The 54,253-nt window shown below is 74.3% G+C and carries 53 protein-coding genes, 1 pseudogene and 1 riboswitch (1 of these 55 cut by a window edge); of the genes and pseudogenes, 24 read left to right on the forward strand and 30 right to left on the reverse strand.

Annotated features, from left to right (window positions below; genetic code table 11):
- Positions 1–114: 114 nt before the first annotated feature.
- Positions 115–2,340: a catalase/peroxidase HPI gene (gene katG / locus AB0D08_RS15690; protein WP_359889137.1), complete on the reverse strand. Its 2,226-nt coding sequence runs from the start codon at positions 2,338–2,340 to the stop codon at positions 115–117.
- A 415-nt stretch (positions 2,341–2,755) separates the two neighbouring features.
- Here katG and AB0D08_RS15695 point away from each other — a divergent pair, with 415 nt between their 5' ends.
- Both AB0D08_RS15695 and AB0D08_RS15700 read left to right on the forward strand, forming a co-directional pair.
- A complete protein-coding gene (locus AB0D08_RS15695) occupies positions 2,756–3,166 on the forward strand; it encodes a Fur family transcriptional regulator (protein ID WP_033821139.1) in 411 nt (136 codons plus the stop codon).
- Between the two features lie 160 nt (positions 3,167–3,326).
- Positions 3,327–4,160, forward strand: a complete 834-nt coding sequence (locus AB0D08_RS15700) for a PIG-L family deacetylase (RefSeq protein ID WP_033821138.1) — start codon at positions 3,327–3,329, stop codon at positions 4,158–4,160.
- 20 nt (positions 4,161–4,180) lie between these two features.
- Here the strand turns inward: AB0D08_RS15700 and AB0D08_RS15705 are convergent, their stop codons facing one another.
- The 8 genes from AB0D08_RS15705 to AB0D08_RS15740 form a co-directional block, all read right to left on the reverse strand.
- Complete coding sequence (locus AB0D08_RS15705; protein ID WP_359889140.1) at positions 4,181–5,410, reverse strand: TIGR02679 family protein; 1,230 nt, start codon at positions 5,408–5,410, stop codon at positions 4,181–4,183.
- Positions 5,407–9,513 carry a TIGR02680 family protein gene (locus tag AB0D08_RS15710; RefSeq protein WP_359889142.1) on the reverse strand — a complete coding sequence of 1,369 codons (4,107 nt, stop codon included), beginning with the start codon at positions 9,511–9,513 and terminating at the stop codon, positions 5,407–5,409. The genes AB0D08_RS15705 and AB0D08_RS15710 overlap by 4 nt, the downstream gene beginning before the upstream one ends.
- Positions 9,510–10,757, reverse strand: coding sequence for a TIGR02678 family protein (locus AB0D08_RS15715; RefSeq protein ID WP_033821134.1), 1,248 nt, complete (start codon positions 10,755–10,757; stop codon positions 9,510–9,512). The genes AB0D08_RS15710 and AB0D08_RS15715 overlap by 4 nt, the downstream gene beginning before the upstream one ends.
- Entirely contained in the window at positions 10,754–12,265 is a 1,512-nt protein-coding gene (locus AB0D08_RS15720; protein ID WP_199520352.1) for a TIGR02677 family protein, read from the reverse strand. The genes AB0D08_RS15715 and AB0D08_RS15720 overlap by 4 nt, the downstream gene beginning before the upstream one ends.
- Positions 12,266–12,468: 203 nt before the next feature.
- Complete coding sequence (locus AB0D08_RS15725) at positions 12,469–13,434, reverse strand: oxygenase MpaB family protein (RefSeq protein ID WP_051812709.1); 966 nt, start codon at positions 13,432–13,434, stop codon at positions 12,469–12,471.
- A gap of 117 nt (positions 13,435–13,551) precedes the next feature.
- Positions 13,552–13,968, reverse strand: coding sequence for a spore-associated protein A (locus AB0D08_RS15730; RefSeq protein WP_359889145.1), 417 nt, complete (start codon positions 13,966–13,968; stop codon positions 13,552–13,554).
- A 129-nt stretch (positions 13,969–14,097) separates the two neighbouring features.
- Complete coding sequence (locus AB0D08_RS15735) at positions 14,098–15,087, reverse strand: phospholipase (protein WP_359889148.1); 990 nt, start codon at positions 15,085–15,087, stop codon at positions 14,098–14,100.
- Between the two features lie 166 nt (positions 15,088–15,253).
- Positions 15,254–15,610 carry a hypothetical protein gene (locus tag AB0D08_RS15740; protein ID WP_033821132.1) on the reverse strand — a complete coding sequence of 119 codons (357 nt, stop codon included), beginning with the start codon at positions 15,608–15,610 and terminating at the stop codon, positions 15,254–15,256.
- A gap of 331 nt (positions 15,611–15,941) precedes the next feature.
- Between AB0D08_RS15740 and AB0D08_RS15745 the strand changes: the two genes are divergently transcribed.
- From AB0D08_RS15745 to AB0D08_RS15755, 3 genes are all read left to right on the forward strand, one after another.
- Complete coding sequence (locus AB0D08_RS15745; RefSeq protein ID WP_359889150.1) at positions 15,942–16,547, forward strand: DUF2199 domain-containing protein; 606 nt, start codon at positions 15,942–15,944, stop codon at positions 16,545–16,547.
- Between the two features lie 139 nt (positions 16,548–16,686).
- The gene (locus AB0D08_RS15750; RefSeq protein ID WP_033821130.1) at positions 16,687–17,490 is read left to right on the forward strand and encodes a glycerophosphodiester phosphodiesterase; all 804 of its coding nucleotides are present in this window, start codon (positions 16,687–16,689) and stop codon (positions 17,488–17,490) included.
- The gene (locus AB0D08_RS15755; RefSeq protein ID WP_082526610.1) at positions 17,487–18,890 is read left to right on the forward strand and encodes an MFS transporter; all 1,404 of its coding nucleotides are present in this window, start codon (positions 17,487–17,489) and stop codon (positions 18,888–18,890) included. Before AB0D08_RS15750 ends, AB0D08_RS15755 begins: the two co-directional genes overlap by 4 nt.
- A gap of 323 nt (positions 18,891–19,213) precedes the next feature.
- On the opposite strand, the pseudogene AB0D08_RS15760 reads toward AB0D08_RS15755, so the two are convergent.
- A pseudogene (locus AB0D08_RS15760) lies at positions 19,214–19,693 on the reverse strand (SDR family NAD(P)-dependent oxidoreductase); the annotation flags it as partial.
- 152 nt (positions 19,694–19,845) lie between these two features.
- Positions 19,846–20,748, reverse strand: coding sequence for an AraC family transcriptional regulator (locus AB0D08_RS15765; protein WP_359889153.1), 903 nt, complete (start codon positions 20,746–20,748; stop codon positions 19,846–19,848).
- A 142-nt stretch (positions 20,749–20,890) separates the two neighbouring features.
- Here AB0D08_RS15765 and AB0D08_RS15770 point away from each other — a divergent pair, with 142 nt between their 5' ends.
- The 4 genes from AB0D08_RS15770 to pntB all read left to right on the forward strand — a co-directional run bounded on the left by AB0D08_RS15770 (position 20,891) and on the right by pntB (position 25,638).
- Positions 20,891–21,208, forward strand: coding sequence for an antibiotic biosynthesis monooxygenase (locus AB0D08_RS15770; RefSeq protein WP_359889155.1), 318 nt, complete (start codon positions 20,891–20,893; stop codon positions 21,206–21,208).
- A 126-nt stretch (positions 21,209–21,334) separates the two neighbouring features.
- Positions 21,335–22,240, forward strand: a complete 906-nt coding sequence (locus AB0D08_RS15775) for an alpha/beta hydrolase (protein WP_359889247.1) — start codon at positions 21,335–21,337, stop codon at positions 22,238–22,240.
- A 350-nt stretch (positions 22,241–22,590) separates the two neighbouring features.
- Positions 22,591–24,168, forward strand: a complete 1,578-nt coding sequence (locus AB0D08_RS15780) for a Re/Si-specific NAD(P)(+) transhydrogenase subunit alpha (RefSeq protein WP_359889158.1) — start codon at positions 22,591–22,593, stop codon at positions 24,166–24,168.
- 6 nt (positions 24,169–24,174) lie between these two features.
- Positions 24,175–25,638, forward strand: a complete 1,464-nt coding sequence (gene pntB, locus AB0D08_RS15785) for a Re/Si-specific NAD(P)(+) transhydrogenase subunit beta (protein WP_033821124.1) — start codon at positions 24,175–24,177, stop codon at positions 25,636–25,638.
- 61 nt (positions 25,639–25,699) lie between these two features.
- Here pntB and AB0D08_RS15790 read toward each other — a convergent pair whose 3' ends face one another.
- Positions 25,700–26,296 (reverse strand): class I SAM-dependent methyltransferase, encoded by a 597-nt coding sequence (locus AB0D08_RS15790; RefSeq protein WP_359889160.1) that lies wholly within the window; start codon positions 26,294–26,296, stop codon positions 25,700–25,702.
- Between the two features lie 438 nt (positions 26,297–26,734).
- Between AB0D08_RS15790 and AB0D08_RS15795 the strand changes: the two genes are divergently transcribed.
- The 3 genes from AB0D08_RS15795 (at position 26,735) to AB0D08_RS15805 (ending at position 29,206) form a co-directional block, all read left to right on the forward strand.
- Positions 26,735–26,908 (forward strand): hypothetical protein, encoded by a 174-nt coding sequence (locus AB0D08_RS15795; protein ID WP_199520348.1) that lies wholly within the window; start codon positions 26,735–26,737, stop codon positions 26,906–26,908.
- Positions 26,909–26,917: 9 nt separating this feature from the next.
- Complete coding sequence (locus AB0D08_RS15800; RefSeq protein WP_359889162.1) at positions 26,918–27,544, forward strand: hypothetical protein; 627 nt, start codon at positions 26,918–26,920, stop codon at positions 27,542–27,544.
- 120 nt (positions 27,545–27,664) lie between these two features.
- Positions 27,665–29,206 carry a PTS transporter subunit EIIC gene (locus AB0D08_RS15805; RefSeq protein ID WP_082526612.1) on the forward strand — a complete coding sequence of 514 codons (1,542 nt, stop codon included), beginning with the start codon at positions 27,665–27,667 and terminating at the stop codon, positions 29,204–29,206.
- A 26-nt stretch (positions 29,207–29,232) separates the two neighbouring features.
- Here the strand turns inward: AB0D08_RS15805 and AB0D08_RS15810 are convergent, their stop codons facing one another.
- Positions 29,233–29,655, reverse strand: a complete 423-nt coding sequence (locus tag AB0D08_RS15810) for a hypothetical protein (protein WP_359889165.1) — start codon at positions 29,653–29,655, stop codon at positions 29,233–29,235.
- A gap of 245 nt (positions 29,656–29,900) precedes the next feature.
- Positions 29,901–30,380: an acyl-CoA thioesterase gene (locus tag AB0D08_RS15815; RefSeq protein WP_051812705.1), complete on the reverse strand. Its 480-nt coding sequence runs from the start codon at positions 30,378–30,380 to the stop codon at positions 29,901–29,903.
- Positions 30,381–30,599: 219 nt separating this feature from the next.
- A riboswitch (cobalamin riboswitch) is annotated at positions 30,600–30,753 on the reverse strand.
- Positions 30,754–30,956: 203 nt separating this feature from the next.
- Here AB0D08_RS15815 and AB0D08_RS15820 point away from each other — a divergent pair.
- Positions 30,957–31,361 carry a nuclear transport factor 2 family protein gene (locus AB0D08_RS15820; RefSeq protein ID WP_051812703.1) on the forward strand — a complete coding sequence of 135 codons (405 nt, stop codon included), beginning with the start codon at positions 30,957–30,959 and terminating at the stop codon, positions 31,359–31,361.
- Between the two features lie 75 nt (positions 31,362–31,436).
- Here the strand turns inward: AB0D08_RS15820 and AB0D08_RS15825 are convergent, their stop codons facing one another.
- A complete protein-coding gene (locus AB0D08_RS15825; protein WP_033821121.1) occupies positions 31,437–32,039 on the reverse strand; it encodes a superoxide dismutase in 603 nt (200 codons plus the stop codon).
- A 216-nt stretch (positions 32,040–32,255) separates the two neighbouring features.
- Here AB0D08_RS15825 and AB0D08_RS15830 point away from each other — a divergent pair, with 216 nt between their 5' ends.
- The 3 genes from AB0D08_RS15830 (at position 32,256) to AB0D08_RS15840 (ending at position 34,283) form a co-directional block, all read left to right on the forward strand.
- The gene (locus tag AB0D08_RS15830) at positions 32,256–32,651 is read left to right on the forward strand and encodes a BlaI/MecI/CopY family transcriptional regulator (protein WP_233289071.1); all 396 of its coding nucleotides are present in this window, start codon (positions 32,256–32,258) and stop codon (positions 32,649–32,651) included.
- A complete protein-coding gene (locus tag AB0D08_RS15835) occupies positions 32,648–33,595 on the forward strand; it encodes a M56 family metallopeptidase (RefSeq protein WP_051812701.1) in 948 nt (315 codons plus the stop codon). Before AB0D08_RS15830 ends, AB0D08_RS15835 begins: the two co-directional genes overlap by 4 nt.
- 205 nt (positions 33,596–33,800) lie before the next feature.
- Positions 33,801–34,283 carry a MarR family winged helix-turn-helix transcriptional regulator gene (locus AB0D08_RS15840; RefSeq protein WP_033821119.1) on the forward strand — a complete coding sequence of 161 codons (483 nt, stop codon included), beginning with the start codon at positions 33,801–33,803 and terminating at the stop codon, positions 34,281–34,283.
- Positions 34,284–34,347: 64 nt separating this feature from the next.
- On the opposite strand, the gene AB0D08_RS15845 is transcribed toward AB0D08_RS15840, so the two are convergent.
- Both AB0D08_RS15845 and AB0D08_RS15850 read right to left on the reverse strand, forming a co-directional pair.
- Positions 34,348–35,634, reverse strand: coding sequence for an MFS transporter (locus AB0D08_RS15845; RefSeq protein ID WP_063794386.1), 1,287 nt, complete (start codon positions 35,632–35,634; stop codon positions 34,348–34,350).
- Positions 35,635–35,663: 29 nt separating this feature from the next.
- Positions 35,664–36,248, reverse strand: a complete 585-nt coding sequence (locus tag AB0D08_RS15850; protein WP_033821118.1) for a helix-turn-helix domain-containing protein — start codon at positions 36,246–36,248, stop codon at positions 35,664–35,666.
- 136 nt (positions 36,249–36,384) lie between these two features.
- Between AB0D08_RS15850 and AB0D08_RS15855 the strand changes: the two genes are divergently transcribed.
- Complete coding sequence (locus AB0D08_RS15855) at positions 36,385–36,840, forward strand: hypothetical protein (RefSeq protein WP_033821117.1); 456 nt, start codon at positions 36,385–36,387, stop codon at positions 36,838–36,840.
- A gap of 90 nt (positions 36,841–36,930) precedes the next feature.
- Here AB0D08_RS15855 and AB0D08_RS15860 read toward each other — a convergent pair whose 3' ends face one another.
- The 4 genes from AB0D08_RS15860 to AB0D08_RS15875 form a co-directional block, all read right to left on the reverse strand.
- Positions 36,931–37,566, reverse strand: coding sequence for a phosphatase PAP2 family protein (locus AB0D08_RS15860; RefSeq protein WP_359889171.1), 636 nt, complete (start codon positions 37,564–37,566; stop codon positions 36,931–36,933).
- Positions 37,563–38,210: a DedA family protein gene (locus AB0D08_RS15865; protein WP_359889173.1), complete on the reverse strand. Its 648-nt coding sequence runs from the start codon at positions 38,208–38,210 to the stop codon at positions 37,563–37,565. Before AB0D08_RS15865 ends, AB0D08_RS15860 begins: the two co-directional genes overlap by 4 nt.
- Positions 38,211–38,312: 102 nt before the next feature.
- Positions 38,313–39,107 (reverse strand): membrane protein, encoded by a 795-nt coding sequence (locus AB0D08_RS15870; RefSeq protein WP_033821114.1) that lies wholly within the window; start codon positions 39,105–39,107, stop codon positions 38,313–38,315.
- 4 nt (positions 39,108–39,111) lie between these two features.
- The gene (locus AB0D08_RS15875) at positions 39,112–39,615 is read right to left on the reverse strand and encodes a hypothetical protein (protein ID WP_149038221.1); all 504 of its coding nucleotides are present in this window, start codon (positions 39,613–39,615) and stop codon (positions 39,112–39,114) included.
- Between the two features lie 140 nt (positions 39,616–39,755).
- Between AB0D08_RS15875 and AB0D08_RS15880 the strand changes: the two genes are divergently transcribed.
- Together AB0D08_RS15880 and AB0D08_RS15885 are read left to right on the forward strand one after the other, a co-directional pair.
- A complete protein-coding gene (locus AB0D08_RS15880) occupies positions 39,756–40,433 on the forward strand; it encodes a response regulator transcription factor (protein WP_033821112.1) in 678 nt (225 codons plus the stop codon).
- Positions 40,426–41,895 (forward strand): ATP-binding protein, encoded by a 1,470-nt coding sequence (locus AB0D08_RS15885; protein WP_359889176.1) that lies wholly within the window; start codon positions 40,426–40,428, stop codon positions 41,893–41,895. Before AB0D08_RS15880 ends, AB0D08_RS15885 begins: the two co-directional genes overlap by 8 nt.
- Positions 41,896–41,923: 28 nt before the next feature.
- Here AB0D08_RS15885 and AB0D08_RS15890 read toward each other — a convergent pair whose 3' ends face one another.
- The 3 genes from AB0D08_RS15890 to sulP form a co-directional block, all read right to left on the reverse strand.
- Positions 41,924–42,400 (reverse strand): hypothetical protein, encoded by a 477-nt coding sequence (locus AB0D08_RS15890; protein WP_359889178.1) that lies wholly within the window; start codon positions 42,398–42,400, stop codon positions 41,924–41,926.
- Positions 42,401–42,707: 307 nt separating this feature from the next.
- On the reverse strand, positions 42,708–43,412 hold the full coding sequence (locus AB0D08_RS15895) for a M24 family metallopeptidase (protein ID WP_359889181.1): 705 nt from the start codon (positions 43,410–43,412) through the stop codon (positions 42,708–42,710).
- Between the two features lie 191 nt (positions 43,413–43,603).
- A complete protein-coding gene (gene sulP / locus AB0D08_RS15900) occupies positions 43,604–45,346 on the reverse strand; it encodes a sulfate permease (RefSeq protein WP_359889184.1) in 1,743 nt (580 codons plus the stop codon).
- 254 nt (positions 45,347–45,600) lie between these two features.
- Between sulP and AB0D08_RS15905 the strand changes: the two genes are divergently transcribed.
- Positions 45,601–45,903, forward strand: a complete 303-nt coding sequence (locus AB0D08_RS15905) for a hypothetical protein (protein WP_033826279.1) — start codon at positions 45,601–45,603, stop codon at positions 45,901–45,903.
- Between the two features lie 68 nt (positions 45,904–45,971).
- On the opposite strand, the gene AB0D08_RS15910 is transcribed toward AB0D08_RS15905, so the two are convergent.
- Together AB0D08_RS15910 and AB0D08_RS15915 are read right to left on the reverse strand one after the other, a co-directional pair.
- Positions 45,972–46,691 (reverse strand): leucine-rich repeat domain-containing protein, encoded by a 720-nt coding sequence (locus AB0D08_RS15910; protein WP_359889187.1) that lies wholly within the window; start codon positions 46,689–46,691, stop codon positions 45,972–45,974.
- Positions 46,692–46,746: 55 nt separating this feature from the next.
- A complete protein-coding gene (locus AB0D08_RS15915; RefSeq protein WP_359889190.1) occupies positions 46,747–47,481 on the reverse strand; it encodes a class I SAM-dependent methyltransferase in 735 nt (244 codons plus the stop codon).
- Positions 47,482–47,817: 336 nt separating this feature from the next.
- Between AB0D08_RS15915 and AB0D08_RS15920 the strand changes: the two genes are divergently transcribed.
- Complete coding sequence (locus AB0D08_RS15920; RefSeq protein ID WP_033826282.1) at positions 47,818–48,198, forward strand: hypothetical protein; 381 nt, start codon at positions 47,818–47,820, stop codon at positions 48,196–48,198.
- Between the two features lie 99 nt (positions 48,199–48,297).
- On the opposite strand, the gene AB0D08_RS15925 is transcribed toward AB0D08_RS15920, so the two are convergent.
- On the reverse strand, positions 48,298–48,639 hold the full coding sequence (locus AB0D08_RS15925) for a VOC family protein (protein WP_033826305.1): 342 nt from the start codon (positions 48,637–48,639) through the stop codon (positions 48,298–48,300).
- A gap of 134 nt (positions 48,640–48,773) precedes the next feature.
- Between AB0D08_RS15925 and AB0D08_RS15930 the strand changes: the two genes are divergently transcribed.
- The gene (locus AB0D08_RS15930) at positions 48,774–49,268 is read left to right on the forward strand and encodes a universal stress protein (protein ID WP_082527311.1); all 495 of its coding nucleotides are present in this window, start codon (positions 48,774–48,776) and stop codon (positions 49,266–49,268) included.
- Between the two features lie 84 nt (positions 49,269–49,352).
- The gene (locus AB0D08_RS15935; protein WP_051814496.1) at positions 49,353–50,165 is read left to right on the forward strand and encodes a class I SAM-dependent methyltransferase; all 813 of its coding nucleotides are present in this window, start codon (positions 49,353–49,355) and stop codon (positions 50,163–50,165) included.
- A 239-nt stretch (positions 50,166–50,404) separates the two neighbouring features.
- Here AB0D08_RS15935 and AB0D08_RS15940 read toward each other — a convergent pair whose 3' ends face one another.
- The 3 genes from AB0D08_RS15940 to AB0D08_RS15950 all read right to left on the reverse strand — a co-directional run bounded on the left by AB0D08_RS15940 (position 50,405) and on the right by AB0D08_RS15950 (position 52,767).
- Positions 50,405–51,451 carry a hypothetical protein gene (locus tag AB0D08_RS15940; RefSeq protein ID WP_359889195.1) on the reverse strand — a complete coding sequence of 349 codons (1,047 nt, stop codon included), beginning with the start codon at positions 51,449–51,451 and terminating at the stop codon, positions 50,405–50,407.
- A 171-nt stretch (positions 51,452–51,622) separates the two neighbouring features.
- On the reverse strand, positions 51,623–52,108 hold the full coding sequence (locus tag AB0D08_RS15945) for a DUF427 domain-containing protein (RefSeq protein WP_359889198.1): 486 nt from the start codon (positions 52,106–52,108) through the stop codon (positions 51,623–51,625).
- Positions 52,105–52,767, reverse strand: a complete 663-nt coding sequence (locus AB0D08_RS15950) for a sigma-70 family RNA polymerase sigma factor (protein WP_359889201.1) — start codon at positions 52,765–52,767, stop codon at positions 52,105–52,107. Before AB0D08_RS15950 ends, AB0D08_RS15945 begins: the two co-directional genes overlap by 4 nt.
- Positions 52,768–53,011: 244 nt before the next feature.
- On the opposite strand from AB0D08_RS15950, the gene AB0D08_RS15955 reads away from it, so the two are divergent.
- A protein-coding gene (locus tag AB0D08_RS15955; protein ID WP_359889204.1) for a cryptochrome/photolyase family protein crosses the window boundary here: on the forward strand, positions 53,012–54,253 show its 5' portion. It continues 288 nt past the right edge of the window; the window shows 1,242 of its 1,530 coding nt (coding positions 1–1,242); its start codon is at positions 53,012–53,014; the stop codon falls past the right edge of the window.

Below are 54,253 nucleotides of genomic sequence, written 5' to 3' on the forward strand. Positions count from 1 at the left end.
GCCTCCCCACCCCCCGGGGGCGGCGGGGCGCGGCCGCGGGGGGGGCCGGGGGGGGGCCACCCGGCGGCCGCCCGCCCCGCCCGGGCGCCCCCCCCCCCCACGCCGTGGACGGGATCAGACCAGGTCGAACCGGTCCAGGTCCATCACCTTGGCCCAGGCCGCGACGAAGTCCGCCACGAACTTCTCCTTCGCGTCGTCGCTCGCGTAGACCTCCGCGAGCGCCCGCAGCTCGGAGTTGGAACCGAACACCAGGTCGGCCCGGCTGCCGGTCCACCGGACCTCGCCCGTGGCCGCGTCGCGGCCCTCGAACGTGTTGGCGTCCCCGGAGGTCGCGCTCCAGGTCGTGCCCAGGTCGAGCAGGTTGACGAAGAAGTCGTTGGTCAGCGACCCGGGGGTGGCGGTCAGGACGCCGAGCTGCGACTGCTGGTGGTTGGCGCCCAGCACCCGCAGGCCGCCGACCAGGACCGTCAGCTCGGGGGCGCTCAGGTTCAGCAGGTTGGCCCGGTCGATCAGCAGGTACTCGGCCGGCAGCCGGCTGCCCTTGCCGAGGTAGTTGCGGAACCCGTCCGCGGCCGGCTCCAGCGCCGCGAACGACTCCACGTCGGTCTGCTCCTGCGAGGCGTCGGTGCGCCCCGGTGCGAAGGGCACCTCGACGTCGAATCCGGCGTCCTTGGCGGCCTTCTCGACGGCGGTGCCGCCGGCCAGCACGATCAGGTCGGCCAGCGAGACCTGACGGCCGCCGGCGGCGTTGAACTCCTGCTGGACGCCCTCCAGGGTGCGCAGCACGGCGGCCAGCCGGTCGGGCTCGTTGACCTCCCAGCCGGCCTGCGGCTGCAGGCGGATGCGCGCACCGTTGGCGCCGCCGCGCTTGTCGCTGCCGCGGAACGAGGAGGCAGCGGCCCACGCGGTGGAGACCAGCTCGGACACCGACAGGCCGGAGGCGAGGATCCGGGCCTTGAGGTCGGCGATCTCGGAGGCGCCGACCGGCTCGCCGGCCGCGGCGGGCAGCGGGTCCTGCCACAGCAGCGTCTCGGACGGGACCTCCGGGCCGAGGTAGCGCACGACCGGGCCCATGTCGCGGTGGGTCAGCTTGAACCAGGCGCGGGCGAAGGCGTCGGCGAACGCGGCGGGGTCCGCCAGGAAGCGCCGCGAGATCTGCTCGTACGCCGGGTCGAAGCGCAGCGACAGGTCGGTGGTGAGCATGGTCGGGGCGTGGGTCTTCGCCGCGTCGTGGGCGTCGGGGACGGTGCCGGCGCCCGCGCCGTTCTTCGGCCGCCACTGGTTGGCGCCGGCGGGGCTCTGGAACAGCTCCCACTCGTAGCCGAACAGGATCTCGAAGAAGCTGTTGTCCCAGGTGATCGGCGTGTTGGTCCAGATGCCCTCGAGGCCGCTGGTGATCGCGTCGCCGCCCTTGCCGGTACCGAAGGAGTTCTTCCAGCCGAGGCCCTGCTGCTCCAGCGGGGCGGCCTCGGGGTCGGCGCCGACGGCGTCGGCCGGGCCCGCGCCGTGGGTCTTGCCGAAGGTGTGGCCGCCCGCGATCAGGGCCACCGTCTCCTCGTCGTTCATCGCCATCCGGCGGAAGGTCTCGCGGATGTCGCGGGCCGCGGCGATCGGGTCCGGGGTGCCGTTCGGGCCCTCCGGGTTGACGTAGATCAGGCCCATCTGGACCGCGCCGAGCGGGTTCTCCAGCTCACGGTCGCCGGTGTAGCGCTCGTCGCCGAGCCAGGTGGTCTCGGGGCCCCAGTAGACGTCCTCGTCGGGCTCCCAGACGTCGGCCCGGCCGCCGCCGAAGCCGAAGGTCTCGAAGCCCATCGACTCCAGGGCGACGTTGCCGGCCAGGATCATCAGGTCGGCCCAGGAGAGGTTCTGGCCGTACTTCTTCTTGACCGGCCACAGCAGGCGGCGGGCCTTGTCCAGGTTGCCGTTGTCCGGCCAGCTGTTCAGCGGGGCGAAGCGCTGCTGGCCGGCGCCGGCGCCGCCGCGGCCGTCGCTGATCCGGTAGGTGCCGGCGCTGTGCCAGGCCATCCGGATCATGAACGGGCCGTAGTGCCCGAAGTCGGCCGGCCACCAGTCCTGCGAGGTGGTCAGGACCTCGGCGATGTCCTGCTTCACCGCCGCGAGGTCGAGGGTGTTGAACGCCGCGGCATAGTCGAACTCCCCGCCGAGCGGGTTGGCCACCGCCGGGTTCTTGGCAAGGATCTTCAGATTGAGGCGCTCCGGCCACCACTGGCGGTTGCCGCCGCCCTGGGTCGGGTGCGGGGCCCGCCCGTGCACGACGGGACAGCCGCCCGCGCCCTCCGACTTCGCCTCGGTGACGATTGCGTCATGGTTCTCAGACATGGGAATCCTTCCGGACCTGGCGGATCACGATGCTAAGGAAGTGCTGGTGGTGGGCCCGGACACCGGCGCCGGCGGGTACGGCACAGCCGGCCCCGGCGCTCCCCTCGAACCGGGCCGGGCGGTCGGCGGGATCGGTCCGGCGGAGCCGGCGCGGCCGCCGTCACGGACGGTTCCGGGCAGCGCGACACGGGTACCCGTCACCCGAAGGCCGGCACCGCAACGCTCCTCGGCGGTGGCCGTCACATCGCTCTCTCCTACCGTTCCGGGGTCAACCCGTCCCTTGGCTATCACCGGAACCGATCCTACGATGGACAGGATCCAAGTCAAGAAGAACACCAGACTCACATCCGATCGGACCCGAGACACCCGCTGATAAACTCCGGACACCCCCATGATCCTGAATAGGTGAAGCGATATGAGTGACCTACTGGCGCGACTGCGCGAACGCGGCTGGCGGATGACCTCCCAGCGGCGTGTCGTAGCGGAGGTCCTCGACGGCGACCACGTCCACCTCACCGCCGACGAGGTGCACGCCCGCGCGGCCCAGCGGCTGCCGGAGATCTCCCGGGCGACCGTCTACAACACCCTCGGCGAACTGGTCTCCCTCGGCGAGGTCATGGAGGTCTCCACCGACGGCCGCGCCCGCCGCTACGACCCCAACGCGCACCACCCGCACCAGCACCTGGTCTGCTCCGGCTGCGGCACCATCCGCGACGTCCACCCCACCGGCAGCCCGCTGGCCGACCTCCCGGCCGAGGAGCGCTTCGGCTTCACCCTCTCCGGGGTCGAGGTCACCTACCGGGGGCTGTGCCCGGCCTGCGCGTAGCGCGCGGACGCGCGCGGGGCCGGGAATCTTCCTCCGTCCCCGGTGGTTCAGGTGCCCGGAACGCAGAACTACGGCGAGGGCGCCCGGGATTCGGGGCGGCCGCCGGCCCGGCTGCCGCAGACTGTGGCCCGAGCATATGTCGAACCCGAGGATGGATTTCATGGTTGAACGGCCCCTGACGCTGATGGCGGTACACGCGCACCCCGACGACGAGGCCACCGGGACCGGGGGCGTCCTGGCGCGGTACGCGGCCGAGGGCATCCGCACGGTCCTGGTCACGTGTACCGACGGCGGCTGCGGCGACGGACCGGGGGGCGTCAAGCCGGGCGAGCCCGCGCACGATCCGGCGGCCGTCGTCGCGATGCGTCGCGAGGAACTCGAGGCGAGCTGCGAGATCCTGAAGGTCGATCACCTGGAGCTGTTGGAGTACGCCGACTCCGGGATGATGGGCTGGGCGGCCAACGACGCCCCCGGGTCGTTCTGGCGGACGCCCGTGGCGGAGGGCGCCGCCCGGCTGGCCGAACTGATGCGGCGTCACCGGCCCGACGTGGTCGTGACGTACGACGAGAACGGGTTCTACGGCCACCCCGACCACATCCAGGCGAACCGCATCACCATGGCGGCGCTCGAGCTGACCGATCTGACGCCGAAGGTGTACTGGACGACCGCGCCGCGCTCGATGATGCAGCGCTTCGGTGAGGTCATGCAGGAGTTCGGCGAGGGCCGGCCGGAGCCGGACCCGGCGGAGACCGCCGCGCTGGCCGAGATCGGCCTCCCCGACGAGGAGATCACCACCTGGGTGGACACCACCGCGTTCGGCGGCCAGAAGTTCGACGCGCTGGCCGCGCACGCCAGCCAGGGCGAGAACATCTTCTTCCTCAAGATGGGCAAGGAGCGGTTCACCGAGCTGATGGGCGTGGAGACCTTCGTCCGGGTCCGGGACACCACCGGCGCCACGACGCCGGAGAACGACCTCTTCGCCGGGCTGCGCTGACCCCTGCGCGGTACGGACCCTCACCGTGGGCGGACCTGGCGCGCCAGGTCCGCCATCAGCTCGTCGGCGACCACCTCCTCGACCACCGCGGTGCGCAGTTCGGCCATCGCGTCGACCAGGTCCCGGTCCCACGGGGCGGGGGTGAGGCGCCCGGGGTCGGGGCCGGCGGGGACCCGGGTCACGGCCGCCCGGTAGTCGGCGGCGGTCATCCGCCAGGGGGCCGCGCCGGTCCGGGCCAGGACGTGGGCGACGATCCGGATGCCCTCGCCGTCGAAGTCACCGTGGTGGCGCAGCGCCGCGCCGCGGTCGGCGAGCAGGTGCAGCAGGTGGACGACGGCGGTGTTGGGCCAGCCGGAGGTGCAGACCACCGGCGGGCAGGACGGGCCGAAGCGGCGCAGCGCGAGGGCGAGCACGCTGGGATTCTCGGTGAGGTGCACCGGCCCGCCGAGGCCGCCGAGCGGCCCGGGCGAGCGCAGTTGGGCGAGGGTCAGGCTGACGGGGTGTCCGGCTTCGGCGCAGATCCGGGCGGTCCGCGCGAGCGGCCCGTCGCCGGGCAGCCGGAGGCCGGCGGCGAGCACCGTGGCGGAGAGTTCGTCGTCGGTGACGCCGGCCCGGCTCCAGAGCGCGCGCCGGGCGGCGGCGTCCTCGGGCACGCCGGTGCCGTACAGCACGGCCAGCGCCCGCAGCACCAGGGAGGACAGCCTGGTCCCGTCGTCGAGGGCGTGGGAGTCGCCGTCGAGCAGCCGGGCGGCGAGGACCGGGAGCGGTTCGCCGTCGGCCGGGACCGCCGCCAGGACGGTCAGCGCGGCGGTCAGCAGACCGCGGGTCCGCTCGGGTGAGCCGTCGATCAGGCCGTGCCCTCGCAGCTGGGCCGCCCACTCCAGCAGCACGGGCTGCGCCGTGACCACCTCGTGGCCGGCCAGCCAGTCCCAGACCGCGGCGCGGCGGCCCGCCTCGCGTTCGCGGTCGGCGGCCCGGTCGCCGACCGGCCCGAGGATGGCGGCCACCACCTCCCGGACCGGCCGGCCGCAGGCGTCCGCCACCGCGGTCTCCAGCCTCGCCAGGGGGATCGTCGGCTCGGCTCCGGGGAGCCGGTCGAGCCCGAGGAGGTCGGCCAGGGCCTCGCGGCCGGCCTCGTCGAGCGGCCCGACCCGTATCCGGCTGACCGGCCGCCCGGCCGAGAGGCGGTCGTGGACGGCCCGCCACAGCGGCCGCAGCGCCGGGAGGTCGAGCGGGTGGCGGCCGGTCATCCCACCGCCGCGGGGCCCGGGACGTCCTCGTCCGGCACCAGGTCGGCGCCGGTCCAGGTGAACCGGGCGCTGGTGACGGCGTCGTCGCCGTCGGTCCCGGTGATCAGCTGGTGGACGGCGATGCCGGGGAGTTCCCGGTAGGTGCCCCACTCGTGGTCGGAGGTGAGCACCAGGTCGAGGTCGAGCGCCGCCAGCAGGCCGAAGACCTGGCCGCGGTTGACCGTGTCGACGCCGACGAAGACCTCGTCGAGCAGGATCAGCCGCGGGGACTCCGGGACCGCCTCGTAGTGGGCGGCGACGGCGGCGAACAGCGGCAGGTGGAGCGCGATGGCCTTCTCGCCGCCGGAGAGCGCGCCGTGCAGCTTCTTGGTGAGCAGCTGCCAGCCGGCGCCGTTGGCCCGGTCCAGCTTGACGACGAACTGGTGCCAGGCCGTGTAGTCGAGCACCTCGGCCAGCTGCTCCTCCCAGGTGGCCGCCGTGTTGCGGGTCCTGGCCTCCTCGATCCGGCCGCGGAAGAAGGCGTGCAGCGCCTCGCGGTCGGCCTCGGTGATCCTGGCCGGATCCTTGAGCAGGAGTTCACGGGCCGTCCTGGTGCCGGCGGGAAGGTCGGGGTGGATCTGCCAGACCAGGCGGACGGCGACCCGGGAGGCGGTGCGGACCCGTTCGAGATGGCCGTTCATCCGCTCGACCAGCTCACCGGACTGGCGGATGCGGGACGCCAGGTGGCGCCGGATGTCACCGGTGAGGGTCTGGTCGAAGAGGTCGCGTTCGGCGGCGGTGATGTCCTCGCGGCTGCGGTCCCGGTCCTCGGTAAGGGCGGTGAGCAGGCCCGCGGCGCCGGTGCGGACACCGTCGACGGTGGCGGTCAGGACGTGGATGTCCTCGTCGGCCTCCAGTTCGAGGTCGGCGCGGGCGCTGAGGCTCTGGCGGGCCCGGTGGACGGCCTCGGCCAGGCGGTTGAGCGCGTCGCCGAGATTGCGCGGGCCGTGCGGGAGGTTCGGCCAGCCGGCGGCGGTCTCGCGGGCCGCTTCGAGGGTGGCGCGGGTGCCGTCCTCGGCGGTGAGGGCGAGCGGGCGGCCGGCGTCCTCGGGGAAGCCGAGCGCGCACAGGCGCCGGAACCGCCGGGCGGCGTCGTTGCGCCCGGCCACCGCCTCGTCCCGGCGTTCCGCGTCCTGGGCGGTGGCCGTGCCCAGTGAGCCGATCCGGCCTTCCAGGGCGATCAAGGCCCTGGTGCCGTCCGCGAGCGCGGCGCGGGTCCGGCGCAGCGACGTGCGCAGGCCGCTGATCCGGGCGGCCACCTCGCGGTAGTCCGCACCGATGGTGCTCTCGACCGCGGCGAGCGCCGCGCGCAGGCTCCGGGCGACGGCCTCGGCCTGGTCCGCCTCGGCCTCGCCGTCCTCGGCCACGGCCCGGGAGTCCTCGGCCCGGGCGCGGGCGGCGTCCCAGGCCTGGCGGGCCGCCAGCGAGGCGAGCCGGGAGTCCAGCCAAATGTCGGCGTGGTCGCGCAGCGCGTCGACGGCGGCGGCGGCGGACGCCAGGGCGGCCCGCTCGGCCGGCAGGCCGTGTTCGGCGGCGGTGACGGCGAGCCTGCGGGACGCGCCGTCGACCGCCTCCTCGCGCCGGGCGAGCCGTCCGACGGCCTCGCGGACGGCGTCCTCGCGGGCTCCCACCTCGGACTCCGAACGCTCCCGGGCGCGCCGGTGCTGCTCCACCTCCCGGTGGTGCGGCCGGGCCGCGAGGTCGGCGCCCAGGCGCTGCCGGCGGCCGGCGAGGGCGCGCAGCTGCTCGTCGGCCGCGGCAACCTCGGCGCTCACCTCGGCCAGCCGGGCGGTGAGTTCGGTGATCCGGCGCTGCCTGGCCCGGGCCCGGGCGACGGCGCCGATGTGGCCGGACTCGTCCTTGGTCCAACTGCCGGTGGCCGTGGCGAGCCGCCAGCCGCCGTCCGCCGCGACGGCGGCCGGGTGGCCCGCGGGGAGGGTTGGGCCGTACGCGATGCCGGCGAGCAGCCGCCGGACCAGGTCGGCCGGGACGGGACCGTCGGGTTCGGGCTGCAGGACGTCCAGCAGCGAGCGGCCGGGGGCAGGGGTGGCCGATGCCGGGTCGGCGAGCGTGTCGTGGCCGGGGACGGCGAGGCCGCCGTCGGGGGTGAGCCACGCGTCCAGCAGTCCGGCCGCCTCCAGGGCCGCTTCGATGCCGGCCTGGTCGGCGGCCGGCACGTCCGGGCGGAAGGCCAGCAGCTGCCACAGCGGTGCACCCGGCATGGCCGACCGATCCGCGGTGCGGGTGCGGGGCGGCGCCGGTGGGGCACCGGCTCCGGCGGCGGCGTCGTCCAGTTCGGCGGCGGTCTGCGCACGCCGGGCGCGGGCGGCGGCCCGGGCGGCCCGGGCGGTGGTCTCGGCGGCCGTGATGTCGCTCTCGGCGGCGCGGGCGGCGCTCTCGACCAGGGCGAGCACGTCGGTCTCGGCGGCGGCCCGGGAGGCGAGCTCCTCGGGGTCGGCGATGCGGAGTTCGGCGCAGTCGGCGGTCGCCCACCGGTGCAGCCGGTCGGCGAGGGCGTCGACCGCGGACTCGTGGTGCCGGGCGCTGCGGTCGCGCCGCACGACGGCGTCGGCCAGCCCCTCGCGGGCCGTGTCCAGGTCCTCCTCCGCCGCCGTGCGCTGCGCGGTGCACCGCTCCCGGACGTCGACGGCGGCGCGGACCTCGGTGATCTGGCCGTGCCGGGAGGTGACCGCGCCGCGCAGCAGGCGGCGGGCGGCGGACGCCTGCTCCGCCGCCTCCGCGGACGGGCCGGGCGCGGTGTCGAGCATCGTGCGGATCTCGGTGCAGAGGGACTCCAACGCCGCCCGGCGCGCCACGCCGCGGGCCTCCTCCTCGGCGGCGCGGGTGTGCTCGGCCCGGCGCTCCGCCAGCAGCCGTGCCTGCTCGGCCCGTTCGGCATCGTCGGCGGCGGTCCCGGTCCGGCGGCCGGCGGCGGCGCGCAGCCGGGCGGCGGTCTCCTCGGCGCCGTCGGTGCGGCGGCGGAGCTGGTCGAGTTCCTGGCCCTGCCGGTGGATCTCCGAGTCCAGCAGTCCCTCGACGGCGCCTTCGGTCTCCTGGGCGGTGTGCTCGAGTCGCTCGTTGGCGAGGGTGTGCCGCTCGCGTTCGGCGAGTGCCTCGGTGTGCTGCCGGTCGCTCTCGCGGGCGACCCGGGTGAGGTTGTCCAACTCGGTGGTGGCGGAGATCAGCGCGGCCGCGCCGGCCCGCAGGACCCGCTGGGCGTAGCCGCGTTGCTGGGCCGCGACGGTGGTGGCCGCGGTGACCTCCTCGTCCAGGGTGCGCAGGTGCTCGCGCTGCCGGTCGAGCCGTTCGAAGCCTTCGGCGAGTTCGGTGATCTCGCCCTGGCCGAGCGGGGGCAGCGCCCGCGAGAGCAGCGAGGACAGCAGGGACGGGTCGAGCCGTTCGGAGAGCTTCGGGGTGCGCAGTTGCAGCAGGGCGGTGATCAGGGCGTCGTAACGCTGCTCGCTGAGCCCGGGGAAGAGGGTGGTGCGGACCGCGCCGCGGTGGTCGGCGGCCGAGGCGTGCACTTCGCCGCGGCCCTGGAGGGCCTCGGCGAGTGCGGCGCGGGTCAGCGGCTGGCCGGAGCCGCCGGCGAGGGCGAGCCCGCCGGGGCGGTCGATCCGCGCGGTGGTGGTGAAGAAGTCGGCAGTGACGCCGCTGGTGTGGATGCTCGCCTGGAGCCGTGCGCCGCAGGTGAACCAGGCCGGGAGGGCGCCGCGGGCGTCGACGAACTCCAGCCAGACGTAGCCGACCCGGGTCTTGCCGGAGGCGCCCTCCCCCATCAGGTTCCAGTGCATGGTGCGTTCGGAGCCGCCGAAGGTGGACAGCCGGTTCGGGCGCAGGCTGGCGTCGAGGAGGAAGGGCAGCAGCACCTCCAGCGCCTTGGACTTGCCGGTGCCGTTCTGGCCCCTCAGCAGCAGGCGGCCCTGGTGGAAGGTGAACGTCTCGTCGTAGTAGCGCCAGACGTTGAGGATGCCGGCCCGGGCGGGCTGCCACCGCGGCACCGGCCCGGGGCCCGGGTCCGTCGTCCGGGCCGCGGACGGCTGCGGGAGGTGCGTCACGGTCATCGGGTGGGGTCCTCCGTGCTGGGGGCCGGGGTGTCGGCGGCGGTGTCGGCGACCGCGGCCCGGTAGCGCAGGGCCGCGGGCCGCGGGAGCGTCCGGTCGCCCGCCCGGCGGGCCAGGCCGAAGTCGGTGAGGACCCGGACGGCGTCCGCCGCCAGCCGCCCGGCGCCGTCCTGGGACTGGTAGCCCTTCGCCCACTGCGGGAAGCGCCGCAGCAGGTGGTGCGCCTCGGCGGTGAGCTGTTCCGGGGTCAGCCCGCCGGTGGCGGCCGTCAGCGGTTCGAGCAGCAGCAGCGCCGCGACCCGGGCGGTGGCGGAGTCGTCGGGGAACCGGCTGTCCGTGGCGATGCCGTCCGGGTCGACGAGCAGCAGCCCGTCGGCCCGTTCCTCCAGGACGAACCCGCCCTGCTCGGCCGCGCGCCGGACGATCTGGCGTCCGGTGGGCGAGGAGAGGTAGGCCAGTTCCTCGGTGGAGAGCTCGTCGTTGTGGAGCACCGGGTCGTCGAAGAGCCGCCGCAGCACCGAGTGCCGGAGCCTGAGGTTGCGCTGGGTCTCGGAGGCGTCGGCGCCGCCGTACCTCTGCTCGCGCACGGTCTCGCGGAGGAGTTCGGCGAACCGCGGCGGTATCTCCTCGGCCGGTACGGCCAGCCTGGAGGGGCCGACCGGCGCGGCGAGCAGGCGGATCAGCACGGTGGCGTCCACCCGGTAGAGGACCTTGGCGTCGGAGGACTCGGCGAAGCTCTCCGTGACACCGTCGACGGTGAGCAGCGCGCCGTAGGTCTCCAGCAGCTTGAGGACGTCCACGAAGGCCATCCGTTCGGCCCGGTTCGCGGTGTCGAAGGGCGGTAGGGCCGCGTCGGTGGCGCAGGCCTGGACGACGCGGTCGGCGAGCAGGCCGACGGTGGTGACGGGGACGGACAGCAGCTCGGCCGCGGCGACGCACAGCAGGGTGTAGCGGCGGCGGTCGAACGGCGCCCGGCCCGAGCGCGGCCGGCGGGCCGGGCGGGAGGCGTCGGGAGCGGTCCGGATCTTGAGCAGCCGGGCGTAGCCCAGCCGTGGCTCGACCACCAGCTGCCAGCCGCAGTGGTAGTCGAACCACTTGGTCAGCGGATCCTGCCTGCGGCGGATCAGTTCGAAGGCCGACGCATCGCCGCGTTCGGTGATCAGGGGCCGGCCGAGGAGCAGTCGGACGCCCCGGGCGATGTCCTCCCGCTCGGCGAGGACCAGCTGGTTGGCGAGCGTGCTCATCCGGCGGCCTCCCGCACCGGGGCGGACCGGCCGCCGGGGCTGCGGATCTCCACCAGGTGGTCGGGGCCTTCCAGCCGGCCGCGGGGGGTGCTCAGCAGGGCCCGTCCGCCGTCGCCGGGCCGCAGGACGATCTCGACGCGGCCGTCGGAGGTGACCGCCCGGCGTGCACCGGCGCTGTCCGGGCGGACGGCCAGCGCCCGGCCGAGCAGGTCGAGCAGCCGCTCGAAGACGGTGTGGTCCAGCCGGCCGAAGGCGGACAGCCGGACCGGGCCGTCGGTGCCCAGGATGTCCCAGGCCGCTTCGAGTTCGGCGCGCTCCTTGCGGGCGCGTTCGGCCCGGTCGGCCTTGACCTGCCCGATGTCGCGCACCCGGCCGGTGCGGGTGAAGCGCTCGGTACGGCCGCTGGTGCGCAGCAGGGCGGACACCTCGACGGGTGGGGCCTCGGCCCAGCTGTGGGAGGAGGGCACCAGTTCGGGGTCGGGGTGGGCGAGGTGGGCGTGGCGGGCCGGGCCGAGTCCGAAGGCGGCCGACCACAGGTGGTGCAGGTCGTCCTCGGTGGGGGCGGCGGCGAACCAGCGGGCCAGTTCGCGGAAGTCCTGCGCGGCGCTGGAGGACCGCCGCCGCGAGTCGGTGATCCGGTCGAGGACCTGGAGGAGCGTCACGATGGCCCGTCGGGCGACGTCGTGCAGCTGTTCCACCCGCGGCCGGGTGCCGTCGGCCGGCAGGAACCAGGCCCGGAGGCCGTCCCAGCGCGCCCGGCGCCGCTCCAGCCACGCCGGTGCCGGATCCCCGTCGGCGGCCGGGGGCAGCTCCGCGCCGTTCAGCGCGCGCCGGTGCAGCAGGTCGAGGCCGCGCTCCTCGACCCGCCGGACCGCCGAGGCGACCGCCTGGCCGCGCTGGTCGAGGTTGCGCAGGAACTCCTGGAGGTAGGCGACCGTTGCGGCCTTGACCTCCCGGAAGGTCGCCAGGTCCGCGCCCTCGGCGCGCAGCAGGCGCTGCAACTCGCCGTTGAAGGCCTTGGTGTTGGCCAGCAGCGCCTCCAGGTGGCCCTCCAGCTCGTGCAGGGTGGTGAAGACCCGGCGGTCGGAGGTGCTGGCGTCGCCGAGCAGCGTGTACAGCTCGTCGAGCCGGTCGGTGACGGCCTCCAGGACGGCGGTCTGCAGTGCGCCGGTCGCGGCGAGCACGGCGAGGGCCTGCTCGACCGCGGCGAGCGCGGCCTCACCGCGCCGGGTCAGGGAGTACTGGAGGTTGCGGCGCTCGTACTCCTCGGCCGTGCGGTAGTTCTCCGCATGGTTCTGGACGACGTCGAGCAAGCCCCAGGAGCGCAGTTGGCGCAGTGCGTCGTGCAACTCGTCGTCGTCGACGGCGTCGAGCCAGCCGACGGCGCGCAGCCGGGCGCGGACCTCGTCGAGCCCGAGGGCGGTCTCCAGCCGCTCGTTGGCCGCCCCGAACGCTTGTAGGGCGGCGCCGTAGAGCTCGGCCCTCTCCCCGGTCGTGAACCGGAACATCTCCGGCGGGACCCTGCGCACCCGCTCCCCTCCCCTCGGCCGGTCACCCCGTACCCGGCGGGCACCACAGTACGCGGACGCACCGACAGCGCGGAGCGGGATCCGCATCTCGGGCGCCGCACCGGGCGCAGGGGGCGCGGGGTGCCGGCCTGCAACGATCCCGTGCGCCGGGCACGGCCGGGGGCGGCGGAGGGAGCAGCCGCCTACGCGGTACCCCGCGGCCCGCCGGTGGTGTCCGGGGCCGCCGCAGCAGTGGCCCTGGCCTGGGCGGCGGCCCGGATCGGGGACGGTCCGCAGGCCCAGACCATGATCCGGCCGCCGGTCCGTGCCACCGGCAGGTCCCAGGCCGTGCGGACCACCCCGGGCCGGTGGACGCCGAGTTCGTCCCTGGCCCAGTCGGGCAGCAGGCCGAGCGAGGCGTTGGTCAGGAGCCGGACGGCGGTCCGCTCGCGGCGGCTGCGGCCGAAGCCGCGCAGCAGCCGCAGCACCTCAAGGGCGGGTGGCGTCACCCGCAGTTCGGGCCGCGTCCGGGCCAGGTAGGCCGCCACCTCGGCGCGGGAGCGCGGCACCCCGGCGGCGCCCAGCCGTTCGGCGACCAGCGCCGCCTGCGCGTAGTAGTCGTCGGCCTCGGCGGCGGTCACGGGCGTGGTGGCCAGGGTCTGGTACCCGGTCAGGAAGCAGTACACCTCGGCGGTGTGCACCCAGGTGAGCAGCGCCGGGTCGTCGGCTCGGTAGGGGCGGCCGTCCGGTGCGGTGCCGTGGATGTGCGGGTGGATCCTGCGCACGGCCTCGATCGCCGCATCGGCGGCGGCCGTCGAGCCGAGCGTCGTGGTGGTGACGAACCGGGCCGTCCGGTTGAGCCGCCCGGTCGGGTCGGCCCGGAAGTCGGAGTGGGCGTCGACGGCGGCCATCGCCAGCGGGTGCAGGGACTGCAGCAGCAGCGCCGCGAAGCCGCCGACCAGCATGCCGGCCGGGTGGCCGTGCACCCGCCACACCACGCTGTCCGGGCCGAACAGGCCCGGGTCACCGGCCGGCCGGTCGTAGCGTTCCAGGTGCAGATCGGGTCCGTGCACGGTCGCGTTGATCTCGGCCAGCAGCCGGGCGCGCAGCTTCGCCAGCAGGCCCGCTCCGTCCGCCGCCGCCACCGCGCCGGTCCGTTGTGTCGCCATGCCCCACCCCTGCCCCGCCGCCCGGACCACCACGGTACGCCCCCGGCACCGACGCCGGAGGCCCGCGGCCGGTCATCGGCCACGGGCCTCGGAGCGGCCTGGAGGGTCAGCCGCGGATCAGCCGCAGTGGGAGTCGAACCCGCCGCTGACGTTCTCGCCGATGCCGCCCTCCCAGTCGATGCAGGAGTTCGGCGCGTAGAGGTACACCGGGCCTGCGTAGCTGGTGTAGTAGTTCTCGTCGAGCGCCGCCCAGCCGGAGGCGCTCGACTTCTTCAGCCCGGCGAGCATCTGCAGCGCGGGGCCCGGGTTGTTGCGGACCGTCACCACGCAGTTCTTGCCGGTGGAACGGCTGTAGGTCAGCCAGACCGTGCCGCCGGAGTTGAGGTCCCGGTGGTCGATGGTGCTGTAGCCGGAGCCGCAGGCCCCGTTGTACGAGGCGGCCTGGGCGGTCGCCGGCAGGGCTATCGCGGTGCCGCCGGCCACCAGGGCCAGCACTCCGGCCCGGGCGACGGCTCGCTTGCTTCGCTGGTGCATCCGGTGCTGCGCTCCACTCTCGTTCGGTCCGCAAGGGCTGGTGCCCGGACGGGAGTTCGAGAGCGTAGCGGACGGTGGTAGCGGCCGCGTATCGCCCGCCGGGCCGGGTGCCGGCGCCCCGGGGGTCCGCTACCGGAACAGTCGGTCGCCCGCGGTGGCCATCCGGTGGGTGCCGCTGTGGCGGTTGACCCAGTCGCGGACCAGGTTGACGGCGTTGGCGCACTGCCAGCTGTTGTCGTACTCGCGCACCCCGGTGAAGGCGCCGTAGCCCGCGATGATGCCGTCCACCCGCGCGTCGCCCAGCAACTTGTCGACGTACCAGGGGTCGTTGTACGTGGTCGTCCAGGACAGCGTGGCCGCGAGCTGCCCCGCGGCGCGGTCCGCGGCGCCCTTCTTCAGCTCCGCGCAGGTGTTGTAGGTGGCCTCGGTGCAGTTGCCGAACCCCTTGGTGATGTCGCTGTCGCCGTAGTCCATCGCCCGGTGGCCGTCGGGGAATCCGGAGCCGGACCGGTCGAAGGCGTTGCGGGCCTGGTCGCGGGTCCCGGTCGTGGTGATGCCCTCCAGCGGGCCGAGCCTGCCTTCGAGGCTCTGCCAGCCCCGGCCGCCGACGTCCGGGGTGCTGCCGCCGTGGTACTCGTAGAAACCGTAGAGCACCTGGATCCCGGCGGCCGTGAGCCGCTGCGCCTTGTCGCGCAGTCCGGCGACGCTGCAGCCTCGATTCTGCTGCTCCCCGCAGTAGTTGGGGTCCTTGATGTCGAGCCAGACGAGCGCCGGCCGGCGTCCCGCGTTGGCGTTGGCGACGATCCGGTCGATCATGCTGTCGAAGCCGAGGCCGAGCCGGTTGTCCCCGGCCGAGGAACAGTCGTGGTACGCGCGCCACTCGTTCGGGTTCCACCAGGCGCAGATGTCGATCTCGATGCCGTTGGCGCCGTGGCCGAGCGCCGCGTCGACGCCGTCCAGGGTGTCGACCCGGTGGGCGATGGCATAGACCGGGTGCCGCTGGTCGGCCGCGGCCGCCGGGGCCGTACCGAGGGTGGCGACGCCGACGAGCGCGCACACCACGGACATCAGCGTCGACAGGATCCGCGCGCCTGCCCGGCGCCAGGACTGGATGGTCAAGAGGGGACTCCCTCGCACTCGGCGACATGAAGTGGACATGTCGATCTCACCAACCGTATGTGGACGTTCGATGAACGGACATGACATTCGACCGGAAAGCGCCGCTCCGGCACGGCCGGGGCGGGGGCGGGGGCGGGCCGGTCGGGGCCCGGCGGTCAATTGGCGGTCAGGTGGCCAGGCTGAAGTCACCGCCCACCGGTGCGGCGATCTTGTCGACGCCGGTCGGCGCGGTGAGCGTGGTGACCGGCTTGCTGCTGTCCTCGGTGGTGCCGTTGCCGAGCTGCCCGGAGGTGTTATGCCCCCAGGCCTTGAGGCGGTTGTCACTGTCGGTCACGGCCAGGCTGTGGTTGCAGCCGGCCGCGGTCTGCGAGACCCCTCCGAGCTGGCCCTTGTCGTTCAGGCCCCAGGACATCACGGTTCCGTCGGCGAGCAGCGCCAAGGCGCGGGAGGCGCCGGCGATGATGCTCTTGACGGTGGTCAGGCCGGGCACCGGCACGGCGGTGGTGCGGGTGGCCGGGGTCATGCGCCATTCGATACGGGGTGGCCTCCGAAGGAAGCAATCCCGTTGCCCGGCCACGCCCTGACCACCGGTCGGCCGACCGGTCGGCCGAGCGCACTCGGCCCATCCTCACCGGACGAAGTCCCGCCCCGCCGGGCGCGACCGGGGCCGCCACGCGACCGCGGGCTTCGGAGTGGCGTGCGGCGAGGTCGAGTTGCGGTCGCGCCGTCCGGCGGGCGAGATGGGGCCCGCGCCGTGCGGGTGGCCGGCCGGGCCCGACCACGAGGGCAGCGCGACGGGTCGAGGCCGACGTGGAGAGCTGTGGCTCCGTCATCATGTGGTTGACTCTCCGACCATGGCTTGGTGGCGAGGCAGAGACAAGGGTTCCGGGACGGGTGGCGCGGCCGCTCCGCCCGCACCCGCGTGCACGTGCTGCGACGGCACGCTGTCCGCCGGCGATCCCCGGTTCAACCTCTCGCTGCCCGATCCGGTCGCCAAGATGTCGGCCTACGCCCAGGAGACCTGCATCAGGTTCCTGTCCGACTTCATGGTCTCCACCGAGAACATCGGCGCATTCACCCGCGCCCTGCTCCCGGTCACCCTGACCGACGGGCGGACGGTGACCTTCGGTGTGTGGGTCGCGATCGACGGGCCGACGTACCGCTACATCTCCGAGCTGGGCCGCGACGGCACCGACGAGGAGTACGCGACCATGGAGTTCGACGGGCTTCTCGCCAACGCCCTGGAGCCGTGGGGGCGCAAGGTCCTGCGTGCCGAGGTGTCCGTCGCGATCCCCGACTCCCCGTTCGACCGGCCGACGCCGCAGATCATCAGCAGCACCCACGCCACGGTGACCCGCATGCTGAGCGAGCCGTGGGCGCCGGGGAAGGTGCTCACGGGCAGCCGCGCCTGGGCGCTGCGGTACGACGCCGACGCCCCGCCGGTCCCCCACCTCCACTGAGGCACGCGCTCCGGACGTTACTGCTTGACAGCCTGCGCAATACTGTAACGCGCACGGCCCGGGCGTTGTTCGAGCGGGCAGCGCGGCTCGGGCCCCGCGGCCCGAGGAGTACCTCTCCCCAGCAGCTCCGGAGCACCACATGCACCCCTTCCTCGACCACCCGGGGCCGCTCGCCTTCGCGCACCGGGGCGGTGACCTCGGCCACCCCGAGAACTCGCTCGCCGCGTTCGAGGCCGCCGTGGCCCTGGGGTACCGGTACCTGGAGACGGATGTGCACGCCACCAGCGACGGGGTGCTGGTGGCCTTCCACGACTCCCGCCTCGACCGGGTCACCGACCGCAGCGGCGCTGTGGCCGAGCTGCCGTGGGACACCGTCAGGCAGGCCCGGATCGGCGGGACCGAGCCGGTGCCGCTGCTGGAGGACCTGTTCGGGGCGTTCCCCACCGCGCGCTTCAACATCGACGTCAAGGCGGCCCCGGCCGTCGCGCCGCTGGTCGAGGCCGTCCGCCGGACCGACGCCTGGGACCGGGTCTGCGTCGGCGGCTTCTCCGACAGCCGGCTGGCCGCCGTCCGCGCCGCGGCCGGCCCCCGGCTGGCCACCTCGCTCGGCCCGCGCGAGGTGGCCCGGCTGCGGCTGCGCTCGCTGGCCGGGCCGCTGCTCCGGGGCCGGGGGCGGCCCTTCGCGGGCCTGTGCGCCCAGGTCCCGGAACGGCACAACGGTGTACGGGTGGTCGACCGGGCCTTCGTCCGCGCCGCCCACCGCCTCGGCCTGCAGGTCCACGTCTGGACCGTCGACGATCCCACCAGGATCCGGGCTCTGCTCGACCTGGGTGTGGATGGCATCATGGCCGATCGCATCGACGTCCTGCGGGACGTCCTGGACGAGCGCGGCTGCTGGACCGACAGCAGCACCGGCTCCAGCACGGAGACAGGAGCCCCATGAACACCACGGCCCCCTTGCCGGACCCCCTCCCGGACCAGCTGCCGGACAGCCCGGCGGCCGCCGACGACGGCCGTGCCCTGCGCCGGATGCAGTTCGGCTGGTACATCAACGACTGGGCCAACGCGGCCTTCTCGGCCACCGTCCTGACGGTGTTCCTCGGGCCGTACCTGACCACGGTGGCCAAGAACGCCGCCGACGCGTCCGGCGACGTGCACCCCTTCGGTCTGACGATCCGCGCCGGCTCGTTCTTCCCGTACACGGTCTCCTTCTCCGTCCTGATCTCGGTCGCGGTGATGCTGCTGACCGGGACGCTCGCGGACCGCACCGGGCGCCACAAGGAGCTGATGTGCGGCTTCGCCTACGTCGGCTCGCTCGCCACGATGGCGATGTTCTTCCTCGGCGGTGACCACTACCTCCTCGGTGGCGGGCTGCTGGTGGTCGCCAACATCGCGTACGCGGTCTCGGTCGCCCTCTCCTATGCCTACCTCCCGGGCCTGGCCTCCCCCGACGAGCGCGACGCCGTCTCCTCCAAGGGCTGGGCCTACGGCTACGCGGGCGGCGGTCTGCTGCTGATCGCCAACCTCGCGCTGTTCGAGGGCCACGACGCGCTCGGCCTGTCCACCGGCACCGCCGTGCGCATCTGCCTGGCCTCGGCCGGCCTGTGGTGGGCGCTGTTCACCATCGTCCCGCTGCTGCGCCTGCCCTCCCGGGCCGGTGCAGTCACCGGCCGCGCGGCGGCGGCCCCCGACCGGCCCGCCGCCGGCAGCCTGCGCGAACTCGCCCGCACCCTGCGCGGGATGCGCGAGTACCCGCTCACCCTGCTCTACCTGGGCGCCTTCCTCTGCTACAACGACGGCATCCAGACCGTCGTCTCGCAGGCCTCGCTCTACGGCAGCGAGGAGCTCGGCATGGGGCAGACCTCGCTGGTCGCCGCCGTGCTGATGGTCCAGATCGTGGCGATCGGCGGCGCGCTGCTGCTCGGGCGGATCGCCCAGCGGTACGGCGCCAAGCGGACCGTGCTGGGCTCGCTGGTCGGCTGGGTGATCACGCTGGCGCTCGGGTACTTCATGCCCGCCCACCAGCCCGCCTGGTTCTTCGCCCTGGCCTGCATGATCGGCCTCGTGCTCGGTGGCAGCCAGGCGCTCTCCCGTTCGCTGTTCTCCCACCTCATCCCGGCCGGGCGGGAGGCGGAGTACTTCAGCGTCTACAAGGTCAGCGACCGCGGCACCAGCTGGATGGGCCCGCTGGTCTTCGGCCTCGCCTACCAGATCACCGGCAGCTACCGCTCGGCGATCATCTCCCTGCTGATCTTCTTCGTGATCGGCTTCGCGGTGCTGGTCAAGGTGCCCGTGCGCCGCGCCATCGAGGCCGTCGGCAACCCCGTCCCCGAGCGGCTCTGACGGTTCTGCCACCAGGAACGGCCCGGACCGCGCTGGTCCGGGCCGTTCGTCGTATCACCTGGCCTGGGCGAGCCACAGCGCGTCGGGCCCGGCCGGGAAGCGCAGTTGCCCGGTGGTGTCGTGCGCGGCGCACCACACCGCCTCGGCGACATCCGTCTCGGTGGTGAACAGCTCCTGCGCCGTGAAGTCGGCCATCGCCCTCCGGCCCAGGCCGCGTACGGCGCCGGGACCAGTGCGTCCGGCGGGGTGCCGCCGGTCGCCCGCTGCGCGAAGTTGGTGGTCAGGCAGGCGCCCGGCTGGACGGTCCGCGCCCGGACGCCGAAGGGTGCGAGTTCGAGGGCGAGCGAGGCGGTGAACCCTTCGACGGCCATCTTGCTCGCCTTGTAGAGCGCGGAGAGCGGCATGTGGCCGAGCACGACGCTGGAGGTCACGTTGACCACCACGCCGCTGCCGCGCTCACGGAACCCGGGCAGGACCGCCTGGGTGGTGGCCATCACGCCGAAGGTGTTGGTCTCGAAGACCTCCCGCACCCGGGACATCGGGGTCCCCTCGAACACCCCGATCGCGGGGATGCCGGCGTTGTTGACCAGGACGTCCACCGGCCCGGCGGCCTCGACGGCGGCGGCGATGCTCTCCGGCCGGGTCACGTCGAGTCCGAGCACCCGCAGCCGCTCGGACTCCGGGAACAGGTCCGGGCGCGGGGTCCGCATCGTGGCGATGACCTTCCACCCCCGGTCGTGGAAGTACAGGGCGGTCTGCCGGCCGTAGCCGGACGAGGCACCGGTGATCAGGACGGTGTCCATCGGGAATCCTTCGGGATGAGGGGGTCCGTGATGCACGGTCGTGCTTCACGGGAGAACCAGTGATTCCAGTGAACCGCTCTGACCTGTGGCGATGACAGAACGATCCTCCCGCTCCCTTGCCCGATCCTCCCGTCCCCGGCTCCCGGCCGCACTCAGGGGAGCACAGCCGCCGGGGCCGGCCCGGCGTCCCGCAGCCGGGCCGCGTCCCGGCTCGGGGGCTCGCCGAACTGGCGGCGGTACTCACGGCTGAACTGCGAGGCGCTGTCGTAGCCGACCCGGCGGCCGACCCCGGTCACATCGCCCGGATGGGTGGCGAGCAGCAGCCGCGCCTCCTGGAGCCGGATCTGCTTCTGGAACTGGATCGGGCTCATCGCCGTCACCGACTGGAAGCTGCGGTAGAAGGCCGAGACGCTCAGTCCGGACAGCCGCGCCACGTCCTCGACCCGGAAGGGCTCGGCGTAGTGCTCGCGGATCCACCGCACGGCCCGGGAGACGTGGCTGAGTCCGCTGTCGGCCAGACCCAGCTGGCGTACGGTCGCCCCCTGCTCCCCCGTGATCAGCCGCCACAGGATCTCGCGTTTGGCCAGCGGCGCGAGCACCGCCCGGTCGCGCGGCCGGTCGAGCAGGCGCACCAGCCGGACCACCGCGTCGAGCAGGTCGGCCGGTGCGTCGGCGACGGCGATGCCGGACGGGGCGCCGCTGTCGCGGGGGAGGTCACCGGGCCCGGCCTGCAGCAGGAGTTCGGCGACGGCGGACGGCTCGAGGAGCAGGCCGAACCCCAGCGCCGGGTGCCCTGGGCCGATCCGGGTGAACTGCCCGGTGACGGGCAGGTCGACGGAGGCGACCAGGTACTGCCCGGCGCCGTACTCGTAGACCCGGTCGCCGAGCGCCAGCCGTTTGGCGCCCTGGGCGATCACCGCGAGGACGGTGCCGGACATGGCGGGGGCCGGGGGATCCGACCGGTCGACCCTGGAGAGCAGTACGCCGTCGATGGCGGTGGTCGCGTCGGGCCGGGCGTGACGCGCCACCAGGGTGCGGAGTTCGTCGAGGGACATGCCCCCATTGCAGCACCGCCCCGCGCCCGATTCCCGAGGGCGCGAGGATCGTGCAAGGACCGGCGAGCATCGTTCTAACGTCTGTGCAGGTCAGGCCGGTTGACTGGAGTCACCCCACTCCACCACCGGAAGGACCGATCCGATGAGCGTCACGTACGGCTTCCACGCCACCATGACCGCCGCACCGGGCCGGGGCGGCCGCCTGGTCGACCTGCTGCTGACCGGGCTGGACGAGGGCAGCCCCGGCGCCGACGAGCACTGCCTGGTCTACCTCGTCTCGCGGTCGGCCACCGACCCCGACCGGGTCCACGTCGTCGAGGGGTGGACCAGCGAGGAGGACCACCACCGGGTGTTCGCCAGCCGGGCGGCGCAGGCGATCGTCGCTCTGGTCGGCGAACTGCTGTCCGGGGAGCCCGAGTTCACCGACCAGGTCCCGGTGCGCGGCAAGGCCGCGGCCTGACCTCCCCGGGCACCGCACCCCTCGCCTCCCCCTCGCACCCCCCTCGAACCGAAAGGCCCCGCGACCGTGAACCCCGGCAGCACCCGCCCCGCCCTCGACCCCGAGCTGCGTGAACTCCTCGACGGCATGCCCCTGATGACCGAACTGGACCCGGACCTGCTGGCCCGGCTGCGCCAGGACCCCGCCGCCCCCGTCGAGTCACTGCTCGCCCACCGGCAGGTCCAGCGGCGGGAGTTCACCGTACCCGGCGCGGACGGCGCACCGCTCCCACTGACCGTCCTCGCCCCCGCCGGCGACGGCCGCCCCGCCGCCGCTCCGTGCGTCTACTGGCTGCACGGCGGCGGGATGGTGATGGGCGACCGCTTCTCGCAGCTCGACATCCCGCTGGAGTGGCTCGACGAGTTCGGCGCGGTGGTGGCCACGGTCGACTACCGGCTCGCGCCGGAGAGCGGCGGCACCTCGCTCGTCGAGGACTGCTACCAGGGGCTGCGCTGGCTCGTCGGGCACGCCGGCGAACTCGGCATCGACCCCGCCCGGATCATCGTCGCGGGCGCCAGCGCGGGTGGCGGCCTCGCCGCCGGCGTCGCCCTGCTCGCCCGCGACCTCGGCACCCCCGCCATCGCCGCACAGGTCCTGATCTGTCCGATGCTCGACCACCGCAACACCAGCACCTCCAGCCGTCAGTTCTCCGGCGTGCCCGGCGTCTGGACCAGCGAGATGAACGAGTTCGCGTGGCGGGCGGTCCTCGGCGACACCCCCGCCGAGGAGGTGTCCCCGTACGTCTCCCCCGCCCGCGCCGACGACCTCGGCGGCCTGCCCGCCGCCTATGTCGACACCGGCTCCGCCGAGGTGTTCCGCGACGAGGACACCGCCTACGCCACCCGGATCTGGGCCGCCGGCGGGCACGCCGAACTCCATGTGTGGGCGGGCGGCTTCCACGGTTTCGACGCCCTCCACCCCGGGGCGCAGATCTCGGCCACGGCCCGCCGTACCCGAACCGCCTGGCTCGCCCGGCAGCTGCGCCGGATGTGACGTATACGCACCTGGCCCCGTATCCCGGGCCGGTCCCGCGCCGCCGGACGGGCCGTCATCCCGTCCGGCGCACCTCCGAGGTGACCGACCCGCACCCTGGCCCGGGGGACGACCGCCCCTGCCCCGCCCGGTCCGGGAGCCCTCCAGTGCGGCGACCGGGACCGCTCGACCCGGCACCCCCATCGTCGCCCCACCGGGCCTCGCGCACTCACTCAGTGAGGCTAATCACTGCCTCGCGGTCTCGGCCCCGGACGCCGGGGCGGTGTACGTTCCTGCGACCAGCGGGTGGAGCACCCACCGCTGCCGCAGATGCCCGGTCAGCAGCGCCTCCGACGAGAGAGACACCAGACATGTCTGCACAGGTCCCGACCCATCACCCACCCCAGCGCATCGGCGTGGTCGCCGAGTCGTCGTCCGGGGAGACCCGCGTCGCCGCGACACCCGCGACGGTGCGGCAGTTGCTCGACCTCGGCTACCAGGTCGTCGTCGAGTCGGAGGCCGGCGCGGCCTCCGGATTCACCGACGGGGCCTACACCGAGGCCGGCGCGACCATCGGCGACGCCTGGACGGCCGACGTGGTCCTCAAGGTCAACGCGCCGTCGGGCGGCGAGATCGACCGGCTGCGCGCGGACGCCACCGTCGTCGGGCTGCTCACGCCCGCGCAGCGCCCCGAACTGGTGGAGCAGCTGTCCGCGCGGGGCGTCACGGCGCTCGCGCTGGACGCCGTCCCGCGGATCTCCCGGGCCCAGTCGATGGACGTGCTCAGCTCGATGGCCAACATCGCCGGGTACCGGGCGGTGATCGAGGCGGCCCACGTGTTCGGACGCTTCTTCACCGGCCAGGTCACCGCCGCGGGCAAGGTGCCGCCGGCGAAGGTCCTGGTGGCGGGGGCCGGTGTGGCCGGGCTCGCGGCCATCGGCGCGGCGTCCAGTCTGGGCGCGATCGTCCGCGCCACCGATCCGCGGCCCGAGGTCGCGGACCAGGTCCGGTCGCTGGGCGGCGAGTACCTGGCCGTGAACGTCGTCCAGGAGGCGAGCACCGACGGCTACGCCAAGGCGACCTCCGCGGACTACGACCGTGCCGCCGCCGCGCTCTACCACGAGCAGGCCGCGGACGTGGACATCATCGTCACCACGGCGCTGATCCCCGGCCGCCCCGCCCCGCGGCTGGTCACGGCCGCGGACGTGGCGGCGATGAAGCCGGGCAGCGTCATCGTCGACATGGCCGCCGCCCAGGGCGGCAACGTCGAGGGCACCGTGCCCGGCCGGGCGGTGGTCACCGACAACGGCGTCACCATCATCGGCTACACCGACCTGGCCGGCCGGCTGGCCACCCAGGCCTCGCAGCTGTTCGGCACCAACCTGGTGAACCTGCTGAAGCTGCTGACCCCCGGCAAGGACGGCCGGCTGGTCATCGACTTCGAGGACGTGGTCCAGCGGGCCGTGACGGTGGTCCGGGCCGGCGAGGTCACCTGGCCGCCGCCGCCGGTCGCCGTGTCGGCGGCCCCGGCCGCCGCGCCCGCGGCCGCCGCCGCGCCGGTGGCGGCGAAGGAGTCCCGGCTCACCCCCGCGGTCCGGTTCGGCCTGATCGGCCTGATCGGCCTGGGGATGCTCGCCGTCTTCCTGGTGATCGCCTTCGCGCCGACCCAACTCGCCGAGAACTTCACGGTGTTCGCGTTGGCGGTGGTGATCGGCTACTACGTCATCGGCAAGGTGCACCACGCGCTGCACACCCCGCTGATGTCGGTGACCAACGCGATCTCCGGGATCGTGGTGATCGGAGCGCTGGTGCAGATCGGGCACGAGAGCTGGATCGTGACCGCGCTGTCGTGCGTCGCCGTGCTGCTGACGAGCGTGAACATCTTCGGAGGCTTCGCCGTCACCCGCCGCATGCTGAGCATGTTCTCGACTGCCCCCGAAAGGCGCTGAGCCCCGATGACTACCACCACGGCCTCCCACGCCGCGGACCTGGTCGCCGCCCTGCTGTTCATCCTCAGCCTCGCCGGGCTCTCCCAGCACCGGACCTCGCGGGCCGGAGTCGTCTACGGCATCGCCGGCATGGCCCTCGCGCTGGTCGCCACCATCGTGCTGGCGGCGCAGAGCATCACCGCGGGCGCGGTCGCCCTGATCGTCCTCGCGATGGTGCTCGGCGGCGCGGCGGGCCTGTGGCGGGCGCGGCGGGTCGAGATGACGCAGATGCCCGAACTCATCGCCGTCCTGCACAGCTTCGTCGGCCTCGCCGCCGTCCTGGTCGGCTGGAACGGCTACCTGGAGGTCGAGGCGCACGGCTCGGCCCAGACGCTGGTCTCCGCCGACCTGCTGGGCATCCACCACGCCGAGGTCTTCATCGGCATCTTCATCGGCGGGGTCACCTTCACCGGCTCGATCGTGGCCTTCCTCAAGCTGTCCGCCCGGATCGCCTCCCGCCCGCTGACGCTGCCCGGCAAGAACATCCTCAACCTGGGCGCACTGGCCGCGTTCGCGGGGCTCACCGCCTGGTTCACCGCCGGCCCCGGCCTGGGGCTGATGGTCGCGGTGACCGTGCTGGCGCTGCTGCTCGGCTGGCACCTGGTCGCCTCGATCGGCGGCGGCGACATGCCCGTCGTCGTGTCGATGCTGAACAGCTACTCGGGGTGGGCCGCGGCCGCCGCCGGGTTCCTGCTCGACAACAACCTGCTGATCGTCACCGGGGCGCTGGTCGGCTCCTCCGGCGCGTACCTGTCGTACATCATGTGCCGGGCGATGAACCGCTCCTTCATCTCGGTGATCGCCGGCGGGTTCGGCATCGAGGCGCCGTCGGGCGGCGACGAGGAGCAGGGCGAGCACCGCGAGGTCCGCGCCGAGGAGGCCGCGGGGCTGCTGGCGCAGGCCCGGTCCGTGGTGATCACCCCCGGCTACGGCATGGCGGTGGCCCAGGCGCAGCACCCGGTGGCGGAGCTGACCCGGCGGCTGCGCGAGCGCGGGGTGGAGGTCCGCTTCGGCGTCCACCCGGTGGCCGGGCGCCTGCCGGGACACATGAACGTGCTGCTGGCCGAGGCGAAGGTGCCGTACGACATCGTCCTGGAGATGGACGAGATCAACGACGACTTCGGCAAGACCGACGTCGTCCTGGTCATCGGCGCCAACGACACCGTCAACCCGGCCGCCACCGACGACCCGACCAGCCCGATCGCCGGGATGCCGGTGCTGCGGGTGTGGGAGGCGGAACAGGTGATCGTCTTCAAGCGCTCGATGGCGTCCGGCTACGCGGGCGTGCAGAACCCGCTGTTCTTCCGCGAGAACAGCACCATGCTCTTCGGGGACGCCAAGCAGAGCGTGGACGCCATCCTCCAGGCCCTCCCCGGCGACGCCCGGACCACCACCGACCGGCCCGTCCGCCAGCACACCACGGCCGGCTAGACCGGGAGCCCCTTCCCACCGGACCGCCCGGGCCCCGCGCCCGGGCGGTCCGTTCGCGTTCTCAGGGCCGCCTGGTGCCGATCACGGTGGACAGGTCGGCGGCGAGCCGGACCTCGGTGGCGAGGAGCGCGGGATGCTCCAGCCAGGCCAGCCGGGCACCGTCCGGCCTGCCCTCGTGCACCGGGGGCCACGCGGTCAGCGGTGTGAAGTCGTCGATCACGATCGAGCCGCCGGGCGTCAGCAGGCGCTCGGGATCCGCGGCGGCGCCCTGCTTGCCGTTGCCCCCGCCGTCGACCACCAGCAGGTCGAAGGGGCCGTGGCTGTGGACGGCCGTCCAGTCACCGTGGACGATCTCCACCCCGGGTACGCCGGCGAACAGCTCGGACGTCAGCTCCACCAGCCGGCGGTCCCGCTCCACGCTCACCACCCGCACCCCCCGCCGCCGCCCGGCGATCAACCAGGCCAGGCCGACACCGCACCCGGTACCCGTCTCCCCGATGCGCTCCCGCGCGCCCGAGGCCAGGGCGGACAGCAAGCGCCCCTGCTCCGGCCGGCAGGACTTGGTGAACCCGATCCGCCGCGCGAGGTCCACCGCCTTCACGACCAGTGCGGGCAGGTCGGCCTCTCCCGCATACCTGTCAGTGCCTCGGACCGACACCGTGCCACCCCTTCCCCCGGGCACCAGGACGACGCGCCCGGCCGAGCCACCGTACGCGACGTCCCGGCCCGCGGGTGCCGGTCCGCGGATGCCGGTCTGCGGGTGCCGTCGCGACGGATTCCGAATTTTCGGAAATTTCTCCATCTGCCCAGCTCAGGGTAGGTACACGGCTGCCGCTGAGGGCTCGGCTCACGGTGGGTGATGGGGGTCTGCTGCGGATTTCGTGCACACTGGGGATCGGGCCGCTGATGTCCCGCCCCTCCGGCCGGCGGCACCGTACCGACGGTGCCGGCCCGGACCGACTCCCTTGCCGGCCTTCGATCACCGGCAGGTCTCCACTGGCTCACCCGCCGCAGGAGATCCGGTGCCCGGCCACACGTCGCCGCGCACACCGCGACATCGACCCAAGTGATACCGCTCTACCGAGGAACATCACCCATGACCCACGGAGCCCACCCCCTCGCTCCCGCCCCTCACGCCGACATCGACCAGGCCCGCCACTGCGCCGACTGCCGCGGCTGGGGAACCGTGATCACCCCCGACGGCCGCCACGAACTGTGCCCCGCCTGCCAGCGCCCCGAAGAGACGGACTCGTCGGCCGTACGGGCCTGATCTGCGGACATGGCGATCAACGGCTTCGCGGCCACCGAGTTCCAGCTGGTGCTGCTGCGCCGGATGGCCGACTTCCACCCGGAGCTGGTGGAACGGGCGGTGCACCGGCTCGGAGCGAGCCGCGGCGACCTCCGTGAGGCGAACAAGCGCTGGCAGGCGATGATCCGGTCGAGCCGCTTCCCGTACGGCGCCCGCCGCTACGCAGCGGTGCTCGGCCCACCCGAGGCGGTCCTCCCCCGCCGCATCGGCGACCTCGACTGCACGGCGCAGCACTGGGAACTCCCGCTCTGGCCCGGCCTGCGCTTCGAGATCCTGCTCGGACCGGCCGGTGCGGGGTCCCCGCCATGGAACGAATGGCTGGTCCGCGCTCCGGGGGTCCCGGCGCCGGCGCTGCGCACGCTCGCGGACCTGACCCCGTGGAGCTGCGTCGTCTCGGACGTCGCGGCGGCCTTCCCGCCGGCCGTACCGCGCGAGGGCAGTGCGCCGACCCGGTGGCAGCTCGACCTCACCGCACCCGACGCGGGCGGGCGGCCGCGCCCTTGCACCGCGGACTTCACCTGGGGCCTCCTCCAGGAGGTACGCGTCCACGGGGTACGCGCCGACTCCACCGGCGAGGCGGCTGCGCCGATCGGATGAACCCCGGCACCGCGCGCCGGGTCCCCACCTCGCCCCCGGGGTCACGGGTCCCGCGACACGACCGCGGAGCCGGCCCGGCGCAGCACGGGAGGCGAGGCCGGGAGCGCCATCCTGGTGATCATGTCCGACGACAAGCACCGTGCCACCGCCGAGGCCGTCCTCCCGCTCGTCGGGGGCGCCGCCAACATCCACTCCGTCGCACACTGCATGACCCGGCTGCGGCTCGGCCTGCGCGACCGGTCCCTGGTGGACGAGGAGCGGCTCCGTGCCCTTCCGGCGGTTCTGGGCGTCGTCGAGGACGACACGTATCAGATCGTGCTCGGCCCGGGCGTCGTCTCCTGTGTGACACCCGAGCTCCGGGCCCTGCTCGACGGAGCCCCGCCCGACGGGGCCCTGTCCGGCGGGCGGCAGGACCACGGGAACCCCGGTGCCGAGCCCCCTGTCGGTGCCGGGGAGCTGGCCCGGCGGGGCGCGGCGATCAGGGCGCGGGCCGGTGCCGGGCGGGCGACGCCGGTCAGGCTGGTGCTCGGCCGGATCGCGAACGTCTTCGTCCCGCTGATCCCCGCGCTGATCGGTTGCGGCATCGTGGCCGCCGTCAACGGCGCGCTCGTCAACCTCGGGTGGGCCCCCGCGCTGGTGCCTGCCCTCACCGCGATCTCCGCGGGGTTCATGTCCCTGCTCACGGTCTTCGTCGGCTACAACACCGCGAAGGAGTTCGGCGGCACACCCGTGCTGGGCGGTGCCGTGGCCAGTGTGATCGTGTACGCGGGGGTCTCCAAGGTGGAGGTGCTCGGCCACCAGCTCGTACCGGGCCGGGGCGGGGTGATCGGGGCGCTCGCCGCCGCCCTGCTGGCGGTGCAGGTCGAACGGTGGACCCGGCGGGTGATGCCCGACGGCCTCGACGTCCTGCTCACCCCGACGGTCACCGTGCTGGTCACCGGCCTAGTGACGCTGTTCGGCCTGATGTTCGTGGCGGGCGAGGTCTCCTCGGCGATCGGCGATCTCGCCACCTGGCTGCTGGCCCACGGTGGTGCGCTGGCGGGGCTGCTGCTCGGGGGTCTGTTCCTCCCCCTGGTGATGTTCGGCCTGCACCAGGCGCTGATCCCGATCCACACCACGCTGATCCAGCAGCACGGCTCCACCGAGCTGCTGCCGATCCTCGCCATGGCCGGGGCCGGGCAGGTCGGCTGCGCAGTGGCCGTCCTCCTGCGGCTGCGGGGCAACACCTCGGTCAGGGCGACCATCAGGTCCGCGCTCCCGGCGGGCCTGCTCGGCGTCGGCGAGCCGCTGATCTACGGGGTGTCGCTCCCGCTCGGGCGCCCGTTCGTCACGGCCTGTCTCGGCGGAGCCTGCGGCGGGGCCGTCGTCGGGCTGCTGGGGCAGCTCGGTGCCACCGTCGGCGCGACCGCCATCGGGCCCTCCGGCTGGGCGCTCTTCCCCCTGCTGACCGGCTCACGCGGGTTCCTGGTGAGCGCGGCCGTCTACGCCGCGGGCCTGGCGACCGGATACACCACCGGCCTGCTGGCCACCTACTACTTCGGCTTCACCCGGGAGATGCTCGACGAACTCGGCGCCGTCCCGCCGCCCCACGGCCCAGCCACCGGGACCGGCACCCCCGCCGCGGAGGCCGCCCGCGACGCACCGGCGGTCCCGAAGCCGTAGCGACGGCTCCGCGCCGGGGCGTCCGGTCAGCAGTGGCAGAGGAGTTGGGCGGTCAGCGCGTCCTCGGGAAGCTCGCGCAGGTAGGCGTCGGCGAGCCGCCAGTACGCGTCCGGCTCGGACTCCTCGGGGCGGGGAGTGCCGAGGGAGCGCACGTTCCAGGGGTCGGCCCACTGTCCGTCGAGGGTCAGCAGTGCGTAGGTGGGCACGGCCGTGGCCGCCGCACGCTCGACGAAATCGCGCTCGCCGCAGGCGAAGAGGGCAACGGGGTCCTGGGTCAGGTAGCTGTTCGGGTAGTGCCGGTCGCCGCCCCCGATCGCGTACTGGGCGAGCGCCTGGACCAGGGGCTGGGCGAGGTGCTCGCGCTTGGCCCGGTCGGCCGGTGGACGAGCCGGGCATCCCCCGCGTACTCGGGCCGGACGACCAGGTTGTCGTAGCTGGATATCTGCCACCCGTCCCATTCACCCTGCGGGTTGTACCCGTCCTCCCTGGTAGCCGGGTCGATGTTCTGGTCGAACGGACGCATGGCGGTGGCGATGGCGGAGACCGGATCCTCCACGGCGTCCGGGGGGAGACTGACCGTCACTCTGAACTTCGCCATGCTTCCTCCATGATCATCCGGCCGGGCGCGGGCCAGGATACAGCGACCGGGCCCGGGCCGCCGCGCGGATCTGGCGGCCCGGGCAGGTGGCGGGGGTCAGTCGGCGGCGTTCCTCATCCGCCGGGTGCGGCGCTCGCGGGCCAGGCGTTCGCGGCGCTGTTCGGCGGCGCCCTCCGGCAGCAGGACCGGTACCCGGTGCGGCTGCCCGTCCGCGTCGACGGCGACGAAGACCAGCTGAGCCGTCGCCACCCTGGTCACCGGCCCGGTGAGGTTCCAGCGTTCGGCCGTCACCACCACCGAGACGTCCATGGAGGTCCGGCCGGCGTGGTCGACCCGGGCACGGACCGTCAGGAGGTCACCGGCCCGGACCGGCGCGAGGAAGGACATCTCCTCCACCGAGACGGTGACCGCGGGCACGCCGGCGTGCCGGCCGGCGGCAGCGGCCGCGGCGTCGTCGATCAGCTTCATCACCACACCGCCGTGCACCGTCCCGTAGAGGTTGGTGTCGTGCTCGCTCATGATGTGCGCGAGGGTGACCGCCGAGTCGGCCGGCGTCCGGGAGACGGCAGGGGGCATCGTCACGGCGCCATCACCCCGCCGCCCGTCGGCGCGACGGCGGTCGCGGCCCTGGTGGCACGCCGGTGGTAGGGCTGCTTCACGGAACTCTCCTTCGCGAGTTCGTGAGCCCCGGGTGCGCGAAGGAGCAGGAGGTACGGGATCGCCGTCCCTCCCTGCCGCCGACCCGCCCTCGGGGTCCGGTGAGACCGCGGACCACTGCGGTCCACGGGCAGCGGCAGGTCTTCGGACTCGCGGGCGCGCCCAGCCCTGTGAAGGGCGGACACCTACTGGCCGTCGCTTCCCGGGCCCGCTACGGGCCCAGTGCGTATGACGGCGGTCGTTCCCGCTCACCGCTGCGGGGCAGTCCCGGATTCCCACCGGGTTCCCTCTTGCGACGCGCCTGCCTGGCGGACAGGGCGAACCAGCTGCGCAGGCCACTCTACGGTCGTCGCCGCAGATCAGAACCACCGGGCAGGGCCCGTGACGAGCACCCTGCGGGACGCCGTGCGGCACGGCCGGCGCCGGAAGGCGGCGGGGACGTCCTCGCTCCTAGCATGGAACGAGACGGCGGCCCCGACCGAGGTGAGGTGTCCGGTGAACGAGCAGAGCATGATCGAGACGATCAGATCGGTCTACGAGGCCTTCGGCAGCGGCGACCTGCCGGGGATCCTGGCCAGACTGGACGACGACGTCGACTGGGCCTCGGAGACCACGTCGACCGCGGCCCCCTGGTACGGCGTGCGGCACGGGAAGGCCGAAGTGGCCGAATTCTTCGAGCAGTTCGGTTCGACCATGGCGGTGCAGGAGTTCATCCCGGTGTCCTTGGCCGCGAACGACAGCGACGTCCTGAGCGTGGTGCGGATGCGGGCCGAACACCGGGCCAGCGGCCGGGTCCTGGCGATGGACCTGCACCACCGTTTCACCTTCCGCGACGGGAAGATCGTCTACTACCGCGGCACCGAGGACACCGCCCAGACCGAGGCCGCCTTCCGGTCCTGACGGCCGGCTCCGCCGTACGAGGCGACGCCCCGGCCGGGGCGCCCGGTGCGAGCGGGCGCCCCGGCGGACGGTCCGTCAGGCGTTCTTGGCGGCGGCGAACCGGGCGGCGACGTCGTTCCAGTTGACGACGTCCCAGAGCTTGGTGACGTAGTCCGGGCGGACGTTCCGGTACTGCAGGTAGTAGGCGTGCTCCCAGGCGTCGAAGGCCAGCAGCGGGGTGGTGCCCTGGCCGACGTTGCCGTGGTGGTCGTAGACCTGCTCGACGATCAGGCGCTTGCCGAGCGGCTCCCAGGACAGGATGCCCCAACCCGAGCCCTGGACGCCGACGGTGGCGGTGGTGAGCTGCTTCCTGAACGCCTCGAAGCCGCCGAAGTGCTCCTCGATCGCGGTGCCCAGCTCACCGTCGGGACGGTCACCGCCGTCCGGGGAGAGGTTCTCCCAGAACAGCGAGTGCAGCACGTGGCCCGACAGGTGGAACGCCAGCGTCTTCTGCAGGCCCACCAGGCCGCCGAACTGCTCCTTGTCGCGGGCCTCGGCCAGCTGCTCAAGGGTGTCGTTGGCGCCCTTGACGTAGGCCGCGTGGTGCTTGGAGTGGTGCAGCTCCAGGATCTCGGCGGTCATCGCCGCCTCGAGCGCGGAGTAGTCGTACGGCAGATCGGGAAGTGAGTACGCGCCCATCGGGACACAGTTCCTTTCAACGGTGACGGTGGTGCCGGCCCCACACTATTGCGTGTTACTTGCAACTGCTAACACAATGCTCCAGCATCGCGCCTGCGGGCCCGTCGGGCGGCCCCGCATCCCGCCGTAACCCCGCAGCGCCCGACCTGCCCCTCCCGGGCAGTGGGATGATGAGGCGACCTTGAGGTGCAGACCGGGCCGAGGTGCCGGGTGCGGGTGGAGAACGGGAGTGTGACGGTGGACGAGGCCGGGGAGAGGCGCCCGCACGGCGAGCTCGTCGCCGAGGTCCTGGCGGTCCTGTGGTCGGCTTCCGGGCCGTTGACGCCGGTGGAGGTGAACAGCGCAATCGGCCGGGGCCTGGCGAGGACGACGGTGACGACCATCCTGACCCGGCTGTGCGAGAAGGGGACAGTGGTGCGGATCCGCTCCGGGCGCGGGTTCGCATACTCGCCCGCGGACGACGCCGCCGGGCTGGCCGCGGGCCGGATGCGCCGGGAGCTGGAGCGGGAGCCGCAGCGCGACCTGGTGCTGAAGCGCTTCGTCTCCTCGCTCTCCGAGGACGACGAGGACCTGCTGCGCCGCCTGCTGCTGGACGCCGGGGACGACCGGTGATCCTCGCCCTGGTGCCGGTCGGGCTGGCACTGGCACTCCCCTGGTGCGCGGCGCCGGCCGTGCGCCGGCTGGCGGCGCTGCTGGCGCCCCGCCAGGCGTCGGTGGTGCTCGCGGGCGCCGGGGCGCTGCTCGCCGGAGGTACGGTCGCGGCGCTGGTCGGCCTGTTCCATGTGCCGTTCCTCGCGCGGCTGGAGCGGATCCCGCTGCACACGGTGGCGGCCGCCTGGCCGCTGGTGCTGCCGGTGTCCGCCGTGGCGGGCGTGGTGCTCGCCGTTCAGGCGGTGGTGCTGGTCCGGCGCTGGTGCGAGCACCGGCGCCTGCTCGACCGGGCCTGGGCCTCGGTCCGGGGCGCGGCCCCGGACGGCGATGTGCTGGTGGTCCGGGGTTCGGCTCCGGAGGCGTTCGCGCTGCCCGGGTTCCGTGGGCGCGGAGGGCGGGTCGTGGTCACGACCGGGATGCTCGGTGCGCTCGGCCCGGCGGAGCGGGAGGTGCTGTTCGCCCACGAGCGGACGCACCTGGCCGGGCGGCACCACCTGCTGTCGGTGATCGCCTACCTGGCGGCCGCGGTCCACCCCGCGCTGCGCCCGCTCCGCCCCGACCTCGACTTCCACCTGGAGCGGTGGGCGGACGAGACGGCGGCCGCGGCGGTGGACAGCAGGAAGCGTGCCGCCACCGCGATCGCGCGGGCTGCGCTGGCGGCCGCCCCGGCCGGCCAACCGCCCAGGGGTCTCGGGGCGTTGGCGTCGGTGGGCAGCGGGCCGGTGCCGCGGCGGGTCCAGGCGCTGCTGGCGGCGGCGCCCTCGGGGCCCGGCGGCCGGCGCGGGAGAGCCGCGGTGGCCGGCCTGGGGGCGGCGGTCGTGGTGTCGGCGCTCATGGGTCTGCTGCTGGCGTACGGGCTGCACGAGTACGTGGAGCTGGCCGCGGCGGGGTTGCGGGGGGCCTGACCGGCGCGGATGACGACATCGTTGTAGACCGATGGCCTCGGCGCACGTATGGTTGGCCTCGGTTTACTTCGCGGGCCGTGCCGTGCGCGTGGAGCGCCGCGTGACTCCGGGGGCGATGACGCCCTCCTGATCCAACGCACGGCCGCCCGGCTGTGGAGGCAGGTTTCCCCACGCGGTCCGGGCCGGAGGACTCCCCTCCGTAGCGATGGGACAGGCCGTGTACGACAGGCGGGGCGGACCGACGAGTCCCTCCGAGTGGACCGTTCGCCTGCTGGCCGAGACCGGTCGCGCGGTGGAGACCCTGCTGGCGGGACGGCTGCGGGCCCGCGGGCTTGCGCCGCTGCACCGGTCGGTCCTGGAGGTCCTCGCCGAGCACGGTCCGCACGCCCGCGCCGACCTCGCCCGGCAGTTGGCCGTGGACCCGCCCGGCATCGCATCGGCGGTCGAGGACCTGGTGGCCCGCGGCCTGGTGCAGGTCCTGGTGGTGCACATCGGCGGCCGGCAGGAGGTGGTCACCGTCACCGATGCCGGGAAGGCCGCCCTGGGCGCGGCACTGGACGACGCCCGGGCCGTGCAGGATCTGGTGCTGGGGTCGCTGACCCGGGGCGAGCGCACCCAGCTGCAGTACATGCTGCGGCGGGTGTGCGCGGCGGCGCAGCGCGCCGCCGCCGACACGGCCTCGTCCTGAGGGCCCGGCCCGGGCCGTCCCGGCCGCGAGGTCGGCGGCCGTCCGGAGGGGCCCCGCGCGGCACCTACGTCCGTGCCCCGGGGACGCGGGGTCCGTCCATCCGGCGCCAGGCCGGGAGGATCAGCGGGCAGAGCGCGGTCAGGAGGTAGGCCCCGCCGAGGAGTACCAGGGCCGTGGTCAGCCCGGCGCGGTCCACGAGGTAGCCGCACGCGATGCTGCCGAGCGGCGTCGCCATCAGGACGCCTGCGGCCAGGACGCCGGTCACCCGGCTGCGCAGGGCGTCGGGCACGCGCTCGTACAGCACGGTCGAGACGATCGGGTTGCAGATCCCGGCGGCCAGGCCCGCCACTGCCAGGGCCGCGCCGAGGGGCAGCAGGCCGGGCGCGAAGGCCGCGACCAGCATGCGGGGGCCTCCGCCGACGAGCAGACAGCAGGTGTACAGCGGCCGGCGGGGGAGCCGGTCGGCCAGCACCGCGTGCAGCAGCGCGCCCGCGAGCGCACCGGCGGCGAAGAGGCCCGCGAGCAGCCCGAGGTCGACCGGTCCGCCGAGGTCGCGCTCGGCGTGCACGGGCAGCAGGACCGCGCTCCAGGCCTGGTCGAGGCCGTTGGTGATCATCAGCAGCACGGTGACGGCGAGCAGCAGCCGCTGACGGAGCAGGAAGACCAGGCCTTCGCACAGTTCGTCGCGGTAGGTCGCACGGCCCGGCGGGAGCGTGTCGCGTCGGCGGACGGCGGCGGGCACCCGCCGGAGGCCGACGGCGGTCAGCAGCGCGGAGACCCCGAAGGTCGCGGCGTCCAGCAGCAGCACGGACCCCGCTCCGAAGCAGGCGATCAGGACACCGGCACCCGACGCTCCGAGCAGCCGGGCCGCTCGGGAGGCGCCGGTGTACAGGCTCATCGCGCGGGCGAGCGGAACGCCCGCGTGGTCGGCGAGATCGGGGGTGAGGACCTGACGTGCGGTCTCCCCGGGGGCCTGGAACAGCCCGTTGACCGCCATGATCAGGCACAGCTCCCAGAACCGCAGGACGCCGGCCCGGTGGAGGAGCGGGATCAGCGCGATGGCCGCCCCGCACGCCAGGTCCGACAGCACCGATGCGCGCAGCCGGCCGATCCGGTCGATCACCGGACCGCCGGTGAGTGCCGACACCGCCAGCGGGAGCATGCCGCAGAAGGCCACCAGACCCGCCCTGGAGGCGCTTCCGGTGGTCTGCAGGACGAACCACGGGACACCGATGCCGGCGAAGGCGTTGCCGGTGATCGAGATCAGGTTCGCGGCCAGCAGGGTGCCCAGTGGCCGCCGGTCCGGGGTGGCCCGGGCCGCGTCGGCCCGGCCGGGGGCGGCGACGGTCATCAGGGGGTCTCCGGGGGTGTGTCGGGGTGTCAGCTCTTCGGCCGCGGGAAGGCGTGCAGGTGGATGCGGACCGGGACGGCCTGCGCCTCGTCGTCGGCGGCCAGGTCGCGGTAGCTCTGCACGAGTTCGTGCGCCCTGGCGACCAGCTCACGCGCGAGGCCGGGCGTCAGACGGATGGTGAAGTCGCTCATGTCCCAGCTGCGACGCCACTCCTCGGGCCACTCACCGGTGCCGGCGAGCCAGTCGTCCAGTTCCCGCGCGTGGACGGCGGCCACCTCGCCCAGGAACACCCCCATGGCGCCGCGCACTTCGGGGTCCGGGCTCTCCAGGAACTCCTCCAGCCGGTCGAACCGGTGGCCGCGGTGCTCGGCCCGCCACCACCGTTCGCGGGTGGTGCCGCGATCCGGATCCTCCGCGATGAAGCCGTGCGCGCCGAGCTGCCGCAGGTGGTAGCTGACCGACGCGGACGACTCGCCGAGCCGGGCCGCCAGCTTCGTCGCCGTCGCCGGGCCGTGTTCCCGCAGAGCGGCGAGCAGGCGCATCCGCAGGGGGTGCGCGAGGCCGCGCAGGGAGCGCGCGTCGAGGCTGCGTACGGCGGGTTGAGGTTCCGTCATGAGCGGCAGCGTAGGGGGTGCCACCAGTTCTTTGCAAAGGAACCTTTGCATCGGTGGATCCCGTGGGACACCGTCCCCTTGTGCGGCGCTAGGCGGGTGCCGGGAGCTGCTTCGCGGCGCCGGTGGGGGTGGCCGGGTGGCGGGCGACGAGGTCGAGGTCGTGGCTGGAGAGGGCGATGATGAGGCCCTGGCCGGCGAGTTAGCGCAGGAGGTCGGCGATCTCGCCGCGCACACCGCCGTCAACCAGCTCGTCTCCATCGTCTTCCAGGTCGCCGTCGGCCTCTCCCACGCGGCGTCCATCAACGTCAGCCGCCACCTCGCCCTCGGCGCGTACGGAGCCGCCCGCCGCATCCGCAACACCGCGCCCGCCTGCGGGGCCGCCGTCGGCACCCTGTACCTGGCCCTGCCCGACCTCGTCCTGCGCCCCTACTTCGACCCGCACTCCCCCGCCGACCGGCCGAGCCTGGCCATCACCACCGGCCTGCTCGCCGGCCTGGCCACCACCGCCGTCCTGCTGCTGCGCCGCTACGGCCGGTCCCTCACCGCCCGGGAGGCCACGGCACCGCCCACTGCCGTGGCCGCCACCACCTGACCCCACCGCCGGGGTACGCCACGAGGCCCCACCGGTGATCGGTGGGGCCTCGGCCGTAGGGGTCCGGCCACCGCCGTGGCCGCTCCGGTCTCACGCGGTCAGCAGCCGGCGCAGCCCTCCCGCGCGGGCCCGCTCCACCACCGGGCCGGCCCGCCCGGCCGCAGCCGTCAGGGCGAACCCGGCGGCGGTGCCGAGGACCGCGGCCAGCAAGACGTCGTGCGGGTAGTGGACGCCGACCAGCACCCGCGAGAGCCCCATCGGCACCGCGAGGAGCAGCGCCAGCAGGCCGATGCGGCGCTCGACGTGCCAGAGGGCCGCGGCGCCCGCGAACACGATGACGGTGTGGTTGCTCGGCAGCGACCAGTCCCCGGCCGCAGGGCAGACCTCCAGCGTGCGGCCGGCGTCGAGGACCTGGCACGGGCGGGGCTCGGCCAGCACGGACTTGAGCAGGGTGTCGGCGGCGAACACCGCGGTGACCACCAGCGGTACGGCCAGCGCCCGCGCCATGGTGGCGCTGTCGGCGCCGCGGGCGCGCCACCACGCCCACAGCATCAGGGCGGCCAGCAGCACCAGCCCGTAGGCGGAGAACGCGGTGACCGCGTGCTGCACGGGAGTGGGCAGCCGCTCCGCCCAGTGGTCGACGCGCAGGTAGAGGCCGCCGTCGAGGCCGCGCCCGTCGACTGCGAGGGACGTCGCGAGGGCAGGGGCGGGGGCCGTGGCCGTCATCGGGCCCTGGCCTGACGGCGGGAGCGCACCAGCTCCAGCAGGAGCGGCAGCAGCGAGAGGGCGACGACGACGGCGACGATCGGCAGGAGGTAGTGGTCGACGTTGGGCACCGAGGATCCGAGGGCGTAACCGGCGAGGACGAGGCCGAAGGTCCAGCCGAGTCCGCCGATCACCTGCCACAGGGCGAAGGTGCGCACGCTGACGCCGAGCGCCCCGGCGAGCGGGTTGAGGACCGTGCGCACGACGGGGACGAACCGGGCCAGCACCACGGCCTTGCCGTGGCCGTAGCGGGTGAGGAGTTCCTCGGCCCGGACGGCGCCTTCGTGCAGGTGTCTGTTGCGGGAGCGGGCGAGCAGGGCGGGGCCGCCGCGCCGTCCGATCAGGTAGCCGGTCTGGGCGCCGGCGAGGGCGCCGACCGCGGCGGCGGCCAGGACCTGGGCGAGGTCCAGGTGGGGCCCGCTGTGGGCACCGGTGGTGCAGAGCAGGCCGGCGGTGAACAGCAGGGAGTCGCCGGGCAGGAAGAAGCCGACCAGCAGGCCGGTCTCGGCGAAGAGGACCACGGCGATGCCCAGCGCGCCGAACGCGCCGAGCAGTGAGCCCGCGTCCAGGGGGTTCACGGCCAGCAGAGCCGATGAGGACAACATCGTGGTGGCGCCTTCCGAGGAGGGACGGGTCCGGGTCGGGGGAACGGTTTCGGGTCGGTGGATGGTTTCGGGTCGGGGGGACGGTCCCGGTCGGGGGACGGTTCAGACGGCGGGCCGCGGCGACCGGCGCGCGACGACCGTGAGCCGGGCCACGGCCACCGCGATGACGATCGCGAGGACGAGGCTGACGGGTCCGGTGCCGAGGTCGAGGCCGCCGCGTTGGCGGCTGACGCCGGCCCAGTCCGCGAAGCACGCGCCGAGCGGGCGGGTGAGCACGTAGGCCCACCAGAACGCCAGGACGGGTGGTGTCCGCAGGGCGCGGTGGCCGAGCGCGGGCACCGCGATCAGGGCGAGGAACAGGAGCCCGGAGGGCAGGTAGCCCCAGCCGAGGGTGGCCGCGGTCAGGTCCCCGACCGCCGTGCCGAGCGCGAAGGTGGCCATCACCGTCGCCCAGTAGAAGACCTCGCGGCGCCCGCCGTCGACCGTCCCGACCGCGAGCGTGCCCTCGGTCCTCCGCCACACCGCGAACAGGGCCGCGAGGGCGAGGGCGAAGGCGAGCGCGGAGGCGGCGTACGGCACCCCGAGGGCGACGTGGGCGACGTCCGCGGCCATGGTGCCGAACACGCTGACCATGACCACCGCCGACCAGTACACGGCCGGTACGTACCGGCGGCTACGGGCCTGCGCGAGCAGGGTGGCGGCGAGGAGCAGCGCCGCGGCGGCGACCGCCGGGACGGGTCCGAGGGCGCGGGCCAGGTAGTCGGAGGTGGTCTCGCCCATGCCGGTGGTGAGGACCTTGACCAGCCAGAACGCCGCCGTCACCTGCGGGACCTTGGTCCGGACGGTCGCGGCGGGCCCGGTACGGGTGGCGGCCGCGGCCGGTGCGGTGGTGCTCAAGGGATCAACCGCCCAGCGTGGTGTTGCCGGTGATGGTGTCGCTCGCCCCGTCGACGGTGACCAGGTGGCGTATCCCGTCGGGGCCGAGTACGACGGCCTGCCAGGCCCGGCCGCCGCCCTGCTCGGGCACCGCCCGCAGCGACTCCACCTTGCCGCCGGGCACCCCCGAGGAGGCCTTCACCACGGCGTCCGCCGCGTCCAGGGCCGGCAGCGGCGCGGGCGCGCGGCCGCCGTCCCGACCCCCGTCGCGGCCGCCGTCGTGACCCTCGTGGCCTTCGTGGCCCTCGCGGCCGTCGGCCCGCCCCTCGCCGTCCCCGGCCGCGGCCGCGTGCTCGCCGTGCGCCTCCCGCTCGTGGTGCAAGGCTACGGCGGCGCCGCCGCCCACGACCACCACGGCGGTCGCACCGGCCGCGATCCAGCGCGCGGAACGCCCGCGCGCCCACCGCCGGACCTGTACCGCCCTGCCCGGCTTCTCCTGCGGCTGCCCCGCACCGACCGGCTCGCTCATGACGCCCACCCCGACTCCCTACCGGGTCCGGGACCCTCGCCCGGACGACACGATCAGCTTGACCGGGCGGGGCTGAAGGGATCCTGAAGACCTGAAGAAGCCTTCAGCCGACCGGCCGCTGGACCTGCCACCCTGGGGGTATGCGAGTACTGGTGGTGGAGGACGAGCGCAGGCTGGCGCTGGCGCTGCAGCACGGTCTGACCGCGGAGGGGTTCACCGTCGACATCGTCCATGACGGCCTGTCCGGCCTCGCCCGGGCGACCGACCACCCGTACGACGTGATCGTGCTGGACATCATGCTGCCCGGCCTGAACGGCTACCGGGTGTGCTCCCGGCTGCGGGCGGCCGGGAGCGACGCCGGCATCCTGATGCTGACCGCGAAGGACGGCGAGTGGGACGAGGCCGAGGCGCTGGACACCGGCGCCGACGACTACCTGACCAAGCCGTTCTCGTTCGTCGTCCTGGTCGCCCGCCTCCGGGCGCTGGCCCGCCGGATCGGCAGCCGGGCACCGCGGCGCACCGTCCTCGGGGACCTCGTGGTCGACTCCGCGGCCCGTACCTGCACCCGGGGCGGCACCGCCGTCGCCCTCACCCCCCGCGAGTTCGCGGTCCTCGACCACCTGGCCCGGCACGCCGGTGAGGCGGTCTCCAAGCGCGAGATCCTCGAGGAGGTCTGGGACAGCGGCCCCGACAGCGACCCCAACACCGTCGAGGTCCACATCAGCGCCCTTCGCCGCAAGATCGACACGCCGTTCGGACGCGCCGCGGTGCAGACCGTACGCGGCGCCGGCTACCGGCTGGCGGCCGACGGTGGCTGACCGGGCCCTCCCCGCCCTGGTGCGGGCCGTGCGCCGCCGGACGGCCGCGACGGCGGACCGGTTCACCCGCCACCCGCGCGTCGCCGCCCTGCTGCACCTCCTCGCACCCCGGTCCGTGCGGACCCGCACCACCGCCGCTGCCTGCGCCGGGGTCGCCGTCGTACTGCTGGTCGCCTGCGGCGCCGTCCTGCTGGTGCTGCGCGTCAACCTGGAACACAGCGTCGAGACCGGCGCCCGCGAACAGGCCCAAGTCGTCGCCCACCTCGCCGCCGGCGGCCACCTCACCTCGCCGCTGCCGCTCGACCACGGCACCGACTTCATCCAGGTCCTCGACGCCGGCGGCAACGTCGTCGCCGCCAGCCAGAACCTGATGGGCCGGCCCGGCCTCGTCCCCACCGACGGCAGCTACAACCTCGGCCACCGCGGCGAGGACTCCCACCAGCGCGTCACCACGGTCACCACCGACACCCCGGGCGGACCCGTCACCATCCACGTCGGCGCCTCACTGCGGACCGCCGACACCGCCGAGGACCTCACCACCGCCGCGCTGGCCGCGATGAGCGCCCTGGTCCTGGTCACTGTCGCGATCCTCACCTGGCGCACCACCGGCCGCGCCCTGCGGCCGGTCGAGGCGATCCGCGCCGAGGTCGCCGCGATCAGCGACCGCGACCTCGCCAGGCGCGTCCCCGACCCCCGCAGCGACGACGAGATCGCCCGCCTCGCCCACACGATGAACGCCATGCTCGCCCGCCTCGAAGCCGCCGGCGACCGCCAGCGCCGCTTCATCGCCGACGCCTCCCACGAGCTGCGCAGCCCGCTCGCCGTCCTGCGCACCCAGCTCGAGGTGGCCCACACCCACCCCGACCCGGGGGTGCGCCGGACCATGGTCGAAGGCGCGCTCCAGGACACCGAACGCCTTCAGGACCTCGCCGGCGACCTGCTGCTGCTCGCCCGCCTCGACAGCCCCGGCCGGCCCCGCCCCGACGACGCCCTCGACCTCGCCGACCTCGTACGCTCGACCGTCCGCGGCCGCATCCCGCCGCCGCACCCGATCGAGCTGCGGGTCCCGGACAGCGTGCCCGTGTACGGGAAGGCCCAGTGGCTCGGCCGCCTGCTGACCAACCTGCTCGACAACGCGCAACGGCACGCCGCCCACCGGGTCACCGTCCACCTGCACCTGGACCCGGCCACCGGGAACGCCGTCCTGGACGTCACCAACGACGGCGCCCGGATCGCCCCCCAGGACCGCGACGCCATCTTCGAACGGTTCACCAGGCTCGACGACGCCCGCAGCCGCGACGACGGCGGCAGCGGCCTGGGCCTGCCCATCGCCCGCGAGATCGCCACCCTCCACGCGGGCACCCTCACCGTCCACGACACCCCCGGCGGCACCTCCTTCCGCCTGACGCTGCCCACCACCCCACCCCCCGCCCCGCCCTCCCCCACCCGGCCGGCCACCTGACCGACGGGCGCGGGGGCATGGCGGGGAGTCAGAGCCAGCACCTGTTCCGGGTGCCGTCCAGGGCGACCTCGGACCGGATTTGGTACGTCCTCGCCACGGAGTCGAAGCGCACGACGACCATGACCGGCCTGCCCTCGACGTCCCTGGAGAAGCAGAACCCGGCCACCTCGGGCGGGACCTGCTCCCCTTCACGGTCCGGCACCCAGCCCAGGGACTCCGCCGTACGCGTGTAGTAGTCGACGATCTCCCGTTCCGGGACCTGGTAGTGGTACTCCGCGCCGGCGTGCGCGTAGCCGCCGTCCTCGTTGCACGTGACCGGCGAGGGCTCCCCGGCGGGCACGGTCCCGGGGTGCGTCCCGGTGAACTCCCTGACCGGGGCGGATCCTGCGAGTTCGGCTCCCGCGGCGCAGCCGTGTCGCGCGATCACCCCCGGGACCACGGCCACGGAGACCCCGACGAGCGCGAGCACCGCCAGCTCCACGTAGAAGCGCTTCGGGATCTTCATACGACGGGACGGCCTTTCGGTCAGGGGGCCCGCACCACGGCGCAGGGGCGGCCCACCCGCTGAGGGCCGGCACGGCACGCGAGGCTGGTGGGGAGGCCGGCAAGCGTAGCGCAGAGCGCCGAACCGGGCGGCGCGTCGGTGTCTGTGCTGGAGCCGGAGCTGCCCGGCCGGGACAACCCGGTTGCCGGGGTGGCGGGTTCAGTGGGCCGCCGGGCCGGTGGCGGGACGGGCGGCCCGGGCCAGCAGGGTGATCTCACCGGCGATGGCCTCCGGGTCCGGTGCGACGGTGATCCGGGCGTCCTACGGGTCAGGCCAGGTCGAGCAGTTGCTCGTGGAAGCCGCCGAAACCGCGCTCCTCGTCGATCAGGTGGACCTCCAGGATCCAGTGGCAGCGCCGGCCGGCCCGGTCCGTGCGGCGCAGCGGGTGGTCGTTGTCCGGGGTGATGTAGGACTCGGCCTTGGCGCCGTCGACGGTCTCGTGCGGGAACTCCCCCACCAGGTGCCCGGCGTGCCAGCCGCCCAGGCCCCAGCCGCGTTCGGCGGCGAGCCGTTCGACCTGTGCGTACAGTCCGCGGCCGGTGATCCGCGGGTCGGCGTGGAAGGCCGCGCGGCCGGCGGTGAAGACGGTCGTGAGGTCGTCGCGCAGGCGGTGCTTGTGGGGGTCGTCGCCGAGTACGAAGGTGCGCCCGAAGTCGGCCTCGTACTCCTCGAAGATCGGGCCGAAGTCGGCGAAGGCGATGTCGTCCTCGCAGATCACCCGGTCCGGCGGGTTCTCCTGGTAGGGGAACAGGGTGTGCGGGCCGGAGCGCACGATGCGCTTGTGCCAGTGCTTGGTGGTGCCGAACATGTCGTTGGCGAGGTCGCGGATCCGGTCGCTGACCTCGCGTTCGCCGGCTCCGGGGGCGACCAGGCCGCGTGCCCGGACCTCGGCGAAGAGCCGTTCGGCCTTGCCCTGGGCGTGGACGAGGCCCAGGGCGCGCAGCTGCTCGTCCATCCGGTCGGGTGTTCCCATGGTGCATTTCCTCTTCCTGATGTGCTGTCACGGGGTCGCGCGAAGCATTCGCGCCCGCGGCGCCGCCGTCCCGGGTGCGGCCATCTTGCATCCGCAAGGGACAGTTCGTAACAGCCCTGGCAGATACTTGTCATTTCGACCAATGGACTCGCTGATGCAAGGGACGTGAATTGTGCTTCCCGGGGCTCCGCTCAGGCCTCGGCCCCGTCCGCGTTCCCGTTCCCGTTCTCCCAGGACCGGTACGCCGCGACGGCCGCGGGCAGCGTGGCGAAGAGCCGGTCCTCACCGATGGACCGGGTGAGCCCGTAGGCGTCCAGTTCCTCGCGCAGGTCCTGCTTGACCCGTGCCGCCGCGAACACGATGCCGCGCCGGGCCAGCTCCTCCCGCAGCGCTTCCAGCGAGTCCAGCGCCGTGATGTCCACCTCGACGTTGGCCTCGGTGTTGAGCACGAACCAGCGCACCGGTTCCGGCTGTTCGTCGACCACGGCCAGCGCGCGCCGGCGGAAGTCCTCGGCGTTGGCGAAGAAGAGCGGCGAGTCGTACCGGTAGATCAGCAGTCCGGGGACGGTGCGGGCCTGCGGGTAGTCGTCGATGTCGTGCATGCCGGGCACACCGGGCACCAGGCCGAGCACCGCGTCGTGCGGCCGGGCGACCCTGGTGAGCAACTCGGCCACCGACAGCCCCACGGCCACCAGTACGCCGTACAGGATGTCCAGGGCCAGGACGCCGACCAGGCAGCCGAGCCCGAGCAGCAGTTCCCGGCTGCGGAACGAGGCCAGCCGCCGGAAGCCCGCGATGTCGATCATCCGGGTCGCGGCGAAGACCACCAGGCAGCCCAGCACGGCCGAAGGCGTGTGGGCGAGCGCGGGCCCGAGGAACAGCAGTACGCCGACCACGACCGCATCCGCCGCGAGGCCGTAGAGCTGGCTGTGGGCGCCCGCCGACTTGGCGAGGGTGGTGCGGCTGGCGCTGCTGCTGACCGGGAAGCCGTGCAGGACGCCGGTGCCGAGGTTCACCACGCCGAGCGCGAGGAGTTCCTGATCGGGGTCCAGCCGTTCGCCGCTGCTGCGGGACTCGAAGGCGCGCGCGGTCAGGATCACGTCGGTGTAGCCCACCAGCAGCACGCCGATGGCGGGCAACGCCAGCTCCTTGAGCCCGCTCAGGGACGGGACCGAGAAGTGCGGGAGCCCGGTCGGGATCTCGCCGATCACCGCGATGCCGTGGGAGTCCAGGCCGAACCCGGCGGTCACCGCCGTACCCAGGACCACCGCCAGCAGCGGGACCGGCACGCCGCGGGGCAGATAGGCGGCGGCGAGGAACAGGAAGAGCAGGGTGGCGATGCTGAGGACCACCGTCGCGGCCTGGGCCTGGGAGATGTTGCGCAGGAAGGAGATCAATTGCGGGAAGAAGTGCGAGCCCTGCGTCTCGACGCCGGTGAGCTTGGTCAGCTGGTCCACCATCATGATCAGTGCGACCCCGGCGAGGTAGCCGATCAGGACGGGCTGCGACAGCAGGTCCGCGACGAAGCCCAGCCGGGCGATCCGGGCGAGGATGAACATCACCCCGACCACCACCGCCAGCGCCGCCGCGAGGACGGCGTAGCGCTCGGGGTCGCCGGCCGCCAGCGGTCCCACCACGCTCGCCGTCATCAGGGCCGTCGTCGACTCCGGCCCGACCGAAAGCAGCCGGGACGAGCCGAGGAAGGCGTAGACGAGCAGGGCGGGCAGGATGGCCCAGAGTCCGGCCACCGGTGGCAGGCCCGCGACGGTCGCGTTCGCCATGACCTGAGGCACCAGGTAGGCGGCGACCGTGAGGCCGGCCACCAGGTCCGCCCGCAGCCAGCGGCGGGGGTACGACCGCAGCACGTACAGGCCCGGCAGGAGCCGCGCGACGCGACCGCCTCCACCCGCGACCGGGTCCGTCGGCTCGGCCATCGGCTCCCCTTCCGCCGGGGCGCGGCCCTGACAGGTCCTGGGCCCGCGGTCCCGTGTACGTCGGTGTCATCGTCGTGGCCCGAGGCGGCGGTCACCATGCGCGCCACCCGAACGGGTGAGCTCGGTGCCCCCGTGCGACCAACCGGGTGGGAAGCCGGACTCCCCGGCGAGGCGGACGGAGCCACCGTCCGCCTCCGGCCGACGCTGGAGGTAGCAACCGGCTGCCGAGCCGCTGAGCCGAGGAGGCCGAGCCCATGAGGTTCGTTCAGATCATCGAGTTCAAGACGCGTCGCATCGACGAGTTCACCGCCCTGCTCAACAGCTGGGTCGAGCAGAACGCCGGCCGGTCGCTGGTGACGCGGGCCCTGCAGACCCGCGACCGCGACCAGGAGAACGTGTACCTGAACATCGTGGAGTTCCCGTCGTACGAGCAGGCGCAGGAGAACTCCGACCGCCCCGAGACCGCCGAGTTCGCCGCGCAGCTCGCGGCGCTGTGCGATGGTCCCCCGGTGTTCCGCAACCTCGACCTGCTGGACGAGATGCACCCCCAGGGCTGACCACCGGCTGTCGCCGCCGGTCGGGCGGGTCACGTCAGGGCGTCAGGGCGTCAGGCCGTCAGGTGACGTCACGTGAGGACGATGCAACCCCGCCGCTCCAGCTCGCCGAGCAGGGGCAGGGCGGGGTCCACCGCGTTCCAGCGCAGATCCAGCTTCTCCAGCGACGGCAGCAGGGTGAGCCAGTCGGGCAGGTGGGTGAGGCGGTTGCTCCGCAGGTCGATCTGCCGCAGGCGCGGCAGGCCGGCCAGCGGTTCCGGCACCCGGGTCAGGGCGTTCTCGCGCAGGTCCAGGTGGCGCAGTTCGGACAGCCCGGCTGCCGAGGCCGGCAGGTGGTCGACGGCGTTGCCCCTGAGCCACAGCTCCCGCAGGTTGCGGAGCCCGCCGATGCCGTCCGGGAGGGTGGTGAGCCGGTTGTGCTGCGCCCTGAGCTCGACGAGACCGCTCATCGCGCCGATGGTCGGCGGCAGAGCGGTGAGGGAGTTCTCACCGACGTTGAGGTACCGCAATCGGGTCAGGTCCCCCAACGAGTCGGGGAGCCGGGTCAACCGGTTGTCGTGCAGGTAGAGGCAGCCGCTGAGGCCGGTCAGCCCGCCGAGCTCGCCGGGCACCGAGGTCAGTGCGTTGTGTCCCAGGTCCAGGGTCTCCAGCCGGTGGAGCCGCCCGATATCCGGCGGGAGCGCGGTGAGGCCGTTGTCCGCGAGGATCAGCACCCGGAGTCCGGTCCGTCGCCAGACCGACTCCGGCACCGCGCCGAGCTCCTGACGCCACAGATTCAGCGTGTCCTCCACTGCCGTCCCCCTTCGCGGACCGTCCCGGGAGCCGACCGGCTCGACCGCCGCCAGCCTAGGCGGCCGGGCGCCGGGCGGCCATCAGGTCCGGGTGGGGAGCCCGGACCACGTCCAGGCCCGCGGTCCGGAGCTCCTCGGCGAGCAGGCCGGGTGGTGCGGGCCACAGGTCGAAGGCTTCCCGGGCCTGACGGAGCACCGTTCCTTCCCGCTCGACGCGGTACGTGAAGACGGTGCGCAGGACGCCTCGGTGGGGCTCCCGGGTGACGTCGGCGAGGTAGAGGTCCGGGCCGACCCGGACCGGGCCGAGCCGCTGCGCCTCCTCGGTGCCGGTCGGGAGGTGGGCGGGCGGCGGGTCGAAGAGCAGCAGGCCACCGGGCCGCAGGGCCGCGGTGAGCGCCCGCCAGGTGGCGCGCCGGGTGGCGGGATCCAGGCCGGCGATCATGTTGGAGGCGACGGCCAGGTCGGCGGCCTCGGCCAGGCCTGCCGCCGCGAAGGGTTCGGGGTGCACGGTGACCCGGGCGCGCCGGTCGGCGCCGAGGTGGGCGAGCCGTGACAGCAGGGCGGCGCGCATGGCGGGGGCCGGTTCGACGGCGTGGACGGGAACGGTCGAGGCGCGCAGCAGGACCTCGGTGACGATCCCGGTGCCCGCGCCGACGTCCAGGACCGCGTACCGGGCCCGGGCGGCGGCCTCGGCGAAGCGCTGCTCGGCCTGGCGGCGGTCGGTCTCGGCCTGGAGGAGGTCGTAGAACTCCGCGGAGACCGCGTAGCCGTCACCGCGACGGGCGTCCACGGTCGCGGCTACGCGGAGGCGGACCGGCGGCGGGCGCGGTGCGCGAGGACGCCGCCCGTGCCGCCCGTGCCGGAGCCGTCGGGATCGAACAGTGCTGCGGCCGGCATCAGGGCCTCCCTCGCTCGCGCCCCGGTCCGGAGGGGCCGTACGTCCGTCTGTCCGACGCTACGGCCCGCCGCCCGGCCGTGCAGCGCGGCCGGCTTCGGTGCGGGTGCCGTCGCCTCGCGGCCGCGGCGGCGATGCACAGGCCCGGTGGGCCCGGTGGACCCGGTGGGGCACTGGGCCGGATGGCGCCGTGCAGGTGCGGCAGGGCGGTCCGGCGGCCACGGTGAGGGGATGAACATCGTCCTCGTACTGGAACTGGACGTGCCGACCAACGTGCGGCTCCTGGGAACCGACCGCTCGCCGGCGGACCCGCAGGGGCCGGTGCGGCACGCACATGCCGCTCCCCTGGATGCCTCGGGAGCCTGCGGTCCCCTCACCCTGTGCGGCCGGGACACCGGCGAGATGACCCTCGCCCCGCACCGCGCGCCCGACCCGGACCAGCCGTGGTGGCCGACCCAGTGGCACGCGTGCCACACCTGCCGGACCACCAGGAGCAGCACCGCACCCGTCGCCGTCGCCGACACTCCGACCGCCGCCGACGGCCCGGTCGACGACGACAGCAGCGGCGACGGCGACGGGCCGACGGCGGGGCGGGCGACGCGAAAGACCTGACCCTCCGTCACCAGGCGGCGCCGTCGGCTCGCGGCCGTCGACGAACCCGGGAAGGCGCCGGCAAGGCCGAGCTTGGCTGCCGTGCCGGCACGACTCTCCTCAGTGGACGCAGAACTGGTTCCCGTCCGGGTCCCGCAGCACGGTCCAGGTGAGGCCCGGAGCGCTGTGCTCGCCGACGACGCTCGCGCCGAGGGCGACCAGCCGCTCCACCTCCCCCGCCATGCCCCGGTCGGGCGCGGCGGCGAAGTCGACGTGTATGCGGTTCTTGTCCCGCCGCTCCTCGGCCACCCGCTGGAAGCCCAGGGCCAGCGGCTGCGCCTTGACGATGACGAAGTCGCCGTAGTCCTGGGCGATCTCGCCTCCCACCGCGGTGGCCCACCACTGGGCCAGCTCCTGCGGCTCCGCACAATCCATCGTGATCATCACTGCTGTCAGACTCATGATCGCCACCCTAGCCACGACCACCGACAGCCGTCAGCGGGCTCCCGCCACGCGAGTGCGCTGGTGCCGGCGGACGGGCAGGAGCAGGCTGAGAAGTGGACACCTGACGCCCGCCGACGCCTCGGAGGCCCTCCGTGACCGATGCTGCTCCTGTCCCTCAGCCGGCCGGCCCGATCGTGGTCGGCACGGACGGTTCGGCCCCCGCCGCGCAGGCCGTCGCCTTCGCGCTCCGCGAGGCCCGCTTGCGCGGTACCCGGCTGCGGGCCGTGTGCGCGTACGAGTACGCCCCCACCCAGCACTCCGGCTTCGAATGGACGGCCGGTGCCGGGCCGGGCAGCGGTCCCGTCCCGCAGCAGAGCGACCTCGTCGCGCAGGCCGTGGCCGACTCCGTCGAGGAACTGCAGCGGCAGCTCGGCGGGCCGTCGGTGGACGTGGAGATCGTCTGCAACCCCGGCCGCCCGGCGCAGGTCCTACTCGACGCGAGCGAGGACGCCTCCCTGCTGGTGGTCGGCTCCCGGGGATCGGGAGCCTGGGGACGGCTGACCCTCGGCTCGACCAGCACCGAGGTCGTCCACCACGCGCGGCTTCCGGTCGTGGTCGTCCCGGCGGAACACGCCGCCGCCTCCTGAGCACCCGTCCCGGCCTCAGCACCGGCCACCGCCCCGCTGACCTGCCGGAATGGAGAACAGCGGCGGGAGCACTACGGTGGAGACATGGGCCGCTTCGAGTCTCCGGGCGGCGCGGACCGAATGAGGCGTTTCGCCCGCGCCCTGTCCGCGGACCCCGTGGAGACCCTCCTCTACCTGCCGGAGGAGCTGAGCCGGCACCGCGAGCACCCGGTGGCGTACGACGTCGACACCGCGTGGGAGGAGCACCTGCACGACCTGCTCGGCGCCCCTTGGCCGTGTCCGGAGGCGCCGCACGCGGCCGAACTGTGGGGGTCCGTGGAGCAGGAACTGCACGACCGGGGACTCGCCTTCGGGCGGCACACGTACGGCGGCTACAGCGACGCGGACGAGTCGCTGGCGCGGGCCGTGCGGTGCGTGGTGCTGCACCGGCACGCCGAGGTCGTCGTCGAGACGGGGGTCGCCCGGGGTGTGATCAGCCGGTACGTCCTGGAGGCGCTGGAGCAGAACGGGCGCGGTCATCTGTGGAGCATCGACCTGCCGCACCCCTTCCGCCCCGGCCTTCACCCGGAGACGGGCGCGGCCGTCCCCACCCGCCAGCGACGGGCCTGGTCCTACATCGAAGGGTCCAGCCGGCGACGCCTGCCGCGGCTGGGACGGCAGTTGGGCCGGGTCGACGTCTTCGTCCACGACAGCCTGCACACGGCACGCAACACCCGGTTCGAGATGGACCGCATCGGCCGGATCCTGGCGCCCGACGGCGTCATGCTGATCGACGACATCAGCACCCACCAGGGCTTCGCCCTCTGGACCCGGGCCGCCACCGGCGTCACCTCACTGGTGTGCCCCTCCGCCGACGGCGAGGGACTCTTCGGGGTGGTCTGCGCGAGCGGCGCCTGACGTCCCTCGTCCGTCGGCCACCGGCCGGATGCCGTTCCCCCGGACGGCGACCGGCACCGGACCACCCTGGACCGGGATCGACGGCTACGTCCCCACCCGGATCGGACCCAGCCGGTACACCGCGCACATCACCATCGGCTCGCCACCCTCGCCGACCTCACGACCATCGAGGCCGAGCCGTTCGACGCCTTCACGGTCCGCCCGGCTGCCGAGGAGCCGGCCCGGCCCGGGCATCGCGCTCAGGCGACCGGGGCCGGCGGACGTGGCGCCAGGATCTCCTCCACCGGGCGGCGGGGAGTGGCGGCGCCGGGCGGGCCGTAGCCGAGGCGCAGCACCGCGTGGACGTGGCCGGGGCCTTCCTCCGGGTCGCGCAGCGCCCACCTGGTCCCGGCCCATTCGACGGCCTGGTGCAGGACGGTCAGGCGTACGCCGTGCAGGGTCGCGAGCAGCCAGACGTGCTCCAGGGCCTGGCCGCTGCGCAGCCAGTCGGGCGGGGTGTCCCCGCGGGTGGTGAGGGTGCACAGCTGGGGCAGTGCCTCGAAGCGGCGGGCGGGCGGGGCCTCGCCGGGCCGGTACGGCGGCGGGCCGGCGAACTCCCGCATCGGGACGCGCGCGTCGTGGTCCTGCGGCCCCAGGGCGGACAGCGGGATGCCGTCGGCGGCCCCGGACCGTGCGCGCAGCCAGCCCCGGGTCTCGGCCAGCCGGTCGGGGTCGGCGGTGAGCCGGTGCTCGGCCTCGTCGGTCAGCTCGAGCACCCGGCGCACCGCGGCCTCCTCGAGCGGCGCGAACACCACGCCCTCCGCCGCGGCGGCGGCGACCAGTTCACCGAGGACGGACTCCGGCACGTCCCGGTTGGCGAACGGCTCGCGGCTGGAGTGGCGGAGGGCGATCGCGGCATCGAGCCGGGCGAGGCCGGCCGCCCCGGCGGGGGCGTCACCGGCTGCTGACGGTACGGCAGCGGGCGCGGCAGGCGCGGCCAGGGTGACGACGGCCAGCAGGTCGGGGTCGGCCGGGTCCGGCAGCATCCGCACGTGGGCCGCCCGTCCGAGGCGAGCCGGGGCGGCCACCCGGAGGTTGAAGACGGCGGCGCCGACGGAGACGTGCAGCGCGGCGCCGTCCGGGTCGGCGAGCGGTACGGCGCGGCGCCGGTCCGCGTACACGGCGATCCCGGTTCCGTCGGCGGTCGGCCGGAACCGCCAGGGCTGGCTGTTGTGCAGCGACGGGGCGGCGCCCGCGGCGGAGACGAGCAGGCGCAGATCGGCCTGGGTGAGGGCGGGATTGGACATGCTGATCCTCTCCTTACCGGTTGCCTCACCGGTGGCCGCGGCGGCGGCGTTCACCGGGATCCGGTACTCCCGAGCCTCCGCCGCCGGCCGTGGCCGAGCCAGGGCCCAAGGGCCCGACCTGCGGGGACCTCCGCCGGGCGCGTCGCCTCAGCCGCCGCCGGGGGGTGGGACTCACCAGCCGGAGGTGCCCGGGCCGCCCTTGTACGGGCCGGTGATCTCGTCGGTGATCCACCCGCCGTAGAAGTCGCCGTCCTGGGCGCGCACCACCTCGCCGTCCACCGTGCAGCGGTCCACCCGTCCCGGGTAGAACGCCAGCAGGTCGCGCAGTTCCCGGTACGCGGGCAGCGGCTGCGGGTAGCTCCACGCCGCCTGCCCGGCACGGCGGGGGCCGACTGCCAGGTCCCAGTACCGGGCCCGTCCCTTCCACTCGCAGAAGCTCACCCCCTCGGCGGGGATGAGCAGTTCGGTGGCCACATCACCGGGCGGCAGGTAGTACACCGGCGGGTGACTGGTCTCGAGCACCCGAAGCGCTGACCTGGTGGACGCGACCAGCCGGCCGCCGAACCACACCTCGACCAGCCGGCCGGCGGCGGCCCTGACCGCCGGCGGGCGCGGGTAGTCCCACACCGACTCGGCGGCACGACCGGTGTCCGTCATCGGGTCCCTCCCGGTTGGTACGCGGGCGCGGCCATCGGGCGCGGCCCGTCGGGGTCCAGTCCGAACGCGGCCCTGAGCCGGGTCAGGCCGCCGCGGATCCGGGACTTGACGGTACCCAGCGGCACGCCGAGCAGCTGCGCGATCTCCCGCTGCGAGTACCCGCCGTAGTACGCCAGCACCACCGCCTCGCGCTGCAGTCGGCTCAGGCCCGCTAGCGCGGACCTCACCTCCGCCCCGTCCAGCGAGCGGACCACCTGCTCGTCCGGAGGGTCGCTCCGGGCGCCCGCCACCAGCTCCCGCAGTGCGCTGCGCCGCTCGCGGTCGGCGGCCGCCCGGGCGGAGCGTACGCGGTCCACGGCGCGGTGGTGGGCGATGGTCAGCACCCAGGCCAGCACCGATCCGTGCGCGGGGCGGTAGGTCGCGGCGGCGCGCCACACCTCGACCAGCACCTCCTGGGCGACCTCCTCGGCGTGGGCCCGGCTGCGCAGCACGCGCAGCGCGACGCCGTACACCGGTCCGGAGATCGCGCGGTACAGCAGCTCGAACGCCGCTTCGTCGCCGTGCCCCGAGAGTGCCAGCAGCCGGCGCAGGTCGCCGGGTGCCGGCCCCGGCGGGTCGGCGGGGGGTGCGTCTGTGCGGGTCTGCGTCGGCGTGGTCACGACGCCACGGTGCAACGGTCCGACCCGATCGGCCCAGTTGCACCGTTTGTGCGGCGTTCGGCCGGGGCGACCCGCCGAAGCGGTGCGGCACCGCTGCGGCTGTCGGTGACCGTTCCCGTGGCCGAAGCTGCCTGCGGGCGCGATCACCCGCGCCTGCGGGCCACGTACCGCGTGCCCGCCCGGTCAGCGAGCGACTGGAGCCGACCATGGATCTGCCCGGCGAACCTCCGCACCGGAGCCCGCCATGAGCGGCCCGCGCCCGCACTGGGTCTTCGGCGACCAGCTCGGACCGCACTTCCTCACCCCGGACGGCGACGGACCCGACGGGGACGGCCCCGACCCCGGCGCGCCCGTGGTGATGATCGAGGCCCGGTCGGTGCTGCGCCGGCGGCGCTTCCACCGGGCCAAGGCCCACCTGGTGCTGTCCGCGATGCGCCACGCCGCGGCCGGCCTCGGGGACCGGGTGCGCTACGTGCAGGCCGGCACCTACCGGGAAGGTCTGGCCGAGGCGGCCGGACGGGGGCGGGTCACGGTCTGCCATCCGACCTCGAGAGCGGCGCTGCGCCTGGTGGAGAGCCTGCCGCAGGTCACGGTGGTCCGGCCCCGGGGGTTCCTGGTGCCGTTCGCCGATTTCCGCCGGTGGGCCGGGGTTCCGGGCGAGCGGCGTCTGCTGCTGGAGGACTTCTACCACCGGGTGCGCCGCGCCGAGGGGTTGCTGCTCGAGCCTGACGGCACCCCGGCCGGTGGCCGGTGGAACCTCGACCGGGACAACCGTGAGCCGCCGCCGAAGGGCGCGGCCACCCTGCCGGTGCCGCCCCCGTTCGAGCCGCGGGAGGACGAGATCGACGACGGGGTGCGGGCCGATCTGGACCGGTGGGAGCGGGCCGGGGAGGTGGCGTTCGTCGGCCGGGACGGCCCGCGCCGTTTCGCCGCCACCCGGTCCGAGGCCGAGCAGGCGCTCGCCCACTTCGTCGCCCACCGCCTCGCCGACTTCGGCCGCTACGAGGACGCCGTGCTGCACGCCGACCCGTGGATGGCCCACAGCGCCCTGTCGGTCCCGCTCAACCTCGGGCTGCTCGACCCGGGCGAGTGCGTGCGCGCCGCCGAGGCCGCGTACCGCGCCGGGGCGGTCCCGCTCAACAGTGCGGAGGGATTCGTGCGCCAGGTCGCGGGCTGGCGCGAGTACGTCTGGCAGCTGTACTGGCACCTGGGTGCCGGCTACCGCGACGCCAACCGCCTGGGCCACCACGAGCCCCTGCCCACCTGGTTCCGGGACCTCGACGCGGAGGCGGTCACCGCCCGCTGCCTGGCCCGCACGCTGGCCGAGGTCCGCGACCACGGCTGGGTCCACCACGTCCCGCGCCTGATGATCCTCGGCAACTGGGCGCTGCAGCACGGCTGGGACCCGCGCGAGCTCACCGACTGGTTCCACCGCTGCTTCGTGGACGGCTACGACTGGGTGATGGCCGCCAACGTCATCGGCATG

The sequence above is a fragment of the Kitasatospora sp. NPDC048540 genome, assembly GCF_040651175.1.
Lineage (GTDB): Bacteria > Actinomycetota > Actinomycetes > Streptomycetales > Streptomycetaceae > Kitasatospora.

Bases quoted from the DNA above. Each gene is read 5' to 3' on its own strand.
- AB0D08_RS15890 (WP_359889178.1), bottom strand. From the start codon at position 42,400: ATGAAGATCCCGAAGCGCTTCTACGTGGAGCTGGCGGTGCTCGCGCTC.
- AB0D08_RS15740 (WP_033821132.1), bottom strand. From the start codon at position 15,610: ATGACCCCGGCCACCCGCACCACCGCCGTGCCGGTGCCCGGCCTGACC.
- AB0D08_RS15705 (WP_359889140.1), bottom strand. From the start codon at position 5,410: ATGACCGGCCGCCACCCGCTCGACCTCCCGGCGCTGCGGCCGCTGTGG.
- AB0D08_RS15775 (WP_359889247.1), top strand. From the start codon at position 21,335: ATGCCCCTGATGACCGAACTGGACCCGGACCTGCTGGCCCGGCTGCGC.
- AB0D08_RS15880 (WP_033821112.1), top strand. From the start codon at position 39,756: ATGCGAGTACTGGTGGTGGAGGACGAGCGCAGGCTGGCGCTGGCGCTG.
- sulP (WP_359889184.1), bottom strand. From the start codon at position 45,346: ATGGCCGAGCCGACGGACCCGGTCGCGGGTGGAGGCGGTCGCGTCGCG.
- AB0D08_RS15725 (WP_051812709.1), bottom strand. From the start codon at position 13,434: ATGGCGACACAACGGACCGGCGCGGTGGCGGCGGCGGACGGAGCGGGC.
- AB0D08_RS15865 (WP_359889173.1), bottom strand. From the start codon at position 38,210: ATGTTGTCCTCATCGGCTCTGCTGGCCGTGAACCCCCTGGACGCGGGC.
- AB0D08_RS15920 (WP_033826282.1), top strand. From the start codon at position 47,818: ATGAACATCGTCCTCGTACTGGAACTGGACGTGCCGACCAACGTGCGG.
- AB0D08_RS15770 (WP_359889155.1), top strand. From the start codon at position 20,891: ATGAGCGTCACGTACGGCTTCCACGCCACCATGACCGCCGCACCGGGC.
- AB0D08_RS15745 (WP_359889150.1), top strand. From the start codon at position 15,942: ATGGCTTGGTGGCGAGGCAGAGACAAGGGTTCCGGGACGGGTGGCGCG.
- AB0D08_RS15765 (WP_359889153.1), bottom strand. From the start codon at position 20,748: ATGTCCCTCGACGAACTCCGCACCCTGGTGGCGCGTCACGCCCGGCCC.
- AB0D08_RS15925 (WP_033826305.1), bottom strand. From the start codon at position 48,639: ATGAGTCTGACAGCAGTGATGATCACGATGGATTGTGCGGAGCCGCAG.
- AB0D08_RS15895 (WP_359889181.1), bottom strand. From the start codon at position 43,412: ATGGGAACACCCGACCGGATGGACGAGCAGCTGCGCGCCCTGGGCCTC.
- AB0D08_RS15875 (WP_149038221.1), bottom strand. From the start codon at position 39,615: ATGAGCGAGCCGGTCGGTGCGGGGCAGCCGCAGGAGAAGCCGGGCAGG.
- AB0D08_RS15780 (WP_359889158.1), top strand. From the start codon at position 22,591: ATGTCTGCACAGGTCCCGACCCATCACCCACCCCAGCGCATCGGCGTG.
- AB0D08_RS15940 (WP_359889195.1), bottom strand. From the start codon at position 51,451: ATGTCCAATCCCGCCCTCACCCAGGCCGATCTGCGCCTGCTCGTCTCC.
- AB0D08_RS15815 (WP_051812705.1), bottom strand. From the start codon at position 30,380: ATGCCCCCTGCCGTCTCCCGGACGCCGGCCGACTCGGCGGTCACCCTC.
- pntB (WP_033821124.1), top strand. From the start codon at position 24,175: ATGACTACCACCACGGCCTCCCACGCCGCGGACCTGGTCGCCGCCCTG.
- AB0D08_RS15710 (WP_359889142.1), bottom strand. From the start codon at position 9,513: ATGACCGTGACGCACCTCCCGCAGCCGTCCGCGGCCCGGACGACGGAC.
- AB0D08_RS15860 (WP_359889171.1), bottom strand. From the start codon at position 37,566: ATGACGGCCACGGCCCCCGCCCCTGCCCTCGCGACGTCCCTCGCAGTC.
- AB0D08_RS15750 (WP_033821130.1), top strand. From the start codon at position 16,687: ATGCACCCCTTCCTCGACCACCCGGGGCCGCTCGCCTTCGCGCACCGG.
- AB0D08_RS15795 (WP_199520348.1), top strand. From the start codon at position 26,735: ATGACCCACGGAGCCCACCCCCTCGCTCCCGCCCCTCACGCCGACATC.
- AB0D08_RS15850 (WP_033821118.1), bottom strand. From the start codon at position 36,248: ATGACGGAACCTCAACCCGCCGTACGCAGCCTCGACGCGCGCTCCCTG.
- AB0D08_RS15840 (WP_033821119.1), top strand. From the start codon at position 33,801: ATGGGACAGGCCGTGTACGACAGGCGGGGCGGACCGACGAGTCCCTCC.
- AB0D08_RS15715 (WP_033821134.1), bottom strand. From the start codon at position 10,757: ATGAGCACGCTCGCCAACCAGCTGGTCCTCGCCGAGCGGGAGGACATC.
- AB0D08_RS15945 (WP_359889198.1), bottom strand. From the start codon at position 52,108: ATGACGGACACCGGTCGTGCCGCCGAGTCGGTGTGGGACTACCCGCGC.
- AB0D08_RS15905 (WP_033826279.1), top strand. From the start codon at position 45,601: ATGAGGTTCGTTCAGATCATCGAGTTCAAGACGCGTCGCATCGACGAG.
- AB0D08_RS15700 (WP_033821138.1), top strand. From the start codon at position 3,327: ATGGTTGAACGGCCCCTGACGCTGATGGCGGTACACGCGCACCCCGAC.
- AB0D08_RS15845 (WP_063794386.1), bottom strand. From the start codon at position 35,634: ATGACCGTCGCCGCCCCCGGCCGGGCCGACGCGGCCCGGGCCACCCCG.
- katG (WP_359889137.1), bottom strand. From the start codon at position 2,340: ATGTCTGAGAACCATGACGCAATCGTCACCGAGGCGAAGTCGGAGGGC.
- AB0D08_RS15730 (WP_359889145.1), bottom strand. From the start codon at position 13,968: ATGCACCAGCGAAGCAAGCGAGCCGTCGCCCGGGCCGGAGTGCTGGCC.
- AB0D08_RS15805 (WP_082526612.1), top strand. From the start codon at position 27,665: ATGTCCGACGACAAGCACCGTGCCACCGCCGAGGCCGTCCTCCCGCTC.
- AB0D08_RS15935 (WP_051814496.1), top strand. From the start codon at position 49,353: ATGGGCCGCTTCGAGTCTCCGGGCGGCGCGGACCGAATGAGGCGTTTC.
- AB0D08_RS15720 (WP_199520352.1), bottom strand. From the start codon at position 12,265: ATGTTCCGGTTCACGACCGGGGAGAGGGCCGAGCTCTACGGCGCCGCC.
- AB0D08_RS15755 (WP_082526610.1), top strand. From the start codon at position 17,487: ATGAACACCACGGCCCCCTTGCCGGACCCCCTCCCGGACCAGCTGCCG.
- AB0D08_RS15825 (WP_033821121.1), bottom strand. From the start codon at position 32,039: ATGGGCGCGTACTCACTTCCCGATCTGCCGTACGACTACTCCGCGCTC.
- AB0D08_RS15695 (WP_033821139.1), top strand. From the start codon at position 2,756: ATGAGTGACCTACTGGCGCGACTGCGCGAACGCGGCTGGCGGATGACC.
- AB0D08_RS15800 (WP_359889162.1), top strand. From the start codon at position 26,918: ATGGCGATCAACGGCTTCGCGGCCACCGAGTTCCAGCTGGTGCTGCTG.